Origin of the sequence: Mycobacterium vicinigordonae (assembly GCF_013466425.1) — a bacterium.
Taxonomy (GTDB): Bacteria; Actinomycetota; Actinomycetes; order Mycobacteriales; family Mycobacteriaceae; genus Mycobacterium; species Mycobacterium vicinigordonae.
Map to the genome: position 1 here is coordinate 3,557,195 of NZ_CP059165.1, position 57,438 is coordinate 3,614,632.

48 protein-coding genes and 3 pseudogenes (1 of these 51 running past the window's edge) are annotated in these 57,438 nt (G+C 65.7%); 15 read left to right on the forward strand and 36 right to left on the reverse strand.

Going from position 1 to position 57,438, the window contains the following annotated elements:
- Both H0P51_RS16070 and H0P51_RS16075 read left to right on the forward strand, forming a co-directional pair.
- On the forward strand, window positions 1-307 hold the 3' portion of the coding sequence (locus H0P51_RS16070; protein ID WP_180913798.1) for an NAD(P)-binding protein. 1,094 nt of this gene lie to the left of the window's left edge; 307 of the gene's 1,401 nt are visible here — the last part of the coding sequence; the start codon falls outside the window, past its left edge; it ends in the stop codon at window positions 305-307.
- Window positions 308-326: 19 nt separating this feature from the next.
- Complete coding sequence (locus H0P51_RS16075; protein WP_246398831.1) at window positions 327-1,070, forward strand: acyl-[acyl-carrier-protein] thioesterase; 744 nt, start codon at window positions 327-329, stop codon at window positions 1,068-1,070.
- Window positions 1,071-1,077: 7 nt separating this feature from the next.
- Here the strand turns inward: H0P51_RS16075 and H0P51_RS16080 are convergent, their stop codons facing one another.
- Window positions 1,078-2,052, reverse strand: a complete 975-nt coding sequence (locus H0P51_RS16080; protein WP_180919008.1) for an aldo/keto reductase — start codon at window positions 2,050-2,052, stop codon at window positions 1,078-1,080.
- 46 nt (window positions 2,053-2,098) lie between these two features.
- Between H0P51_RS16080 and H0P51_RS16085 the strand changes: the two genes are divergently transcribed.
- Window positions 2,099-3,406 carry an acyltransferase family protein gene (locus tag H0P51_RS16085; protein ID WP_180913800.1) on the forward strand — a complete coding sequence of 436 codons (1,308 nt, stop codon included), beginning with the start codon at window positions 2,099-2,101 and terminating at the stop codon, window positions 3,404-3,406.
- A 27-nt stretch (window positions 3,407-3,433) separates the two neighbouring features.
- On the opposite strand, the gene H0P51_RS16090 is transcribed toward H0P51_RS16085, so the two are convergent.
- Together H0P51_RS16090 and H0P51_RS16095 are read right to left on the reverse strand one after the other, a co-directional pair.
- Entirely contained in the window at window positions 3,434-4,258 is an 825-nt protein-coding gene (locus H0P51_RS16090; RefSeq protein WP_180913801.1) for an alpha/beta fold hydrolase, read from the reverse strand.
- A 426-nt stretch (window positions 4,259-4,684) separates the two neighbouring features.
- Entirely contained in the window at window positions 4,685-5,341 is a 657-nt protein-coding gene (locus tag H0P51_RS16095) for a TetR/AcrR family transcriptional regulator (RefSeq protein WP_180913802.1), read from the reverse strand.
- Between the two features lie 114 nt (window positions 5,342-5,455).
- Between H0P51_RS16095 and H0P51_RS16100 the strand changes: the two genes are divergently transcribed.
- The 3 genes from H0P51_RS16100 to mhpA are packed head-to-tail and all read left to right on the forward strand — an operon-like array spanning window position 5,456 to window position 9,029.
- Window positions 5,456-6,574, forward strand: a complete 1,119-nt coding sequence (locus H0P51_RS16100; protein ID WP_180913803.1) for a VOC family protein — start codon at window positions 5,456-5,458, stop codon at window positions 6,572-6,574.
- The gene (locus tag H0P51_RS16105; protein WP_246398004.1) at window positions 6,571-7,503 is read left to right on the forward strand and encodes a fumarylacetoacetate hydrolase family protein; all 933 of its coding nucleotides are present in this window, start codon (window positions 6,571-6,573) and stop codon (window positions 7,501-7,503) included. Before H0P51_RS16100 ends, H0P51_RS16105 begins: the two co-directional genes overlap by 4 nt.
- Window positions 7,500-9,029, forward strand: coding sequence for a bifunctional 3-(3-hydroxy-phenyl)propionate/3-hydroxycinnamic acid hydroxylase MhpA (mhpA, locus tag H0P51_RS16110; RefSeq protein ID WP_246398006.1), 1,530 nt, complete (start codon window positions 7,500-7,502; stop codon window positions 9,027-9,029). The genes H0P51_RS16105 and mhpA overlap by 4 nt, the downstream gene beginning before the upstream one ends.
- Here the strand turns inward: mhpA and H0P51_RS29250 are convergent.
- A pseudogene (locus tag H0P51_RS29250) lies at window positions 9,021-9,101 on the reverse strand (hypothetical protein); the annotation flags it as partial. The gene mhpA and the pseudogene H0P51_RS29250 sit on opposite strands and share 9 nt — an antisense overlap.
- A gap of 128 nt (window positions 9,102-9,229) precedes the next feature.
- On the opposite strand from H0P51_RS29250, the gene H0P51_RS16115 reads away from it, so the two are divergent.
- Complete coding sequence (locus tag H0P51_RS16115; protein WP_180913805.1) at window positions 9,230-11,026, forward strand: thiamine pyrophosphate-requiring protein; 1,797 nt, start codon at window positions 9,230-9,232, stop codon at window positions 11,024-11,026.
- Window positions 11,027-11,199: 173 nt separating this feature from the next.
- Window positions 11,200-11,433, forward strand: a complete 234-nt coding sequence (gene mbp1 / locus H0P51_RS16120; RefSeq protein WP_180913806.1) for a microaggregate-binding protein 1 — start codon at window positions 11,200-11,202, stop codon at window positions 11,431-11,433.
- Window positions 11,434-11,505: 72 nt separating this feature from the next.
- Here mbp1 and H0P51_RS16125 read toward each other — a convergent pair whose 3' ends face one another.
- From H0P51_RS16125 to H0P51_RS16145, 5 genes and pseudogenes are all read right to left on the reverse strand, one after another.
- Window positions 11,506-12,189: an HAD family hydrolase gene (locus H0P51_RS16125; protein ID WP_180913807.1), complete on the reverse strand. Its 684-nt coding sequence runs from the start codon at window positions 12,187-12,189 to the stop codon at window positions 11,506-11,508.
- A 5-nt stretch (window positions 12,190-12,194) separates the two neighbouring features.
- Window positions 12,195-12,569 (reverse strand): hypothetical protein, encoded by a 375-nt coding sequence (locus H0P51_RS16130; protein ID WP_246398007.1) that lies wholly within the window; start codon window positions 12,567-12,569, stop codon window positions 12,195-12,197.
- A 9-nt stretch (window positions 12,570-12,578) separates the two neighbouring features.
- Window positions 12,579-13,252 (reverse strand): annotated as a pseudogene (locus tag H0P51_RS16135) (UdgX family uracil-DNA binding protein).
- Window position 13,253: 1 nt separating this feature from the next.
- Window positions 13,254-13,667 carry a ChaB family protein gene (locus tag H0P51_RS16140; RefSeq protein ID WP_180913808.1) on the reverse strand — a complete coding sequence of 138 codons (414 nt, stop codon included), beginning with the start codon at window positions 13,665-13,667 and terminating at the stop codon, window positions 13,254-13,256.
- A gap of 9 nt (window positions 13,668-13,676) precedes the next feature.
- Entirely contained in the window at window positions 13,677-14,318 is a 642-nt protein-coding gene (locus H0P51_RS16145; protein WP_180913809.1) for a flavodoxin family protein, read from the reverse strand.
- A gap of 53 nt (window positions 14,319-14,371) precedes the next feature.
- On the opposite strand from H0P51_RS16145, the gene H0P51_RS16150 reads away from it, so the two are divergent.
- Entirely contained in the window at window positions 14,372-15,832 is a 1,461-nt protein-coding gene (locus tag H0P51_RS16150) for an aminotransferase class I/II-fold pyridoxal phosphate-dependent enzyme (protein ID WP_180913810.1), read from the forward strand.
- A 59-nt stretch (window positions 15,833-15,891) separates the two neighbouring features.
- Here H0P51_RS16150 and H0P51_RS16155 read toward each other — a convergent pair whose 3' ends face one another.
- Window positions 15,892-16,272, reverse strand: coding sequence for a MerR family transcriptional regulator (locus H0P51_RS16155; RefSeq protein ID WP_180913811.1), 381 nt, complete (start codon window positions 16,270-16,272; stop codon window positions 15,892-15,894).
- A gap of 142 nt (window positions 16,273-16,414) precedes the next feature.
- Here H0P51_RS16155 and H0P51_RS16160 point away from each other — a divergent pair, with 142 nt between their 5' ends.
- Window positions 16,415-16,864, forward strand: coding sequence for an Hsp20/alpha crystallin family protein (locus tag H0P51_RS16160; RefSeq protein ID WP_180913812.1), 450 nt, complete (start codon window positions 16,415-16,417; stop codon window positions 16,862-16,864).
- Between the two features lie 102 nt (window positions 16,865-16,966).
- Here the strand turns inward: H0P51_RS16160 and H0P51_RS16165 are convergent, their stop codons facing one another.
- The 13 genes from H0P51_RS16165 to H0P51_RS16225 form a co-directional block, all read right to left on the reverse strand.
- Entirely contained in the window at window positions 16,967-17,155 is a 189-nt protein-coding gene (locus tag H0P51_RS16165) for a hypothetical protein (RefSeq protein ID WP_180913813.1), read from the reverse strand.
- 40 nt (window positions 17,156-17,195) lie between these two features.
- The gene (locus H0P51_RS16170; protein WP_180913814.1) at window positions 17,196-18,089 is read right to left on the reverse strand and encodes a universal stress protein; all 894 of its coding nucleotides are present in this window, start codon (window positions 18,087-18,089) and stop codon (window positions 17,196-17,198) included.
- Window positions 18,090-18,237: 148 nt separating this feature from the next.
- Window positions 18,238-19,113 (reverse strand): universal stress protein, encoded by an 876-nt coding sequence (locus H0P51_RS16175; protein WP_425489059.1) that lies wholly within the window; start codon window positions 19,111-19,113, stop codon window positions 18,238-18,240.
- A 113-nt stretch (window positions 19,114-19,226) separates the two neighbouring features.
- Window positions 19,227-19,499, reverse strand: a complete 273-nt coding sequence (locus H0P51_RS16180) for a hypothetical protein (protein ID WP_180913815.1) — start codon at window positions 19,497-19,499, stop codon at window positions 19,227-19,229.
- Window positions 19,496-20,116 (reverse strand): RNA polymerase sigma factor, encoded by a 621-nt coding sequence (locus tag H0P51_RS16185; protein ID WP_180919010.1) that lies wholly within the window; start codon window positions 20,114-20,116, stop codon window positions 19,496-19,498. Before H0P51_RS16185 ends, H0P51_RS16180 begins: the two co-directional genes overlap by 4 nt.
- 16 nt (window positions 20,117-20,132) lie before the next feature.
- On the reverse strand, window positions 20,133-21,200 hold the full coding sequence (locus H0P51_RS16190; protein ID WP_180913816.1) for an acyl-CoA dehydrogenase family protein: 1,068 nt from the start codon (window positions 21,198-21,200) through the stop codon (window positions 20,133-20,135).
- Window positions 21,201-21,209: 9 nt separating this feature from the next.
- Window positions 21,210-21,734 (reverse strand): OsmC family protein, encoded by a 525-nt coding sequence (locus tag H0P51_RS16195; protein ID WP_180913817.1) that lies wholly within the window; start codon window positions 21,732-21,734, stop codon window positions 21,210-21,212.
- A 107-nt stretch (window positions 21,735-21,841) separates the two neighbouring features.
- Window positions 21,842-22,672, reverse strand: coding sequence for a DUF3097 domain-containing protein (locus H0P51_RS16200; protein ID WP_180919011.1), 831 nt, complete (start codon window positions 22,670-22,672; stop codon window positions 21,842-21,844).
- Between the two features lie 119 nt (window positions 22,673-22,791).
- Window positions 22,792-23,862, reverse strand: coding sequence for an ABC transporter ATP-binding protein (locus H0P51_RS16205; RefSeq protein WP_180913818.1), 1,071 nt, complete (start codon window positions 23,860-23,862; stop codon window positions 22,792-22,794).
- Between the two features lie 4 nt (window positions 23,863-23,866).
- On the reverse strand, window positions 23,867-24,709 hold the full coding sequence (locus H0P51_RS16210; RefSeq protein WP_180913819.1) for a carbohydrate ABC transporter permease: 843 nt from the start codon (window positions 24,707-24,709) through the stop codon (window positions 23,867-23,869).
- The gene (locus tag H0P51_RS16215; protein ID WP_425488864.1) at window positions 24,696-25,655 is read right to left on the reverse strand and encodes a carbohydrate ABC transporter permease; all 960 of its coding nucleotides are present in this window, start codon (window positions 25,653-25,655) and stop codon (window positions 24,696-24,698) included. The genes H0P51_RS16210 and H0P51_RS16215 overlap by 14 nt, the downstream gene beginning before the upstream one ends.
- Window positions 25,652-26,980, reverse strand: coding sequence for an ABC transporter substrate-binding protein (locus tag H0P51_RS16220; RefSeq protein ID WP_180913820.1), 1,329 nt, complete (start codon window positions 26,978-26,980; stop codon window positions 25,652-25,654). The genes H0P51_RS16215 and H0P51_RS16220 overlap by 4 nt, the downstream gene beginning before the upstream one ends.
- Before the next feature lie 97 nt (window positions 26,981-27,077).
- Window positions 27,078-27,950 (reverse strand): sigma-70 family RNA polymerase sigma factor, encoded by an 873-nt coding sequence (locus H0P51_RS16225; protein ID WP_180913821.1) that lies wholly within the window; start codon window positions 27,948-27,950, stop codon window positions 27,078-27,080.
- Between the two features lie 87 nt (window positions 27,951-28,037).
- Here H0P51_RS16225 and H0P51_RS16230 point away from each other — a divergent pair, with 87 nt between their 5' ends.
- Window positions 28,038-28,394, forward strand: a complete 357-nt coding sequence (locus H0P51_RS16230) for a DoxX family protein (RefSeq protein ID WP_180913822.1) — start codon at window positions 28,038-28,040, stop codon at window positions 28,392-28,394.
- Between the two features lies 1 nt (window position 28,395).
- Here H0P51_RS16230 and H0P51_RS16235 read toward each other — a convergent pair whose 3' ends face one another.
- Both H0P51_RS16235 and H0P51_RS16240 read right to left on the reverse strand, forming a co-directional pair.
- Entirely contained in the window at window positions 28,396-29,193 is a 798-nt protein-coding gene (locus H0P51_RS16235) for a nuclear transport factor 2 family protein (protein ID WP_180913823.1), read from the reverse strand.
- Complete coding sequence (locus H0P51_RS16240) at window positions 29,190-29,753, reverse strand: isochorismatase family protein (RefSeq protein WP_180913824.1); 564 nt, start codon at window positions 29,751-29,753, stop codon at window positions 29,190-29,192. The genes H0P51_RS16235 and H0P51_RS16240 overlap by 4 nt, the downstream gene beginning before the upstream one ends.
- Window positions 29,754-29,811: 58 nt before the next feature.
- Here H0P51_RS16240 and H0P51_RS16245 point away from each other — a divergent pair, with 58 nt between their 5' ends.
- Complete coding sequence (locus H0P51_RS16245; protein WP_180913825.1) at window positions 29,812-30,777, forward strand: DoxX family membrane protein; 966 nt, start codon at window positions 29,812-29,814, stop codon at window positions 30,775-30,777.
- Here H0P51_RS16245 and H0P51_RS16250 read toward each other — a convergent pair.
- Genes H0P51_RS16250 through H0P51_RS16260 form a run of 3 tightly spaced genes read right to left on the reverse strand, consistent with a single transcriptional unit; the run spans window position 30,746 to window position 34,755 of the window.
- The gene (locus tag H0P51_RS16250; protein WP_425488866.1) at window positions 30,746-31,252 is read right to left on the reverse strand and encodes a gluconokinase; all 507 of its coding nucleotides are present in this window, start codon (window positions 31,250-31,252) and stop codon (window positions 30,746-30,748) included. The two genes, H0P51_RS16245 and H0P51_RS16250, sit on opposite strands and share 32 nt — an antisense overlap.
- A complete protein-coding gene (locus H0P51_RS16255) occupies window positions 31,228-33,231 on the reverse strand; it encodes a DUF7064 domain-containing protein (RefSeq protein ID WP_180913827.1) in 2,004 nt (667 codons plus the stop codon). The genes H0P51_RS16250 and H0P51_RS16255 overlap by 25 nt, the downstream gene beginning before the upstream one ends.
- An 18-nt stretch (window positions 33,232-33,249) precedes the next feature.
- Window positions 33,250-34,755, reverse strand: a complete 1,506-nt coding sequence (locus tag H0P51_RS16260) for a carboxylesterase/lipase family protein (protein ID WP_180913828.1) — start codon at window positions 34,753-34,755, stop codon at window positions 33,250-33,252.
- A 78-nt stretch (window positions 34,756-34,833) separates the two neighbouring features.
- Between H0P51_RS16260 and H0P51_RS16265 the strand changes: the two genes are divergently transcribed.
- Window positions 34,834-35,487 (forward strand): hypothetical protein, encoded by a 654-nt coding sequence (locus tag H0P51_RS16265; protein WP_180913829.1) that lies wholly within the window; start codon window positions 34,834-34,836, stop codon window positions 35,485-35,487.
- Here H0P51_RS16265 and H0P51_RS16270 read toward each other — a convergent pair.
- Together H0P51_RS16270 and H0P51_RS16275 are read right to left on the reverse strand one after the other, a co-directional pair.
- Entirely contained in the window at window positions 35,474-36,430 is a 957-nt protein-coding gene (locus tag H0P51_RS16270) for an SDR family NAD(P)-dependent oxidoreductase (RefSeq protein ID WP_180919013.1), read from the reverse strand. The genes H0P51_RS16265 and H0P51_RS16270 overlap by 14 nt on opposite strands.
- Window positions 36,424-37,635: a cytochrome P450 gene (locus H0P51_RS16275; RefSeq protein WP_180913830.1), complete on the reverse strand. Its 1,212-nt coding sequence runs from the start codon at window positions 37,633-37,635 to the stop codon at window positions 36,424-36,426. Before H0P51_RS16275 ends, H0P51_RS16270 begins: the two co-directional genes overlap by 7 nt.
- Before the next feature lie 95 nt (window positions 37,636-37,730).
- Between H0P51_RS16275 and H0P51_RS16280 the strand changes: the two genes are divergently transcribed.
- Window positions 37,731-38,360 (forward strand): TetR/AcrR family transcriptional regulator, encoded by a 630-nt coding sequence (locus tag H0P51_RS16280; RefSeq protein WP_180913831.1) that lies wholly within the window; start codon window positions 37,731-37,733, stop codon window positions 38,358-38,360.
- Between the two features lie 10 nt (window positions 38,361-38,370).
- Here H0P51_RS16280 and H0P51_RS16285 read toward each other — a convergent pair whose 3' ends face one another.
- The 5 genes from H0P51_RS16285 to H0P51_RS16305 form a co-directional block, all read right to left on the reverse strand.
- Window positions 38,371-39,969 carry a PE family protein gene (locus tag H0P51_RS16285; protein WP_180913832.1) on the reverse strand — a complete coding sequence of 533 codons (1,599 nt, stop codon included), beginning with the start codon at window positions 39,967-39,969 and terminating at the stop codon, window positions 38,371-38,373.
- A gap of 40 nt (window positions 39,970-40,009) precedes the next feature.
- A complete protein-coding gene (locus H0P51_RS16290; RefSeq protein WP_180913833.1) occupies window positions 40,010-42,568 on the reverse strand; it encodes a PEP-utilizing enzyme in 2,559 nt (852 codons plus the stop codon).
- 10 nt (window positions 42,569-42,578) lie between these two features.
- On the reverse strand, window positions 42,579-55,046 hold the full coding sequence (locus tag H0P51_RS16295; RefSeq protein WP_180913834.1) for a type I polyketide synthase: 12,468 nt from the start codon (window positions 55,044-55,046) through the stop codon (window positions 42,579-42,581).
- 374 nt (window positions 55,047-55,420) lie between these two features.
- Complete coding sequence (locus H0P51_RS29255; protein WP_180913835.1) at window positions 55,421-55,633, reverse strand: DUF2510 domain-containing protein; 213 nt, start codon at window positions 55,631-55,633, stop codon at window positions 55,421-55,423.
- Between the two features lie 56 nt (window positions 55,634-55,689).
- Window positions 55,690-56,040, reverse strand: a complete 351-nt coding sequence (locus H0P51_RS16305; RefSeq protein ID WP_180913836.1) for a hypothetical protein — start codon at window positions 56,038-56,040, stop codon at window positions 55,690-55,692.
- A gap of 184 nt (window positions 56,041-56,224) precedes the next feature.
- On the opposite strand from H0P51_RS16305, the gene rbpA reads away from it, so the two are divergent.
- Window positions 56,225-56,560: an RNA polymerase-binding protein RbpA gene (gene rbpA, locus H0P51_RS16310; RefSeq protein WP_180913837.1), complete on the forward strand. Its 336-nt coding sequence runs from the start codon at window positions 56,225-56,227 to the stop codon at window positions 56,558-56,560.
- Here the strand turns inward: rbpA and H0P51_RS29260 are convergent.
- Window positions 56,517-57,412, reverse strand: a pseudogene (locus tag H0P51_RS29260) (polyprenol monophosphomannose synthase); the annotation flags it as partial. The gene rbpA and the pseudogene H0P51_RS29260 sit on opposite strands and share 44 nt — an antisense overlap.
- Window positions 57,413-57,438 lie beyond the last annotated feature (26 nt).

Below are 57,438 nucleotides of genomic sequence, written 5' to 3' on the forward strand. Positions count from 1 at the left end.
CCTCGAGTGCACTTACGACGACGATACGGCGAAGAACTTGCTGTGCGAACCTATTCCGCACCCCGAGCGGGACGTGGACTGGCTGCGGCTCACCCAGTCGGACCTGCGCAACTTCTCCCGCTGGCTCGACGACCCCGACCTGAGCGACTGGCTGGCCGACGCGCGTCTGAATCTGCTGGCCGAACTGCTGCCTCCGCTGTCGCACAAGCCGCGGGTACGCGAGCGGGTGGTCTCGATGTTCCAGAAGCGTCTGAACCTGGCCAGCGAGCAGCTGGACAAGTTGCGCAGCGAGGCCGACGATGCCTGAGCTGTCCCCGGCCGAGCTGATGACCCCCCTCGTTGCGGCACCCAACCAAGGGTACGTGTACGAAACAGGTTGGCGGCTAGGAACATCCGACATTGACGAGCATCGCAGGCTACGCCTGGACGGGGTAGCCCGCTATATCCAGGAAGTGGGCGCCGAGCACCTCGCGGATTCGCAGTTGGCCGAAGTTCATCCACACTGGATAGTGCTGCGCACGGTTGTCGATGTGCTCGAGCCGATCGAGATCCCCAGTGAAATCACGTTCCGACGTTGGTGCGCCGGCCTTTCCAGCCGTTGGTGCAACATGCGCGTGCAACTGCTGGGTACCCAGGGCGGGCGGATCGAGACCGAGGGCTTCTGGATTTGCATGAATAAAGACACGTTGACGCCGTCGCGGCTCACAGACGACTGTGTGCGGCGCTTCGGCTCGACGACCGACGATCACCGACTCAAGTGGCGGCCGTGGCTCACTGAATCGATCGGTGCCGAAGCGGCGCCGGCCACAATTCCGTTTCCGTTGCGCCGCACCGACATCGACCTATTCGAGCACGTCAACAACACCATCTATTGGCATGGCGTACACGAGATCCTCGGCCAGATACCCGCCCTGGACCAGCGGCCGTACCGCGCGGTGCTCGAATACCGCAGTCCCATCAGGTTCGGTGAGGATTTGAGCCTTCGCTACCAGATCGACGGCGACACTGTGCGGGTGGAATTCACCGTCCGAGAGGAAGTCCGCGCGGCGGCGATGGTTCGCGCGCTTTAATCGGCATCTAGTCGCGATCGATCCACTGCAGTTGCGCCGCGCTGTGATGATCCCCCGCCGGCGCAAGTAGGTTGTCCAGTTGTGCCAACTGTTCTGCTGAGAGTTCCACTTCGTCGGCACCCACGTTTTCTTCAACGCGCGCAGCGTGTTTGGTGCCGGGGATCGGGACGATGTCGCGCCCTTTGGCCAGCAACCAGGCCAGCGCGACCTGAGCGCAGGTGGCGCCGACGTCATCGCTGATGGTGCGTAACTGATCCGCGCTGCGCAGATTGTGCTGAAAATTCTCCTCAGTGAACCGCGGGTTGGTCTTGCGGAAGTCCGTGTCGGGAATCGCTTCGGGGGAACGTATTGCACCGGTGAGAAACCCGCGGCCAACAGGTGAATACGCGACGAACCCGATACCGAGTTCTCGAAGTAGCGGCAGCACCGCGTTTTCGGGGTCGCGGGTCCACAGTGAGTACTCAGATTGCACCGCGGTGATCGGGTGAACTGCATGGGCGCGGCGGATGCTCTGCACCCCCACCTCTGAGAGTCCGATATGCCGAATCTTGCCCGCCACGACCAACTCCGACAACGCGCCGACCGTGTCCTCGATGGGAGTCTCGCGGTCCAACCTGTGCTGGTAGTAAAGGTCGATATGGTCAGTTGTCAGTCGCTGCAACGAGCCGTCCACAGCGAGGCGGATATTGGCGGGACTGCTGTCCAGACCGTTGCGCCCGGTGTGGGAGATCATGCCGAACTTGGTCGCCAGAATCACTTGATCGCGTCGGCCCCGCAGGGCACGGGCGAGCAGTTCCTCGTTGCGGTAAGGGCCGTAAACCTCGGCGGTGTCGATCAATGTGACGCCGAGGTCGATCGCGCGGTGCACGGTGCGGATCGACTCGGCATCGTCGCTGCCGGCCCCCGCATAGGCGACGGACATGCCCATTGCGCCCAGGCCGATCCGGCCAACACTAACCTCACCCAACCGTGCTTTTCGCATAACGACATTGTCCACCAGGCAGCCATCGACGATTAGGCTCGGCACGATGAGCAGCGCAGCACCCGGCCGAACCGTCCGCAATCTGGCGGTCGACTACTACCGGGTATCAGGCGTGGGCCTCATCGTGCTCGGGCACTGGCTGCTGAGCTCCATCACCTACCGTAACGGCCAATTCGGCCGAGAGAACCCGTTGGTGGACCTGCCGTGGACCCAGTGGGCCACCTGGCCCTTCCAGGCTGTGCCGGCGTTCTTTCTGGTGGCCGGTTACGCGGGAGCGGTGTCCTGGCGACGCCAGCAGGAGCGCGGGGGCGAACCGTGGCAGAGCTGGGTCCGGCACCGCATCGCCAGAGTGCTCGGGCCGACGGGAGTGTACGTCGGACTGATTTTCGCTCTGGTATTGACACTCCTCGGCCTGGGCATGCCTGGTTCGGTGTTGCAGTACGCGGGCTGGGCGTTGGCCATGCATCTGTGGTTCCTGGCAGTCTATCTGGTGGTAGTGACGCTGACACCGATTGCGATTGCCGCACATGATCGTTGGGGACTGCGGGTACCGGCGGCGATGGCCGCCGGAGTGGCGGTGGTCGACGCGGTAACCATTGGCGGGCATGTCCCTCGCCTCGGCTGGATCAACTACTTGCTGTGTTGGGGCATGCTCTACCAACTCGGAATCACCTGGCACGCCGGGCGGTTGAACGGCCGCCGACCGCTATTGCTGGCGGCGGGATCGGCGGCGGCCCTGGCGCTGCTGATCTGGCTGGGTCCCTATCCGCCCAGCATGATCGGCGTCCCCGGACAGGTCGTGCAGAACAGCACACCGCCCACGCTGGCTTTAGTGGCGTTTGGGTGCGCCCAAGCAGGCATCGCGGTCGCGCTAGCCCCCCCGATCGATCGAGCGCTGAGCGGACCACGGCTCCGGCGCATCGTGGCGGTGGCCAACAACAACGTGATGGCCCTGTACTTGTGGCATATGGTGCCGGTCATCGTGGTGGCGGTCGTTGCCTATCCGTCGGGGTTGCTACCGCAGCCTGAGCAAGCGACGGCGGCCTGGTGGCTGATGCGGATTGCCTGGGTGTTGATTCTGTGCGCGGCGATGGCGGTGGAGATGGCGATTTTGTTCTGGCTGCGGCGCTTGTTCGCGGCGCCGCTACCGATGATCGATGTTCCGCTGGGCGATCGCTGGACCGCGCCGGTCATGCTGGTCGGCACAGCGCTGGCCGCGTATTCGCTGGCTTTCATCTCCGCCGACGGCTTCGCGCCGTCCGGCGGCTTCCCCTGGTTGACCGCGATCATCTTCACCGTCGGGTTGGTGCTGGTGGCGTCCCGCTCCCGCCGAGCCGACCCGGCGCCCATGTAATCCCTTGACGCACAAACGCGTTTAGATTCAACTTCGCAGAAAATCGAGCACGTCGGCGTTGATCACATCGGCCTGCGTAGTGATCATGCCGTGCGGAAAGTCCTGGTAAGTCTTCAGCACGCCATTGCGCAACAATTGCGCCGACAGCGGCCCGGCGGCCTGATAGGGCACAATCTGGTCGTCCTTACTGTGCATCACCAGCACCGGCACACCGATCTTGGTCAGGTCCTCGGTGAAGTCTGTTTGGGAAAAGGCAACGATGCCCTCGTAATGTGCCTTGGCGCTGCCCATCATTCCCTGGCGCCACCAGTTGGCGATGGCGGCTTCGCAAGATTCGACGCCGGGACGATTGAACCCGTAGAAAGGCCCGGACGGCAGCGCGCGGTAGAACTTGGAGCGGTTGGCGGCCAACTGAGCCTGGAGGTCGTCGAAGACTTCTTTCGGCAGGCCGAGTGGGTTGGCCTCCGTCTTGACCATCAGCGGCGGAACAGCACTAATCAGAACGGCTTTCGCGGCGCGGGACTCGCCGTGCCGAGCCAGATAGTGGGCTACTTCCCCACCGCCGGTGGAATGGCCAATGTGCACGGCGTCGTGCAGATCGAGGTGCTCCACCACGGCGGCGAGGTCGTCGGCGTAATGATCCATGTCGTGTCCGTCGGCCACCTGCGAGGAGCGGCCGTGGCCACGCCGGTCGTGGGCGATCACCCGGTAGCCGTGCCCAAGGAAGTAAAGCATCTGGGTGTCCCAGTCATCCGAGGACAGCGGCCAACCGTGACTGAACACGATGGGCTGGCCGGTACCCCAATCTTTGAAGAAAATCTCGACGCCGTCGCTGGTGGTGATCGTGGGCATGGCCGACCCTTTCGCCCTTTCGCACGCGGAGCTGGTCCCTCGCACTATTCCACGAGCGGTGCCGGGTAGCCAGGACCGAGCTTGCGACCATGATTTGGGTAGGCTAGCCTAACTATATCTGCTTTAGAGAGGCCGACCTCCGTGTCAGTGTTCCCCATCGACCCCCATGCCGACCCCGCCCGGCGCGCGTGGCTGCCGTGCCCAAACTGCAACTGGGGCAACGCATGCACCGAGTGCGACAGTAGCCGCAACTGCGGCTCGCACTGGCAGTACCTGCTGAGCAACCGCGCCACGCGACTCGAGCTGCAATGCCCGGGCTGCGCCACGTTGTGGTCAACGGACACCCGGCATCGGCTTCGCGTGGTCCGCGGCGCTTAGCGGCTCCGGCTGTCGCATCCCTGAGCTGTCGCCGCTCGCCGAGCCGATTCAGTCCGCCGCGAAGTCGGGCAGTGGCCGCTGGCAAACGGCGTGCGCGTCAGGTGCGGTAAGACCAAGCAGCCGCAGCACACTTTCGGTCGCCGCATCGGCAGCCTGGGCCCCGTCGCGATCGGGCTCTTCGCGCAGCAGCGCGCCGAGCCCCAGCAATGCGCCGCCAGCAATGGCCAGTGCAAGCTTAGGGTCGTCCACCCGGAATCGCCCCACCGCCGCGGCAGCCTTAATGTCCCGCAACGCGCGGGGAGCCAGTCCGCGGTCGGACGACAACAGCGTCGTCCCGTTGGCCAACAGAATCTCGCTCTCTTGAGGGCGTTGACGCAGCAGCCGCCCGGTGAGCCGGAAACTGGTCGCGAACGTCTCGGCGGGATCGTCGATAGCGGCGGTCAGGCGGTCCAACAGCGCCCCATGGGCATCGAGCACATCGGCGACCGCAGCCTCGAACAGCTGTTCCTTGCTGTCGAAGTGGTTGTAGAACGACCCCATTCCGACATCGGCCGCCTGGGTGATCTCCAGCACGGGAACGTTCACCCTTCCTTCAGCGATCAGGCGCTGTGCCGCTTTTACCAGCGCCGACCTGGTGCGTTCTTTGCGTCGCTGCAGCCCAGAAGATCCGTCATCTGACGTGGTCACTCCAGCAGTATGCCGCATATTTGAGGAATTCGTCAGAAAGCTTGACTCCGCGGGAGACACTATGTGACGATTTCGTCAGTTATTGATCGAGAGACGGTGGTTGATGTGAGCGGCGCCTGGGCGGATGCCCCTATGAGCACACACAAGGGCATGCACAGCCCGCAGGGCGCGCGGCGCGGCGAGCACCCGGGTCGATCGCGCAATCCGGTGATCAAGGTCGCCGACATCGCGTGGCTGGAGTTCGAGAAGCCGGACTTGACCAGCTGCGAAGCGTTTGCGCGGGCCTTCGGCTTCCAAACCGCACAGCGCAGCCCCGAACGGATCGCCTTGCGCGGCACCAACCTCGGAGCACCCTGCGTCATCGTGCGCCGCGGACAGCAAACGCGGTTTGGCGGCGTGGCATTTCGCGCCTGCGACGAAGTCGACGTGCTGCGACTTGCCGACCACGCCGCCACCAACGTGCGGCCGCTGCCCGAGTCAGTCGGCGGCATCTCGGTCGACTTGACCGACCCCAGCGGAACGCCGGTCCGGGTGGTCGCCGGTGTCCACGAACTACCAGCGTTGTACGAACAGACCGCACATACTTTCAACTTCGGCTCAGACCTCAAGCGCACCAACGCGACTCAACGCCCACCGCGCGTCCCCGCGCGCGTGCAGCGGCTCGGCCACCTGGTGCTGCAGTCCACAAAGTACCTCCAGACCCTCAACTGGTATCTGGACAACCTCGGGATGATCGTCAGCGACTTCCAGTTCTTCCCCGGCCAGCGGGACCGGGGTCCGGCGATGAGTTTCATCCGCTGCGATCGCGGCTCCACACCCGCCGATCACCACACGCTTGCGTTGGCGCTCGGTCCGGCCAACCGCTACGTGCACTCGGCCTACCAGGTCAGCGACCTCGACGCACTGGCGGCAGGTGGCGAATACCTAAGGGAGCACGGCTATTTCCGCTCCTGGGGTATCGGCCGGCACATTCAGGGCAGCCAGATATTCGACTACTGGCGCGATCCTGACGGTCTCCTCATGGAGCACTTCACCGACGGCGACTTGTTCGACAACACCCTCCAGCCTGGCTGGGCCCCGTTTACCGCGTCCGGCCTGGCGCAATGGGGCCCACCGGCCACCAGGGACTTCCTGGGCACCGACCCGAAATCTGCTCGTCACGAATTGTTTTCGATGCTCTCGGCGCTGCGCCAAGACAATGAATTCGACCTCAACCGCCTGTTCGGCCTACTGAAAGTACCCACCTCATGACCCTCTCCATCCTGCATACCGCCTCAGCCTGGTGGGTCGAGACCCCGGCCGGCGCGGCCAAGATCGCCACGTCGGCGTCCACCACCGCCGAGTTGCTGACCGACCGGGCCGCGATCGAGGCCGCCGGCTCCGAGGTTGTCGACGTCGATACCCTTGACCTAATCTCGCCGGTGACCCGGCCGTGCCGAGTAATTGCGCAGATGACCAACTTTGAATCGCATGTCAAAGACGCGGGGATGGACCCCACATCGATCCCCCTGACCTTCTTCCGCAAGGCCTCGGCTTCGATTTGCGGACCGTTCGACGAGATCGTCAAACCCGCACACGTCCAACTTCTGGACTACGAGGTGGAAATCGGACTGGTGATCGGGCGCACGATCCCGGTCGGCACCAATATCTCGGACACGAACCTTGCCGCATACATAGCCGGCCTGGTCGTCACCAATGACGTGTCGGCGCGTGACATTCAATTGCCGCAAACCCAGTTTTACGAAGCCAAGTCGTATCCGACGTTTACGCCGGTCGGCCCGAAACTGGTGCTGCTCGACGCCGATGAGTTGAACAGGTTCGGGGACCTTCGGCTACAACTCAGCGTCAACGGCGTGCAGCGCCAGAATGCGCTCGTCGAAGGAGACATGCTCTATCGGCCGCTGCAGGCACTACAGTCGCTCACCCAGTTCCAGGAACTCGCGCCCGGCGATCTGGTGCTGACCGGCACCCCGGTCGGCACCGCGCTAAGCGCCCCGCCCAAGCCGATCCAGATCATTGGCAACCTGTTACCGCCAGCGGTGAAATGGAAGACCTTCTTCAAGCGTCAGGCCAGAAATCCGAAATATCTTCAGCACGGGGACGTCATCGAGGCCTCGGTGGCCACCGCCGACGGAGCGATCGACCTCGGCTCTCAGCACAACGCGGTGCGATACGCGTGACCGTACCGGTCGTCATCGTGGGTGCCGGACCAACTGGCATCACCGCAGCCACCCTGTTGGCGCAGCTCGGCGTCGAAAGCCTGGTCCTGGAACGCTGGCCCGGCGTCTACCCGCAACCGCGCGCAGTGCACCTGGACGACGAGATCTACCGTATCTTGGCCCGATTGGGCGTCGCCGACGAGTTCGCCGCGATTTCCCGGCCCACACTTGGGCTTCGGCTGCTGAACAAGCGTTTTCGCGTGTTGGCTGAATTCCATCGCGACACCGCCCGCAGCGCTCACGGCTACCCGCAGGCGAACATGTTCGACCAGCCCGAGCTGGAGACCCTACTTCGGGCGAATCTTGCCCGCTACCCGGAAGCTGAGTTGCGAGGTAACGCGGATGTCACCCACATCAGCGAACACAGCGACCGGGTCCAGGTCACCTTCACCGACCGCTCCGACGGGCGAGTTCACCACGTCGACGCCGAGTACGTGCTGGGTTGTGACGGTGCGAACAGTCTGGTGCGGGCCCATATCGATACCACCATGCGGGATCTGCGGTTCCAACAACGCTGGCTGGTGGTTGATGTCGCCACAGATGCCGACCTGAAGCAGTGGGACGGCGTGCACCAACTCTGCGATCCGGCGCGGGCCGGCACCTACATGCGGATCGGAGAGTCCCGCTATCGCTGGGAATTTCGCCTGCTGCCAGGCGAAAAGGCTAAGGACTTCGGCACCTTGGCCGCACTGCATCCGCTCATCGCCGCGTGGACCCGCAGCGTCCCAAACCGGGACTTGGCACTACTGCGGGTCGCCGAGTACACATTCCGCGCCCAGATCGCCGATAAGTGGCGGCGCGGCAATGTCTTTATTCTCGGTGACGCGGCACACCTCACTCCCCCCTTCATCGGCCAAGGCATGGGCGCCGGGTTGCGCGACGCGATGAATTTGAGCTGGAAGATCGCCGGGGTCCACCAGCGGCGACTGTCCGCGGCAGCGCTCGAAAGCTATGAGCAAGAGCGTAAACCACACGCCCGGAAGCTGATCCGGCTGGCACTCGGTGTCGGATATGCGATGACCGGCGGCGGCCGACTCGGCGATGTGGTGCGCCGCGTGGTGCTGCCGAGACTACCGCTCATTCCCGGGCTACGGGAGAAAGTCGTTGACTCCGCCACCCCCGCACTGAATCGCTCTGCGCTCATCCACAAATCGCGTCGACCCGGACAACTCGCCGGAACGCTGTGTCCCAATGCGTTGCTGATCGACGGCAAACGGTTTGATGATCTGGCCGGTCCAGGGTTTGCTTTCATCACCCGAAAGCCGTTGGCCGACAACGAGGCGCGGCTGCTACATCGGCACGACATCAGACATGTACGCGCCAGCGGTCAACTGGCCGAGTGGCTACACCGGGGCCGGGCACAAGCCGCCCTAATTCGGCCCGACCGTACCGTGCTCCGGGCGGGCCGCGATGTTGACGTCGTACGCCGATGCTTCCAGTCGACGTGGCAGGACCGCCAGGACCGGGAAGGTATCGGTAGCCCGTAAGCCTCGCGGATACCCGGCACGCAGGAAAGCCACCATCTTAGAGACGGCTCCGCACATCGTCCGCACTGACATCTTCGGTAACTCCTGTCGCTCAACGCAGTCGGATTCCCGTTATCTGCCTGGTCAAACACCTACGTCTACATCGCCACCGAACGGGTAATCGCGACCGATACACCAAACGCACCACGGAAGGATCTGCGATGGCGACGCAAGAAGTGGGCGACTTTCTGCTCCAGCGACTACGTGACTGGAACGTCGACACGGTCTTCGCCTACCCCGGCGACGGGATCAACGGTCTGCTCGCGGCGTGGGGCCGCGCCGGAAACAGACCTACGTTCATCCAGCCCCGGCACGAGGAAATGGCTGCTTTCGAGGCGGTCGGCTACGCGAAATTCTCGGGTCGGCTTGGAATTTGTGCAGCAACCTCCGGCCCGGGAGCGATCCACCTTCTCAACGGGCTCTACGACGCCAAGCTGGACCGCGTTCCGGTGCTAGCAATACTGGGGCAGACAGATCGCAGCGCGATGGGCGGCGCGTATCAGCAGGAAGTCGACCTATTGAGCCTGTACAAGGATGTCGCCAGCGACTACCTCCAAATGGTCACCGTGCCAGAACAGTTGCCCAACGTAGTGGACCGCGCGATCCGAACCGCGCTGACCCGACGGGCGCCGACCGCCATCGTCATACCCGCCGATGTACAAGAGCTGAAGTACTCGTCGCCGGCGCACGAGTTCAAGATGGTGCCATCCAGTCTCGGGTTCGAGCGGCCCGTGGTCGAGCCGTCTCCCGACGGCTTGCGCCAGGCCGCCGAGGTGCTCAATGCCGGCGAACGGGTCGCCATATTGGTCGGTAGCGGCGCACGCGGTGCTAGAGCGGAGGTTACCGAACTCGCCGACGCGCTGGGAGCCGGGGTTGCCAAAGCGCTACTGGGCAAGGATGTGCTGTCCGATGAATTGCCTTGGGTCACAGGGTCGATTGGATTGCTCGGGACGCGACCCAGCTACGAGATGATGCGTGACTGCGACACCCTACTGACGATTGGGTCCAGCTTCCCCTACTCACAATTCTTGCCGCCCTACGGCAATGCTCGCGGTGTGCAGATCGACATCGATCCCAATCTGATCGGGATGCGTTATCCGAATGAGGTGAATCTGGTGGGCGACGCCGCCACATCCGTGCGCGCGTTATTACCACTGCTGCAACGCAAATCCGACCGGTCATGGCGCGACACGATCGAACGCAATGTGGTGCGGTGGTGGGAAACCATGGCGATGGAGGCCGACGTGTCCGCCGATCCGATCAACCCCATGCGGCTGTTTGCCGAACTTTCGCCGCGGCTACCCGACAACGCTATCGTTACCGCGGACTCGGGCTCGGCGGCCAATTGGTATGCGAGGCAACTGAAATTCCGCGGCAACATTCGCGGGTCGCTGTCGGGCACTCTGGCGACTATGGGGTGCGCGGTCCCGTACGCCATTGGCGCGAAGTTCGCGCAATCCGACCGGCCGATCATCGCCTTCGCCGGTGACGGCGCGATGCAGATGAATGGGTTGGCCGAGCTGATCACGATCGCGCACTACTGGCGGCAGTGGGCCGACCCGCGGCTGGTCGTCGCGGTGCTGCACAACAATGACCTCAACCAGGTGACCTGGGAGATGCGGGCCATGGGTGGAGCACCGAAGTTCCCGCAATCGCAAACACTTCCCGACGTCGACTATGCCGGGTTCGCCGGCACGCTGGGCTTGGGTCACGCCACCCTCACCGACCCCGACCTGATTGCACCGGCCTGGGAACGCGCACTACAAGCTGACCGGCCGACGGTGCTGGACGTGCATTGCGACGCCGACATTCCGCCCGTGCCGCCACACGCAACCTTCGAGCAGATGAAGAATGCCGCCAGCGCCGTCCTTCGAGGCGACGAGGACGCTTTAGGCGTCATACGGGAGGGCGTCAAAATCAAGGCGCAAGAGTTCAGGCCACACCATCGCTCGCGGTGACACAGCCCACAGGTTTGAGTGTCCTGCCCTTCGGAAACCCTGTTGTCGCGGGGGGAAATGGATCAGGCGTGTAGCAGAACGCGCGCGGTCCGGCCCCTGTTGGCTGAGCGCAATCAAGCAAGAGCAGCAGCGTGAAGTCGCCATGTAAGCGAGCAAGCATGCAGGAGGAACCCATGGCCGAGAAGAGCGGCCCCCAGGAAGGCATCGAGGGCGTCGTCGAAGGCGTCAAAGGCAAGGCGAAGGAAGTCATCGGCGCCGTGACCGGCCGTGACGACGTCAAGCGCGAGGGCCAGGCCCAGCAGGACAAGGCCGACGCGCAGCGCGATGCCGCCAAGAAGGAAGCTGAGGCAGAAGCCGCTCGCGGTGGTGCCGAGGCAGCCGAGCAGCGTCAAAAGGCCAATCAGTAATCAGACGCGACAATGGGCCCAATCCCGAAGGATTGGGCCCATTCGCCTGCTGCCGGTTATTTTTTCGCCGCTCTAGACGTGCGATAGACGTGCGATCGGGGTGTCGTCGATGTGCTTGAGCAAGTCGACAGCGTTCTCGAATACTTGCACAGCGCCAGCCTCTTTCAGTTCCCCGCGCGACACACCGCCGCTGAGAACCCCAATGCACGCGACATCTGCGCGCACACATGCTTCGGCATCCCAAATTGCGTCGCCGACGAAGACCGCCCGTTCGGCAGTCACACCGGCCCGCGCTAGGGCGACCTGAATGATGTCTGGCTGCGGCTTGGCGGTATCGACGTCGGCCGATGACGTGACTGCGGCCACCAGGCGGTCGCGATCGAGAACCTTGCGCAGCAACGCCAATTCGTCTTCCGGTGCTGAGGTCGCCAGAACCACGCCCAAGCCCATCTCGGCCACCCGCTGTAGCAATTGGCGTGCACCCGGCAACGGCTCCAACAACTCCGCGACCTCATGATAGTGCTGGGAATGCAGATCTTTGAGGCGCTTCTGCGTTTGCTCTGGCGCATTGTCAGACAATGTCTTGACGAGCGTGGAACCGTCCATCCCGATACTACGGTGGATTCGCCATGCCTCGACTCCGATCCCGACTTCGGCGAAGGCACGCTGCCATGCATCGATGTGCAGATAGTTGGAGTCGACCAGCGTGCCGTCGATGTCGAACAAGACTGCGGACCGAAAGTTCTTGCTGGACAAGGTGGTCAGAACACAATCGCGATCGCCGCAAAGTCGATGAGCAGCAAAGCCAAACCCGCTAGCGGGACCACGAAGCCACGACGTCGGAAGGCGGTGAAAAACGAGGCAATTATCGTGATACCCGCCACCACCGGCGCACCGTAGAGCAGCACGCCATATAACAGCCCGCCAGGGCCGGTGTTTGGGCATTGGGCGGCGCTACAGGCGGCCATACTCATTGCCGCCCCGACGGCGAAAATCATGATGAGCGCCGCCGCAGGAATGGTCAGCAATGCCAGCACCCAATTGACCACACCGCGTCGAACTCGCCCACGCTCGTCTGACGGCTGGGTCGCGCTTTCGCTGACTATCTCCGTCGATTGGTCGTTGCCCAGACTCATTCGGTTCGGCTACCCATGATGTGCGCCCTGAAACATCCGGCGGCTCTCGGCCGACGCTCGCCGCAGGTCATCGACGAAGGACTGATAATTCGCTTGCCGGCGCTCACTTCGGTCGCGCAGGAGAGCTGACGGATGTACGGTCGCCATCACCACCGGGTCAGGCTGAAGTTGCAGTCCGAGCGTAGCGGGCGCCTGCAATACTTCACCGCGATGAGCAGTAACCCGAAAAGTGCTGCCCAGCAGGGACTGTGCCGCGGCGGCTCCCAGGCACAGCACGACATGTGGTCGCACCGCCTCGATTTCAGCGATCAACCATGGCCGACAGGCGACCACTTCAGTGCGGCCCGGCCTTTGGTGGATTCGTCGCTTGCCGACGCGCTTGAATTTGAAGTGCTTGACCGCATTGGTCTGGTAGGTCAGCGAGGTCTCGACGTCGGCGTCGGCTAGTGCGCGCTGAAGCAGCCGTCCAGCCGGACCGACGAAAGGCTGTCCCTCCTCATCTCCCGATCTCCGGGCTGCTCGCCCACCAACAGCAGCGGGACGCCGATCTTCCCGCGTCCGAAGACCGTTTGACTGGCCTCCTGGTGAAGTGCGCAACCACGGCAACGGCTCGCCGCCCTTCGCAACGATGTTAGATCGCGACGCGGCGGCAGGTAGCGCTCCGCGCCCCGGGCGTCTTTGATCTCATCGTTTTTGGGCACGCCGATTTTGCTTCTTGATGGCTTCGACGAGTTCGGCTTTGGTCATGGTAGACCGACCGCGGACGTCGAGGCGGCGGGCCACATCTTGCAAGTGCTTCTTGCTGGCGTTGGCGTCGACGCCCTCGGCCGACGGAACGGGATTGTTCAGCCCGCCACGTTCGGCACGCTTGTCTGACGGGCCTTTCTCGTCTTTGGCTTCCCAATGGTCGCCGACCTTTTCGTAGCTGTGCTTGACAGCGGCGAAGGCGACGCGGTGTGCGCGCTCCTCGCTGCCGTACTGCTCGGCGGCGGCGTCGTGAGCCTTGGCGAAGGTGCGTTGCGCCTTTGCGCTGGAACGCTTCAGCGTGCCCGGCAGTTCATCTTTCTTCGCGGCACCGCTCTTGGTTGTCTTCGGCATGTGGCCACCTCAGCTTTGCGAATCATCGGAATACGGTGGGTATTTCCGCTCTTTCAGCGTTCGTGCAAGGTGGGCGGCGTTGCGCGCCGCGGCGGCGGTCGCCGACGCTACCGGTGCGGGCACCTCGTCGAGGTCGTTGTAGTCAGTGCTCTCCATCGCCGCGCCGTTCCAGTAGGTACAGCCCTGCGCGGGAATGCTGAATCCGATGTCGTTGAGGGCCTGGAACACGTCGGCGACCACTTTGTGTGCCCCGTCCTCATTGCCGACCACACTCACGATCGCGACCTTGCCGACCATCGCCGGTGTGCCCTGGTCATCTGTGTTGGACAGTTCGGCGTCGAGGCGCTCCAGCACCCGTTGGGTCACGCTGGCCGGATGGCCGAGCCAGACCGGGGTGCTGAGCAACACAATGTCTGCCTCCAGTAACTTTTCGCGGATCTCCGGCCACTCGTCGCCGGGACCCATGTCGGCCTCCACACCCGGCAGAATGTTGTAGTCGACGCAGCGCAGCAATTCCGACTGCGCGCCGGCGCTGCCGAGGTCGGCTACGACGTGCTCGGCGATCAACGCGCTACTGGAGGGAGCAGGGCTGGGTTTGAGGCTGCACACCAATCCGACGGCGTGCAGCGAAACCCGCGACTGGTCGACCATAGCTCGGCAAATACCCGGCATATCGTGCGGTAAACGCGGGTAGTCGAGTGCCCATGGACCAGTCGCAAGCGCCATTGCTGGATGCTCTGCTCGATTACCACGAAAGCGACCGCTACGGTTTCAGCCCGCCCGGTCACCGCCAGGGTGCAGGAGCTGACGCCCGCGTGCTGGCGGTTTTGGGCAGAGAACCATTCCGCGACGACATCTTGGCCACGGGGGGCCTCGACGACCGGCTGTCGCGAGGGAAGTATCTCGCGCGGGCAGAGGAATTGATGGCCGACGCGGTCGGCGCCGATGCCGCATTCTTCTCTACCTGCGGCAGCTCGCTGTCGGTGAAAGCGGCGATGCTGGCCGTGGCTGGGGGTTCAGACGGCGGCTTGCTCGTGGCTCGCGATAGCCACAAATCGATCGTGGCGGGGTTGATCTTCTCCGGCGTCGAACCACGATGGATCACGCCCCGATGGGACAGTGAGCGGCACTTCTCTCATCCACCTTCACCAGAGCAGGTGAGACAAGCCTGGGAGCAGTACCCGGACGCCGCCGGAGCGCTGATAGTCAGTCCCAGTCCGTACGGCACCTGCGCAGACATCGCGGGGATCGCCGAGGCCTGCCATCAACGAAACAAGCCGTTGATCGTCGACGAGGCCTGGGGCGCGCATCTGCCATTTCATGAGGACCTGCCGACCTGGGCGATGGATGCGGGAGCGGATATCTGCGTGGTCAGCGTGCACAAGATGGGTGCGGGTTTTGAGCAGGGATCGGTTTTCCATCTGCAAGGCGACTTAGTGGATCCCGACCGGCTGTCGTCCTGCGCGGACCTGCTGATGACGACCAGTCCGAACGTGATGGTGTATGCGGCACTTGATGGTTGGCGACGGCAGATGGTCGAGCGAGGCCGCGAGCTGCTCGCCACAGAACTGGCCTTGGTCAGCGAGTTGCGCGCCCGGCTCGCCGAGATACCGGACGTGGTCGTCCTGCACGACGAGCTGCTTGGCGAAGAAGCATCTCGTGACCTCGACATCACCCAGGTGTTGATGGACATCTCCGCAACGGGAACCACCGGATACCAAGCGTCGGACTGGCTGCGGGAAAACTGCCGAATAGACCTGGGGCTCAGCGACCATCGCCGCATTTTGGCCACCATGTCATTCGCCGATGACAAGCAGACCGCCGACCGACTCGTGACCGCGATGACCCAGTGGCGTGCGGCGGCCAGCGACTTTGAGCGGCCACCGGCGATCCAGCTGCCGTCGCCCACCGAGCTGCAACTTCAGACCGTGCAGCTACCCCGGGATGCCTTCTTTGGCCCCACCGAGATGGTTCCGGCCGAGAAGGCCGCCGGCCGGGTCGCCGCTGAGCAAATCACCCCGTACCCGCCCGGCATTCCTGCCGTCGTCCCCGGCGAGCTCCTCAACGAGGCAATCATTGATTATCTGCGCTCCGGGGTGTCAGCAGGTATGACCCTTCCCGATCCTGCCGACCCGGCCGTCCACCGCTTCCGGGTAGTGGCTTGAATCGAAACACATTGGAGTGCGGATTATTTCGCCATAGGCGAGTGCCGGGCACACCGCTCTCAGGTGTCGTCGGGGTCCGTTGACTGCGTTGCAGCACGTCGCCCGTTCTTGGCGGCAACGCGTAACGAGCGGTTAGCCGATCGTAAATCGGTGTTGGCGGCCGACAGTTCGGCGTTGTCATCCTCCAAGCTCAGGATGCGCGCGATTCCAGCCAGATTGACCCCGGCGTCGATCAGTGCGCTGATGCGCTGCAGGCGCGCCAGGTCGGCTGCGCTGTAGCGGCGCGTCCCGCCGTCACTGCGTGCGGGGGTCAGCAATCCGTGGCGCTCATATAGGCGCAGCGACTGCACCGCGACGCCCGATAGTTCTGCCGCAACGGATATCCCGTACACGCCATGGTCTGGTGCCGGGGCTCCGCTGTCGTCAGAACGTTCGGCCATCTAGTACCCCCTTGGCTGCTCTTACACAAAACCTATTTACCACACTTGCCTTCACCTATCGAGAGTGCTATATAAAATCTATGCTGTGAGCAACAGATAAATGCCACAACTGGATTGCAGATTGGAGTAAGAGGAGACTGCCATGCTGATGCGCACCGACCCGTTCCGCGAACTGGACCGCTTCGCCCAGCAGGCCCTGGGGACAGCGGCCCGACCAGCAGTGATGCCAATGGACGCATGGCGTGAAGGCGAAGAATTCGTGGTCGAGTTCGACCTTCCCGGAATCGACGCCGACTCGCTGGACATCGACATCGAACGCAACGTCGTTACCGTGCGCGCCGAACGTCGAGGCGTCGACCCCAACCGTGAAATGCTCGCCTCCGAGCGCCCCCGCGGGGTATTCAGCCGCCAGCTCGTCCTCGGCGAAAACCTCGACACCGAAAAGATCGAAGCCAGCTACGACGAAGGCGTGCTGCGCCTACGCATCCCAGTGGCTGAGAAGGCCAAGCCGCGCAAGATTGCCGTAGGCCGCAGCAACGGTCATCACGCCGTCGACGAGAAGGAGGTGAAGCGCCAAGTCATAGACGCTTGATCAACCGAGGGGTATGGGCGACGGCCGCGGCGGTAACCATTCCCGCGACCGTCGCCCATACCGAGAGCGGCCCAGCATGACCTCGTTAGGGCGAGGCTGACCTCACTCCGAAGCTCCCTCGGTGTCGTCAAAGAACGACCACTCGCCATCGTGGTTTACTTCCAGCCGCCATCCCAGCTCGGAATTGTCCGCAACTGAGTCGACGAACCAGGCATGGGCGTCGTCGGCGCTTTCAATGTCTTTGGTCGCGACGACTTCGCCGTGTGGATCGATAACTCTGAATTCAGCCATGCGACAGTGATTTCCCACTCGATCGCATCTCAACCCGAGATCATCCCCGCGCGACGATCACCGGCATCCGCGCCGAGTGCACTACAGCATTGCTCACCGAACCCAACACGGCGCCGGCCAACGCGCCCCGCCCGTGGCTACCCACAACTACCAGTTGAGCTGACTCCGACCGCGCGATGAGCTGACGCGCCGGACGGTCGCACACAACTACGCGACATACGGTTACGTCCGGGTAGCGCTCCTGCCAGCCGGCGAGCCGTTCGGCGAGGCTGATCTCGGCCTCGGCCTTGACCTTCGACCAGTCCAAGCCGGGCAACTCGACCACCTCGCGGTCACTCCACGCGTGCAATGCGATCAACTCGACGCCGCGGCGCGACGCCTGGTCGAAGGCGATCGCGGTAGCGGCCTCCGACGCGGGTGATCCGTCGATACCGACCAACACCGGGGCGCCCTGTGGATTTGGCATCAAGGGGTCTTCGTCGTGGATGACGGCGACCGGGCAGTGCGCGTGACGCACCACGCTGGAGCTCACCGAGCCGAGCAGCAGCCGAGCCACCGCACCCCGGCCCGACGAACCTACCACCAAAATCTCGGCATTCTTTGATATTTCGAGCATGGTGGACACCGGGGGCGCGAACACCAACTCGCTCTTGATGGTGAGCTCGCCGTCCGGGACAGCCTCCTTGGCGACCTGGACGGCCTCGTCGAGGATCTTGCGTCCGCCGTCTTCCTGCCATGCCGCCCAGGTGTCCGGATAGGGCATCGGCGGCCACGTGGCCACATCAGTATTGACGACGTGGACCACTGTCAGACCGATGTTTCGCAGCACCGCGTCCCGGGCGGCCCAGACTATGGCGGCTTTGGCCGCGGGAGAGCCGTCCGCAGCCACAACGACGCCGTACTTTTTGTCGACTCCGGTTGCCGCTGAGGTCATTTCGTCGTCCCTTCGGTTACGTGAGAGTGGTCGGCATCGCGACGTCCAGACATTCCTTGGCGATCAAGTCATAGTGTCACGATATTCAGCGCTGGTCAGCACCGCGCCGGTCGAAAGGCCACTGATGGTGAGGACCAAAGACCCGAACCTACGAGCCCGCCACGATCACCGGGATCTGTGCCGAATGAACCACCGCAGAGCTGACCGAACCCAGCAGCAAGCCGGGGAATCCGCCCCGGCCGCGACTGCCCACCACGACAAGCTGTGCCCGCTCGGCCGCTTCCAGTAGCCACTTCGCCGGGGTGTCGCAGACCAGCGATCGCTGCACTTGGACGTCCGGGTATTGCTCCTGCAAACCTGCCAGGCGCTCAGCCAGCACTTCTTGCCCCTCGTTCTCCCGGTCGTGCCAGTCCATGCCCAACGCCGGAAATACTCCGACGTCACTCCAAGCGTGCAGAGCGACCAGCCCGACGCCTCTGCGCGAAGCCTCCTCGAACGCCAAAGCCGTCGCGGCCTCCGATGCCGGTGACCCGTCGATACCTACCAGCACGGGCGCGTCGGCATCGGGAACGACCGCGCCCTCACCTCCCCGAATCACCGCGACCGGGCAGTGCGCATGCTGAATCAACGCAGAGCTGACCGATCCCAGCAACATGCGGCCCAGCGCACCCATCCCCTGACTGCCGACCACCACCATGTCGGCCTGTTTGGAAGCCTCGATCAGAGCAGGAACGGCATTGGCATACGGCATCTCGACGTGAACCTCAGCCGGTGCGGCACCGCTCTCGGACACCGTGTGGCGGGCGTGCGCGACGACGTGGTCGGCGTTGTCCTTCTGCCACTCCGGCATTTCCGGGTAGAGCTGACCCACCGGCCAGCCCACGACGACCGGGGCGACCGCGTGCATCAAAGTCAGGCGTCCGTGCCGCATTGCGGCCTCGCGGGCCCCCCAGACCACGGCCGCGTCGGATTCCGCCGAACCGTCGATCGCCACCAGGATCCCGTGTCTCACCACGAGACTGATACTACGAGACACCCGGTGCGATCGGGCAGGGCCTTTTGGCCTCAATTACCCTACTGCAGCCATTTCCCTTGTAACACAATTGTTTTCGACCCAGCAAAACATTCGCAGCCGCATCATCCGTCCGCCTTGCCGTCCCGCATGGTGTTGATCGTGTCGAGCACGCCCGAGATGTGTGCGTCGCTGAGTTTCTGCCCGTCGAAGACGTGGTTGAGCAGGACCTTGAGGTCGAGCATCTGCTGCAGATAGACCAGGCACGGCGGGCATTCCTCTAGATGCCTGGCCACGATCGCGCCCCAGTGCTGCGGATCGGAATCCACGAGGTCGTCCACGAGCCGGACGAACTCCACGCAGTCGATCGCCGGGACGGTGTTGTCGTACACGGTCATGGTTGGTACCGCTTTTCCAATTCGTTGCGGAGGTTGCCTCGGGCGCGATACAACAGGGCGCGCTGCGCCTCGGCGGACAATTCCAGGACCTCGGCCGCCTCCTCAGACGACGTGCCGACAAGGTCGCGCAGGATGATCAGCTGCCGTTGTCGCACCGGCAGCGTGTTCAGGGCGGCCCGCACGTATCCGACCAGTTCGCGTTGGACGGTCTGATCCTCGGGTAGAAATCGCCGCGATGGCGGCACACTCCAGTGGCCGGCGTCAGGATGCCCGGCGGGGTGCATCCGGTGCGAAAGTGGATCAGATTCCTCGGCGTCCAGGACCTCGTGCTCGCGAATCCGGGCTTCGCGGCGACGGTGCCGCGAGGCGGTGTGCTTGACGATGCCGAACAGCCAGGTCGCCACGGACGAACGTCCCTCGAAGTTCGCCGAGGACTTCAGCACCTGCACCCACGCTTCCTGCACGGCTTCCTCCGCCACCGCAGGTGAACTCACCATCGTGCACGCGAAATTCACCATCGGTCGGTGGTAGTCGCGCACCAAGACGGCCAACGGAACCCCACCGACAAGGCGATCGAGATCCAGCCGCCCGGACGGAGTCGCCGCGGGAGTCACGATCAACCTGCACGGCCGCTCAGGGACACCCACTCAGTTCCCAGCGCAGTTGGGCTTCGGATGGCGACTGGACGGGGATGAACGCGGCCTCGCGGTAACGACGGCTGGCGGGGGTCTTGCTGGCATACCCCTTGCCGCCCGCCGTCCGAATCTCCAGATCCGCACTAGCACTTGCAATCTTGGCTGCAGCGAGGCGCAACGCGAGCAGTTCCTTCTTGCTCGGCGCCCGCGGTCCGCCGACAGCACCGGCGAACTCGGCCAGTGTCGACTCCGCCGAGGCTAGTTTTTCGGCAACCAAGTCGACCTCGTCGGCGAAGATTTCGTTCACTCCGGACAGGCTCAGCTTGGCTTGGGCCACAGTCGTTTTGGCAAGCCCCAGGCACATCGCCGATTGCAGTACCAGGAAGGTGGGCCGCACCGCGCCCAGGAACCCAGCAAAGTCGTGCGTCAGCACCTGCTGTTCGGGGACGTACGCATCGGTCAGGTTCAGGTACGACGACGCCGTGCTGTCCATGGCCAGCAGCTTGAAATGCTCCCCTACCGCCACCCCGGGCGTGCTCAACGGCAGCGCAACAATCAACTTTTCGCCGCGGTCGGTGCGCACCGCGGTAACCAGCAGGGAGTCGTCGTACAAGTTGGATGCCCACCGGATAGGACCACTGACCCGGTAACCGCCCGGCGCCTGGTCCGCGGTGAGCTCCAGCCTGCCGCAGCCGGCCAACTCCTTGAACGCCGCTGCCATACCGGTGACACCCAGCGACTCGCCGGCCAACAACGGACTCACCGCGGTGGCACTGAATGGTGTTGCCGCCGTATGTAAATACTCCACTGTCATCCGGTTGGCCCAGACCGAGAAACCGGTGCTCATACATTCGGCCGAGAGCTGCCGGATCACCTCGGCCATCTGGGGCAGCCTGCCCTCGGCGTTGCCGGGCGCCCCCAGACCCAGCAGGCCGGCGCCGCCCAGTCGCGCGAAACTGCGCCGAGTGGTGTGCTCGCCCCGGTCCAACGACCCGGCGTGCGCGCGAATGTCGGCCAGAATCCCTGGCTCGACCAGTTCGGCGGCGACATCGACAGTAGTGGTCACCTTGCCTGCCTAGCCGATGGAAAGTGCTGAGTCGACAGTTACGGGCCGCCTGAATGTATTGACCACTGGCGACCAAGCGATGGCATTGTCGTGGATCTCTTGCAAGATCGCGTCGTCAGCGTCTCCGGACAGCCGCACGGTGCAGCGGACCGCGGTGAAACCGAGCACCTTGCCGTCGGGGGTGTCTCCGACGCCCCAAACCGCGGAGATGTCGATGTCACCCTCCATCTCGACCTCAATCTTGGTCAGCGTTACGCCACGGTGCGTCGCGTTGGCCAATAGACCGACCGAGATGCATGAGCCGAGAGCCGCCAGGCATGCCTCCGACGGGTTCGGGGCCGAGTCGTCTCCGAGCAGCGCGGGCGGCTCGCCGACCAGCATCGGCGCCAGATTGCGCACGTAGGTCATATTGCGGAAGCCGGACTCACACACCGTCCTGGCTTTGAGGGTCTTTTTGCCCGTGTTCGGGTCGGCCTTGGCGTTACACGACAGGCGGTCGAGACCCTCGGCATCGATGACAAGCGCGTTGGTCATAGTCTTCCTCCGACTTCTCCGGGCGAATCGTTCACCGAGTTAGTGCCGTAGGCAGCCGGAAATGTGACGGTGATCTGGGCCACACGAAGCGTGGCGACGCCGCCCGGCTATGGGGCGGTCACGAAGTCGATGAGCTCTTCGACTCGGCCGATCAACGCGGGCTCGAGATCGTTCCAGTCGCGGACCCTGGATCGGATGCGCTGCCAGGCGCGGGCGATGTCGGCCTGGGTGGCGTGCGGCCAGCCGAGCGCCTGGCAGACACCGTGTTTCCATTCGATGTGTCGCGGCACCGTCGGCCACGCCTTAAGGCCAAGCCGATCGGGCTTGACGGCCTGCCAGATATCGACGTATGGGTGGCCAACCACCAGCGTGTGAGCGCCGCCGGGTCCTGATCGGACCGCATCAGCGATGCGAGACTCCTTCGACCCCGACACCAGGTGGTCGACAAGGACTCCGAGCCGGCATCCCGGACCGGGCCGGAACTGCTCGACGATGCCGGCCAGGTCGTCGACGCCGCCCAGGTATTCGACCACTACTCCCTCGATCTTGAGGTCCTCGCCCCAGACCTGGGCGACGAGTTCGGCGTCGTGTCGGCCTTCCACGTAGATCCGGCTGGCGCGGGCTACGCGCGCGCGTTGCCCGGACACCGCCACCGACCCGGACGCGGTGCGTGCGGGCGAGGCGGGCGCCGCGCGGCGCGGTGCGGTCAGGATCACCGGTTGGCCCTCCAACAGGAATCCGGGCCCCAATGGGAAGTTGCGGGTCCTGCCGCGGCGGTCTTCGAGGTCGACGCACCCGTGTTCGACGCGGACGACGGCGCCGACGTAGCCAGTTTGCGCGTCCTCAATGACCATGCCGATTTCGACGGGGTGCTCGACCGAGCGGGGTTTGCGTCGTCCCGCGCCGGCCAGCACGTCGGTTCCATAGCGATCCATCACCGGGCCATCGTTCTTGCCGAGCGTGATTTTCACGACGGGACACGCCGTGCGGGCGACGTGTGATTCACCGTCGCCTACGAAGCCCGGATCGGCGCGGTAGGTCGGGTCGACGCGGGTGGTCAACGCATGCGGAGACCGTCGGCGCCGAAGAAGTGCAGACGCCCGGGTTGCGCGTGCAGACGCACCCGGCTGCCCTTGCCGGGCGGGTCGTGGCCGTCGGCGCGCGCAATTATCGGTTTGCCGATCACCTTGTCCGAACCGGTGATTCGTCCGTAGAGGTACGCGTCGGCACCCAGTTCCTCCACCACGTCGACCTCCATCTCGACGCCGACGCTGCCCAGCTCGAAGTGTTCCGGACGAATGCCGACGACGACCTGCGACGCACAGTCGGTCACCTCGCGCGGCAGCGGAATCGCCCAGCCTCCCAGGGACACGACGGAATCGACGATGGGTAGCGTGAACAGGTTCATCGCCGGCGAACCGATGAAGCCGGCGACGAACACATTGCCAGGGTTGCGGTACAGCTCCCGCGGCGACGCACACTGCTGCAGCACTCCGTCGCACAGCACGGCCACCCGGTCCCCCATCGTCATCGCCTCGACTTGATCGTGGGTGACGTACACCGTGGTCGTACCGAGTTGGCGCTGCAGCGCGGCGATCTGGTTGCGGGTCTGCACCCGCAGCTTGGCATCCAGGTTGGACAGCGGCTCGTCCATCAAGAAGACCTGCGGGCGGCGCACGATCGCGCGGCCCATCGCCACCCGCTGCCGCTGCCCGCCGGAGAGGTCTTTGGGCTTGCGATCCAGATAACCTTCGAGGTCGAGCATTTTCGCTGCAGCCAATACCCGCTCCCGGATCTCGGGCTTCGCGATATTGGCCACCTTCAATGCGAAGCCCATGTTCTGCGCCACCGTCATGTGCGGGTACAGCGCGTAGTTCTGAAACACCATGGCGACGTCGCGGTGTTTTGGGTCGACGTTGGTGACGTCGCGCTCACCAATCCTGATGCTGCCGGAGTCCAGGGCTTCCAACCCGGCGACCATGCGCAGCGACGTCGTCTTGCCACACCCGGACGGCCCCACCAGGACGACGAATTCGCCATCGCCCACATCGAGATCCAGCCGATCCAATGCCGGTCGGTCCGCGCCCGGGTAGCAGCTTGTCGCCTGCTCAAAAGTCACCGAAGCCATCGCCCTATCCGCCCAGGCCGGTCATCGCGATACCACGCACAAATGAGCGTTGAGCGAACGCATAGACGACCAACAGGGGCAGCAGAATAAGCATCGAGGTCGCCATCAGCACAGGCCAGCGTGCAACGTACTCGCCTCGCAACCGAACCAGGCCAAGGGTCAGCGTCGCCAGGCTATTGCGCTGAATCATCAATAGCGGCCAGAGAAAATCGTTCCACACACTGACCCAGGTGAGCACCGCCAGCACCATTACGGCGGGCCGAGCATGCGGAAGCAGGATGCGCCAATATATCTGCCACGGTGAGCAACCGTCGAGAATCGCTGCCTCCTCCAGATCGCTGGGCAGTGTGCGGAAGAACTGCCGCATCAAAAAAGTGCCGAACGCGCTGCCGAACAGTCCCGGCACGATCATCGCCCACGGTGTGTCGACCCAGCCTACAGCCCGCATCAGGATGAACTGCGGGATCACCGTCACCGTCAGCGGCACCATCAGCGTGCCGAGATAAAGTACGAACAAGGCGTCGCGGCCTCGAAAATTTAGTCGCGCAAAGGCATATCCGGCCAGCGAGCAGAAAAATACCTGCCCGGCGGTGACACAGCCCGCGTACAGGACGGTGTTGAAAAACATCCGCCAGAACGGCATGAGCCCGAACACCTCGGTGTAGTTGGACCAATTCGGGCTGGAAGGAACCAGTTTCGGTTCGCTGATCTCCGCATCATTCTTCAACGATCCCGACAGCGCCCACAGGATCGGCGATAGCGCACACCAGGCGATGAAGAGCAGCGCCGCATACAGGACGGCGGCACGAATGCCGTTGCGCAGCAAGGGCCGTTCAACCCAAACCACGAGTAGCCTCCCAGGTGTGTCGACGGGAGATCCGCAGCTGCACCACTGTCAACACCAGCAGGATGGCGAAGACCACCCACGCCAGTGCGGAGGCGTAACCGAACTCCAGGAACGAGAATGCGTGCTGGAAGAGCATGATGCCGAGTACATAGGTCCCGGCCTCGGGGCCACCGTTGGGCCCATTGAGCACGTAGACGAGGTCGAAAGACTGGAACGCGTGGATGACCGAGATGACCACGACGAACGACATCGCGCCGCGGATCAGCGGCACCGTGATGGACACGAACTGCCGAACCTCGCCCGCACCATCGATTTTCGCGGCCTCATAGATCGTCTCCGGAATGCCCTGCATCGCCGCGAGCAGGATCACAGTGGCGAATGGGACGGCGCGCCACACGCTGACCAGACACAGGGAGACCATCGCCCAGTGGGGTTCGACCAGCCACGGTATCGGGCTGATGCCAATCCAGCCGAGCATGATGTTTAGCAAGCCGTTGTCGGTGTTGAAGACGAACTGCCACACCACCGCCATCACCACCGAGGAGATGGCCAGCGGCAGGAAGACGACGGTCCGAAAGAAGCCGATGCCCTTGATCTTCCGATTCAGGAGACCGGCGACCACAAGGCTGATCACCACGGTGGGCGCCACGGTGCCCATGGTGTAGATGACAGTGTTGCGCATGGCGATCACGAACAACGGATCGGAGGTGAACAGGTTACGGAAGTTAGCTAGTCCGACGAATTTGGCCGGAGTGAACATGTCCCACCGCTGCACGCTCATGTACAGCGAGAAGCCGAGGGGGAACAGCATGAACACGATTACCGCGGCCAGATTCGGTGCGACGAAGAGCCTACCGGCCCACGCCCGTCGGCGCGACACAGTCGGCTTGGCCGGAGTCGGCTTCGCCGGACCCGCGGAGTCGCGCGGCGAGTGGATGGCGGTCATGGGTTGCGCAGCACCTCGTCGACGGCGCGGGACAGGCCAGTCAGGGAACTCGCCGGCCGCGAACCCCGCAACACGGGTCCCAAGTTGCGGTCCATCAGCGCCACGATCTTCTCCCAGGCCGGCGTGATCGGCAGGCCCGCCGAAACGGACGGCCCGTCGGTGAGGACGGCAAGGTTACCGATGCGGCGGTGTGCGTCGGCAAATCCGCCGGAGTGGATCGCCGAATTCAGCACCGGAACGAACAACCCGGATTCGGCGATCAGCGCCTGCCCAGCCGGGCCGGATGCGAACTTGACGAATTCCCAAGCCTGTTCCCGGCGTTGGCTCGTCGCCGCGATGGCGAGGCCGGTGACGCCGATATTCGAGTGGGCGTCGCCCACAAGTGGTCCCACCGGTAGCGGCGCCACGTCGAAGTCCAGGCCGGGGGCCCGGTCGAAGGTTGGGTAACGCCAATGTCCGGCAAGGGCCATTGCCGCCCGGCCCGCAGAGAACAGGTCGGCGTTCGACATCGACTGCTGGTCGGAGGCGCTTGGCGAGACCCGGTGTTTGTTGATCAGGTCGGCGTAGAACTGGACGGCGTCGACGAAGGTATCGTCGTCGAAGTTCAGGTGGGTCGGATCCTTCAGCGGCTGTGACCACGGCACACCGTTGTTCATCGCGAACAGACCGGCGGCATAGAACGACACCCACGCGTTGACGAACCCCCACTGGGTCACCCGCCCGGTGGAATCCCGCCGGGTCAGTGCCTGCGCCGCGTCCAAGAATTCGTTGAACCCCCACGTCTGGTGCCAGGTGCGCGGCGGTGGACTGACGCCGGCGGCGGCGAACATCTCCTTGTTGTAGTACAGGAAATTGCCCGACCACTGCTCCGGAAAAGCGTATTGACCGCCATTTGGACCGGCAGGGTAGCTGAACGTGTCGTACAACGAGTCGAGGCTGTCCGACTTCAGCTGCGCGGCGAAAGCCGGGTCGCGGCGCAGCAAGGTGTTGAGGTCCAGCAGGACGCCGCGGTCGGCCAGTTCGGCGTAGCTCAGCTCCCAGGTCATCAACACGTCGGGGCATCTGCCGCCGGCGCAGAATGTCGACAACTGTTGCATCACGCCGGGTCCCGACAACAGTGCCCGCACCTTGATGTCGGGGTGCCGGCGCTGAAATTCGTTGACAACCCGCATTCGGGGACGAATTTCGTCGGGGTTGGCAGCGAAGAAGAAGGTCAGCGCGTCGTCGTCGGAAGCACATCCTGCGGTCCATGGCGCCAGTGCGGTCACCGCGACCGCGCCGGCTGCCTTCATCAGGCCGCGTCGTCCGAACGGCTCGCCGAACATGTTGCTCCCGGTCCCGGCCCGCCGGCCCACTTGATCGGCGGGTTGTGATGTCCTTCATAGCGGATCCGGCTGTGGTATCGCTGCGATACCAGCGCACTCATTGCGGCAACATAAGCGAGGCCCGGCGGAGGCGCTCACCGTCAGCGGTGATGTCGATGGCCTCGATGCGATCGTCGGCGTCAAACCGTAACTGCAACAACGCTTCCAGGCGATTAGCGGGAGCGATCACGATACCCGGGACACCGTCGACGAGCACCACCACGCCGGCCCGGGCCCGGTGCGCGAACCGGCGAGTCTCGGTCGCGACCGCCTTGGCACCCCGTATTTCGAGCGCAACGCCGGCGGGGACCAGGGCAGGATCGACGGTGCGCACCACATCGGGGGCCAGCAGGTTCAGCAACGTCTGGATGTCACCCCCGCGGGACGCCGCCAAGAAAGCTTCCACCAACCGGGTGTGGGCTGACGAGCGCGGACTCCGCGTGGCCGGAGCCGGGTGCAGCTGCACCCTGGCCCGACTGGCGAGTTTCTTTGCCGCCGAAGCAGACCTGCCCAGCGCTTCGCCAATCGCCTCAAACGGGACACCGAACACGTCGTGCAGGACGAAGGCAACGCGCTGGGCCGGCGACAGGCGGTCGAGGACCACCAGCAGCGCACGGCTGACCGAGTCCGCCAGCACGACTTCGTCGTCAGCCGCGGCGACAAGCCGATCCAGCTCGCCGGATCCGTCCAACGGGCGCTCGGCACGGCGACGACGCGCGCGCAACTGGTCGACGGCCTCGCGGGCGGTGATTGTGGTGAACCACCCGGTGAGGTTGTCGACCGAACGATAGTCCGCGCTGCTGGCCTTCAACCACGCAGACTGCACCACATCCTCGGCCTCAGCCAGCGAACCGAGCAGGTTGAACGCCACCGACTTCAGGTGCCGTCGATCGGCTTCGAATCGTGTCGCGAGTTCCTCAAGGGAGTCCATGGGTCACCTTTTTCCAGCGGGCTTCGTCAGAGAGACGACACGTCCATCGGCAGTCCACCAGAGACCACCTCGAAGGAGACCGGCACCATGACCATATACACCACCTACCGAATCGTCATCCTCGCCACCGCGGTCATCACCGCTGCGATTGCGGTGGCCGACCTGATCCCGGCGCAGTTCGTGCTTGCCAATTCAGCACGGGTGAATGTGTCCAGGTCATTGCTGCCAACCTTGGCTGCCCTAAAACTCGCTGGAGCCGCCGGCTTGGTGATAGGACTGCTCTGGCTGCGGCCAATCGGCATCGCGGCCGCAGCCGGGTTGGTGTTGTTCTTCGTCGGCGCGGTCGTCACGCATATCCGGGCGGGTGTGTTGTCCAACATCGCATTTCCCGGCGCCTACTTATTGCTGTCGGCCGTGTCGCTGGCGCTACTGATCTTGTACTGAATCAGGCTGGAAAATAACGAATTGCGTTGATCTGATGCCCGCGGCGGGGCACATCGGCGAACAGGATTCCGCGGCCATGATCGGAGGAGACCGACGCCACGACCGTGGATCCCGCTCCAATCAGCTTGGTCCAACGCGTTCCCCGGATCTGCTCGATCAGCTCGCCCGCATCGAGCGGGTCATCGTCACCGAGAGTGACTGGGGCGCCAGGCGACAACGCCCGTAGGACGGCGGCGGTGTCGCCAGCGCGGACCGCACGCAGGAAGCCTTCCGCCAGCTTCTTGTGCCGGGTGCCGGCGCGTCGGAATCCGGTCATGAAACCGACCGTGCCGCGGGGGCCCTGATTGCCCAACAGCCCCTTGGCAAGTGCTAAACCCGGTGTCAGCGCCCGCGTTCCGGTCTTGAGGAACTGCAGCATCATTGCCGGTAACTCCCAATAGGCCCGCAGCCGCTCGACCTGCCAATCGCCGTTTGACCCCCGCAGGTCGTAGCGCAAGAACGCCGGAATGTACATCGTCACCGGAGTTCCCATCGCCACCTCGAGTTCGAGATCACGCAGGACGGACTGGCCCCTGACGATATCGAGGTCGCGGTGAAATCTGATGCCGCGCGGACCGATGAAGGTGTCGTAGAAGCGGTATATCTGGTCGTGCCCGATGTGGGGGCTCGACCCCACCGGGTCCTCGACCCGTCCGTCGGCGGTGAAAACTTTGACCCAGGCGTCGCGATCGTGCAGGGCGACCGCTTGCGGCGAGCGTTCCACCACGGCAAGCAGCTCGTCCCGGTTTGTTGTGGTCATAGCTGGTTTCCGATCAATTCGACACGGGCGGTGCGCATCTCGGATAGCGCGCGCTCGGTCGACGCTACCGTCACACCGGCTGTCAGATCCAGCAGCACCCGGGTGCCGAGGCCCGCCCGGGCTGCGTCTATTGCGGTGTGCCGGACGCAGTGCTCGATCGCGACGCCAACCACGTCGACCGCGTCGATGTCGCGCTGACGCAGCCACTGCAGCAGCGGGTTCCCCTGGTCGTCTACACCCTCGAAACCGCTGTAACCCGCGGAGTAGGCACCTTTTCGGAAGACGGCCTCAATGGCGGCGGTGTCGAGGCCGGGTTCGAAGCCGGCTCCCAGGGTGCCGGCACGACAGTGCGGTGGCCAGGACGTGGCGAAGTCGGGGTGGTCGGAAAAGTGTTCGCCCGGGTCGATGTGGAAGTCTTTGGTGGCGACAATATGGGCGTAACCCGTTTGACTGGCTAGATAATCGTTGATCGTCCGCGCCAACATGTGCGCGCCCGTGACCGGCACCGGACCGCCCTCGCAGAAGTCGTTCTGCATGTCGACGATGATCAACGCCCGCACGCTTTATACCCTATCGCCGACGGGTTTGTGGGCGGTCCGGCCGGGGAACACAGCGCGCATGTTGATCCGCAGAATCGCTCGACCCATGTTGTCAGCTGTCTTCATCGGCCAGGGAGTGGAGGCGCTGCTCAACCCCAAACCCGCAGCTCAAGCCGCACAACCGACCGTCGACGGGCTGCAGGCGCTGCCCGATTCGGTGAGCGGCAACATCCCCGCCGACGCCGAGAGGTTCGCCCAGATCAACGCGGCCGTTCAGATCGGCGGCGGGGTGCTGCTGGCCGCTGGCCGCCTGCCCCGGCTGGCCTCGGCGGCCCTGGCTCTGACCGTGATCCCGGGCAACCTTGGCTCACATATGTTTTGGGCCGAACCGGACCCGGAGCGCAAGGCCGAAAAGCGGCGGGCGTTCTTGGGTGACGTAAGTCTGCTCGGCGGCCTGATCATTGCTTCGGCCGATACCGCGGGCAAACCGTCGCTGGGTTGGCGAGGCCGACGGGCCGCTGAGCGGCTCTCCGAGCGAGTGTCGGGTTCGGATTCGGAGTTCGGCGAGAAGATCGTGCACGGTTTGCAGGTCGGTGCCGAGCGCAGCCGCGAGCTGGCCAGCACCGCCGCCGAACGCAGCGCCCCCTATGCCGAAGCAGCACTCGAGCGGGGCCGTGAATTGGCCAGCACCGCCGCCGAGAAAACCGCGCCGTACGCGAAGAAGGCGCGCAAGCGTAGCGAAGAACTAGCCAGCACGGCCGTCGAGAAGAGCGCACCGTATGCCAAGAAGGCCCGCAAACGTGGCGAGAAGCTGGCCGACACTGCGCTCGAGCGGGGTGCGGAACTCGCCGAGACCGCGCGGCACCGCGGCGAGAAGCTGGCCGACACCGCACTCGAGCGGGGCGCAGAACTCGCCGAGACCGCGCGGCACCGCGGCGCCCGCCTGGCGGATACGGCGGTGGCCAGGGGAAACGAATTCGCCGAGACGGCCCGGGACCGTCTCGATGACGAGCTCAGCAGCCGCCGCAAGCGGTGGAAGCGCTAGCCAGGTAGTTGTCGACTATCGCGTGCACGTCGAGTCCGTCGACGTTGACGCGAATTCCGGGCTCGTCGGTGCCCAACGGCTGCAGCGCGTCGAACTGTGACTGCATCAGGGTCTTCGGCATGAAGTGATGCCGCCTGACAGCCAATCGCGCTGCGATCACGCCAGGTGAGGCGCTCAGGTGCAGGAATCGCACGGACGGGTTGTGGTCGCGAAGTTGATCCCGGTATCGGCGCTGGAGCGCCGAGCAGCTCACGACGCCCCGATGCGTGGCCAGCCACTGACCGACCCGCTGCAGCCAGGGGAAACGGTCGTCGTCGCCCAGTGGTTCACCCGCGGACATCTTCGTGACATTCTCCGGTGAGTGCAGGGTATCGGCGTCCAGGAACGGGAGCCCCAACCGCCGGGCGAGCGCGATGCCGACGGTCGACTTGCCGGATCCGGAGACACCCATCACAACGACTGGCTGCGATTCCATTCCATCCATCCCACTCCAGTGCGGCCGTCGGTAGTGGCGACGTCGACCCAGGCACGCGGAAACTGACTAGCCCGACCGTCGACCGCAACCAACCGGACCGGGGCGTGCGCTCGCACGGTGACCTCAGCAGTCATCCCGCCGGGCGCCAGCTCCAGCGTGGTGTCCTCAGGTAATCCATTGCCGTTGAACACTTTACGGATATTCACCCTGGTCAGTTCGGTGATGTCTCCCGCAGCGTCCTGGGTGTATCCGATACTGATCGGCGGGGTGTTGGGGATCTGCAGGCTCAGACCGTGCAGGTGGGTCCCGTCGTCGAGATGCAATGCGCACCACATCCAGTCCATACTCCACCAGTCGCGCACCCCCCACGAGTGGTCGCGCTGGCCGGGCACCGAATCGAGGTGGTAGCTGGACTGCTCGACGGTGACGGTGCCCGAGACCGTGCACGGGATTTCGTACCGGGTGGTCAGCCGGTACTTGTAGGGGGTTCCGTCACTGGACCAGACGAGATTCATCGCGACCGCGACTGGCTCCCCCGGCTCACCGCGCAGCAATGCCGACGGGTCCGAGAACGCCTGACCTTGCCCGCGCAGGTCCAAGCGGTAAGTCTGCAGCGGCTCGCCAGCGTGATGGGCGAGTTGGATGCCATCGGCGTCCACCGTCCAGGGATCATGTGGCAGCGGCACTTTGCAGTCGAGGGCAACAGTCGCCAGACTGGGCCCACACACCACTGCATGGATCAACGCCGTCTGCTCGTTGGAGATCCGACCCAGGCGGAACCAGCCGCTCACTCCCGCCGCGGCATCGACGAAATCGGCATACCAGCTCTCGCTCCACAGCGCTTCGTCGGTGGCGGTGTGCGCGGACTCGTCGTCGGCGGCAGGCCGCAGCGGCTCGGGTACTGCCGCGGCCGGCAGCGTCGCCAGCGCGTCGGTGTCCAGCACATGGGCACAATGCCGCTGCAGCATCGTCATGAACAGCTGGTCGCCACGTTGGGTGCGCTCCACCAACATTGAGGAGACGATCGCCATCATCACGCCGAAGAAGCTCTGCCGGCGTACGCCCTCCCGAACCTCGTCGAGGGTGACCGGAGTCGCCGGTCCGAGCGCCTCGTGGTACGCCCGAAGCAACGCGTCGTAAGTAGCGCGACGCTGCTCACTTGGCACCGCACAACCCAGGAAGTAGGCCAGGTCGGCGAACGCCGGACCCCAGGACACGGTCTGCCAATCGACCACGGTGAGTTTCCGGTCCGCACCCGGATCGCCGAAAAGCAGGTTGTCCAAGCGAAAGTCGCCGTGCATCAGGCCGTGGGGCCCGCCGCGGGCGGCTTCCTGGGCCTGATAGCCGTCGAACGCGTCCACCAGCCGCTCGCACACATCCCGGTGTTCGGGCGCGATCTGGTCGCCGTAGCGGTTGACGAAATCGGCGTACAGCGCCGAGATCATGGCCTGGTTGACCGGGGTGTCCCGGTTGAGCCAGGGCAAGTTCGCCAGTGCGCCCTCGCCCAGCAGCGGACCATGCAGGTGGCCCAGTTCGCTGACCGCCAGTGTGGCCTGTTCGGTTGTCGCGCCGGTGATTTCGTCGCCAACGGTGGCCGGCCAGGCGTCGGCCAGCAGCAGGTCGAACACACCGCTGGAGGTGTCGATGGCGGCGTGGTAGCAGGGTGCGACCGCACCGCCGAGCCGGGGCGCGATGTCCTGGTAGAACCGGACCTCACGCTCGTAGAGGCCCAGCGTCAGCCCGGTCTGGCGACTTACCGGGTCGCTGGCGGCGACCTTGAGCACCACAGACGCGGGACCGGATCCAGCCGAGTACGTAAGCCCGATCCGGTAGCACTCGCTCATTTGGCCGGTGCCGATGCGCTCCGTGGTGAGTTCGGCGACGGCGCCGGCACCCAGCGTCGCGGTGAGCCATTCGGCGGTCAAGTCGGCGGGCCGCTCGATGGCGCGGTCGGTGCCTTCGCCGGTTTCAGATGCCATGACCGACAGCGTGCCAGCTCACTGCGCCAGGCAGAAGCCGTCCCAGGCCAGCCTGCGGTGTTGGTGCGGGTCGAACTCGACGCGGGTCTTCCGATCGAACACCAGCACGGCGCGTTCGGGGTGCGAATGCATGGGCCAGTCGTCGCCGGGCACTCCGGTGCGGCTGAACAACCGCCACCGGCGTTGTATCTCGTTGCTGACCCGCAGTGCGGGGCGGCGATCGGCCGCCGCGGTGAGCAGCGCTCCGAGCCGGGTGCGGTAGACGTCGAAAACCGCTAACAGCTCCATCGCGTGGGTCGCTCCGAAACCGGACCACTGCAGGGTGCGCGGAGCGTAGTCGTAGCGGTACAGGTAGGTGGGGGCATGCTGACCGTGCGCTTCGGCGATCTGCCAGGCGGCCGTGCAGAACGCGAAGTCCCCGCCCAGCTGGATGCACGCCGACCGTTTGGGGTAGTCCGGGTATGCAGCCGTAATACGTTCGCGGGCCGTCGGTTCCACATTGGCGAGCAACTCTTCGACCATTTTCTCGTTGGTAGGGAGCATGCCGAGGAAGCGGGTGAACAGCCGCCCCTCCTCGGCATTGGTGCCGACGATCAAGGGCACTCGGTGCGACTGACCGCACCGCATTGCCTCCACCGGGTCGATGGGCACCATGTCGTCGCCGAATACCGGCCCAATCGGAAAAGCGCCCAGCCGTTGCTGCATGCCCTGCTCGAGGAGCCGGTGTTGAGTGTCGACGAGTTGGTCCGCCGAAGCCCGCATCAACACGGCGGCCGCGTCTTGGCGCCGGGCTCCGAGCAGGTGAGCGAAGCGGGTGGCGAACTCGGTGGCGACCTCTTGGGAACGCGTCATGCCGGCCGCCGGACTCTCGGCGATGGCCTGGTGGAACAGCCCGCCTGCGGCCGGCACGGCCAGCAATGTGGCCGTTATGTGTGCGCCGGCGCTCTCCCCGAAGATTGTCACGTTGTCCGGGTCGCCGCCGAAGCTGGCAATGTTGGCCTTGACCCAGCGCAACGCCAGCACCAGGTCACGCAGGTAGAGGTTGCTGTCGATGGTGATGTCCGGAGTGGACAGCGAAGACAGGTCCAGGCAACCCAACGCGCCCAGCCGATAGTTCACCGACACATAAACACAACCGCGGCGGGCCAGGGCGGCGCCGTCGTAAAGCGGGGTGGCCGAACTGCCCAGGATGTAGCCGCCGCCATGGATGAACACCATGACCGGTAGCGGTTCGTCGCCTCCTTTTTCGGGAGCGACGACGTTGAGGGTCAGGCAATCCTCGCTCATGGGCTGGTACCTGCCGACACCGAGCATGGTGTAGCGGCGCTGCTGCGGCGCGCAGTTGGTGAATCCGTGGCAGTGCCGCACCCCGGACCAGGGCTGCGCCGGCTGCGGGGCGCGGTAACGCAACGGGCCGACTGGCGGCCTGGCATACGGGATGGATCGCCAGCGGTGCACGCCGTCTCGGGTGAAGCCTTCGACGGTGCCGGTGGTTGTACGGGCGCGGACAGTGCGCTCATGCATGAGTCGAAGGTAGCGGACCGGTCGCACACACCGCGCGCGCAGCGCCCGAATCGGCTGCGTGGCGGTTAGCCTGACTGGATGCGGATCGCCGCGCTGGTCGCCATCCCGATGCTGGTCGTCGCCTGCTCACACACCGTCGGGGGCGCCGGGCAGCCGCAGACCAGCTCCGGTCGGGCGCCTTCCACGTCCGCGGCCGGCCCGTCGAGCAGCAAACCTTTGACTCCATCGGGCGTGCCGGCCGCCGGAGCGCCGATCGGTACTGTCATCGCCTGGATCGAAGCTGCTCATCCGGTTGACACCGGCCGCTACAAGCTCGGCGCCGACATCGCGTTCAATGCAGCCGCCAGCAAAACGAGATGCACGACTGATACCACGCACACCGCCGGTCTGCTGTCCTGCCTGGTCGAACTGGCCAGTCCCCCGCCGCGACCGGACACCGCCTACGGCGAGTGGAAGGGCGGCTGGGTCGACTTCGACGGCAGCAATCTGCAGGTTGGGTCGGTCCGCGCCGACCCGGGCCCGTTCCTGGCCGGCACCGGCGCAGAATTGGCTAATGGGGACTCCTTGGTGTTTGGCGACTTCCGCTGTCGCGCAGACCAAGCCGGCCTGTTCTGCGTGAACTACGCACACCAGTCCGCGGCCCGGTTCAGCGCCGCGGGGGTCGAGCCGTTCGGGTGCCTGCGGTCGGTGCCGCCTCCCGACGGTGTGGGCTTGGCCTTCAATTGTCCGTGATCGCGGCGAAAAGCTCGGCCATCTCGTCTGCGGGTCCGCTCGGCACCGTGTAGGCGGTTTGGTCGCGGATCTCGGTGAGATGATCTCGCACCTGCTCGAGCGACAACGTGGGGCTGCGAAAGCCCCTTGTCCTGCCGACGAAGAACCGGGACACGTGGCCAGCGCCGGCGGTGTAGATCTCACCCGTAACCGGACAGTCCGGGTGGGCCAGGAAGGCCACCACCGGCGCCACCAACGCCGGGTCGAGCTTGCGGAGGTACTGCGCCGCAAGGTCTTCCAAAATGGCTTGGGCAGTCGGGTCGTCCTGTTGGCCGGCGTCGTCGATGGAATGGATCAGCATCCTGGTGGCTGCGACGGGGGCGATGGCGTTGACCTTGATGTTGTGCGCGGCCCCTTCGGCGGCCAGCACCCGGGTCAGGCCGATCAAGCCGGTCTTGGCGGCGCCGTAGTTGCTCATGTTCTCCGCGCCCAGGATTCCGGCAGCCGAGCAGGTGTTGACCACGCGGCCGTATTGCCGCTCGCACATGGCTTTCCACGCCGGACGGGTCACGTGGAAGGCACCCCGCAGATGCACGTCGAGCAGCGGTTCGAAGCGGTCGGCGGTCATGTCCGCGAAGGGTGCGTCGCCGACGATTCCGGCATTGTTGACCACGATGTCGATCCGGCCCCATGTGCGGCGCGCCGTGTCGATGATCGCCTGCCCGCCCTCGGGACTCGTGACGCTGTGGGTGTCGGCGACAGCCTGGCCGCCGTGTCGGCGGATCTTGTCGACGACGGACGCGGCGGCCTCGGCGTCGGAGCCGGCGCCGGTCACCGATCCGCCAATGTCGTTGACCACGACCCGCGCGCCGCGAGATGCCAGCAGCAGGGCGTACTGTTCGCCCAAGCCGCCGCCTGCGCCGGTGATCACGGCGACCTGGTCGTCGAAGCGCAGGGTCACCAGCTGACCGGCAGTTCTTTCATGCCGTAGATGTCAGACTGCTTGAACAGCAGCCCATCCGGCGGCACAGCCAATCTAAGTCCGGGCAACCGCCGCGCCAGAGTGGCGAAGGCGACCTGCATCTCCACTCGGGCCAGGTTCTGGCCGATGCATTGGTGTACACCGTAGCCGAAAGCCAAGTGGCCGCGGGTGTTTCGCGTGACATCAAAAACCTCAGGACGTTCGACGAACTCGGTGTCCCAGTTGCCGGCGGGCAGGTTCATCACCACCGCGTCCCCGGCGCGGATCTGCTGACCGCCGAGGGTGAAGTCTTCGGTGGCCACCCGGTCGACCTGGCTGTGCACGATGCTCAGGTAGCGCATCAGCTCCTCGACCACGTTGGCGATAACCGCGCTGTCGTCGGTCCGACCGAGTAGCTGGAATACGTCGGGATGGTCCAGCAGCGCAACGGTTCCGAGCGAGATCATGTTTGCGGTGGTCTCGTGCCCAGCCTGCATCATGATCACGCTGGTCATGGCTACGGTCTCGCGGTTGAGTTGACCCGTCGCCACATAGTCGGTCACCTGCCTACTGATCAGATCGTCGCCCGGATCGCTTTCCTTGCGGCGCACCAATTCCTGAATATAGGCATACATCACCCCGAATGCCTGCGCACGTTCCTCGTCGGTCGACTTGTTGTCCAACCCCACCGAAGTGTGATGCTGAAAGAGCCCAAGATCTTCCGGGGGTACGCCGAGCAGCAACGCGATCACCATCGAGGGCACGGGCAATGCGAAGTCGCGGACCAGGTCGGCCCCAGGACCGTCGCCAATCATCTCGTCGAGGTAGTGATCGACCATGTCCTGGATCTGTGGCCGCATCGCCTCGCACCGTCGGAAGGTGAAGTTGCCGGTTAGCATGCGCCGCAACCGATGGTGCTCGGGATCGTCGACGCGGGCGAACATCACCGGCGTGTTCTCGGCACTGTCCGGTTTGAAGACATCGGGAATGGTGTCGGCGGACAGCCGCGGATCAACCAGGGCTGCCCGGATGTCGTCGTAGCGACTCACCGCCCAGGCCGGCTGACCGTGATACGTAACTTTTCGCAGTCCCGGCTGTCGTCGCCAGTCGGCGAATTCCGCCGGTGGCGCCAGCGGGCAATGGGCGGCGCGCGGGGCGGGGATGATCGGAAGGTCCGCGTCGGGGCGAACATCGGAAATTGTTGACATGAAAGGTCTTTCCAACTAAGTGTCAGCCTGGCTGCCAGTTGTATGAGCCTAGGACCGGACCTTATTGACAGTCAACTGTCAGTTAGGCTGTTTCCATGACGGCAGTGGCAGACCGACCGTTGCGGGCCGACGCGGCCCGCAATGTGGAACGGATTCTGCGTGCCGCCCGCGCTGTGTATCACGAGATCGGGCCAGACGCCCCGATCGAGGCGATAGCCCAACGCGCGGGAGTTGGCGAGCGAACCCTGTACCGCAGGTTTCCCGCCAAAGGCGAATTGGTCCGCGCCGCGCTGGACCAAAGCATCGCCGAGGATCTCACCCCCGTCATGGAGGAGGCGCGCACCAGCGCCGACCCCCTACATGGGCTGACCCAGCTGATCGACGCGGCGATCGGGCTCGGCGCGCGGGAACGCAATCTGCTGGCTGCCGCGCACCGGGCCGGCTCGTTGACCCCCGATGTGTCCGACGCGCTGGACGAGGCGCTGCGCGACCTCGTGCACCGTGGCCAGCGCGCCGGCCGGGTCCGGGCCGATCTCGTTGCCGACGATCTGCCCCGGCTGATCGCGATGCTGTACTCGGTGCTGTCCACCATGGAACCCGCCAGCGACGGCTGGCGGCGCTACGTGGCACTCATCCTGGATGCGATATCGAACGACGAGCGGCGGCCGCTCCCGCCGGCACCAGCCTTCTGGTACGCGTCGGAGCCCAACAGCTGGCCGCTGTGAAGACTTCGGCTCAGCCCGCCGCGCCGGTTGTGCCGTCGCTGCCGAACAGCAGGCCCCCGGCACCCCCATCGCCGCCCGCACCACCGGCGCCGGCCAACGTGCCCGTCCCACCGGCCGCCCCGGCTCCGCCGTCGCCACCATCACCAACCAGGGTGGTCGACCCACCGGCACCACCTGCCCCGCCCGCTCCCCCGGCACCCGAGGCCGCCGACCCACCCGCACCACCGCGACCACCGCCGCCGCCATTGCCGAACAGGTAGCCGCCCGACCCGCCGCGGCCGCCCGGCGCCCCGGCTCCACCCGCGTCACCGGCGCCGGTGGCCGCCGCCCCGGCGCCCCCGGCTCCGCCAACGCCACCATCGCCGAACAGCCAGGCGGCACCTGCGGCACCCCCGGCACCGCCATTGCCGCCGGAACCGGTTGCCTGGGTCAGCGCGTCGCCGCCCACCCCGCCAGCGCCGCCGTTGCCCAACAAGAAGCCCCCAGCCCCGCCGTTGCCACCGACTCCGCCGTCCTCGCTGAAGTGGCCCGCGCCGAGTCCGCCACTACCTCCGGTTCCTCCGACGCCGATGAACCTGGCGCTACCGCCCATCCCCCCGGCCCCGCCGACACCGCCGGCGCCGCTGGCTCCGCCACCGCCGCCCATGCCACCGTTGCCGAACAGCAGCCCGCCATCGCCGCCGCTTCCACCGAAACCACCGAGACCGCCTGTGGCTGAGGTAGCCGAGGCCACGCCACCGTGTCCGCCGGAACCGCCGTCGCCGATCAACCAGGCGTTTCCGCCGGCTCCGCCGACACCACCCCCGGTGAGAGGTGAACCGGCCGCGGTCGCCTGCCCGCCAGCGCCCCCGGCACCGCCGTTTCCGGCCAGCAGTCCACCCCAACCGCCGGCTCCGCCATTGCCACCGGCCCCGGCGCCCAGGCCGCCCGCGCCGCCGGAACCGCCGGCCCCAATCAGGATTGCTTGGCCACCGGCGCCGCCGAGGCCGCCGATGCCGGCGGGGGCATCGCCTCCGACACCGCCGATTCCGCCGTTGCCGAACAGCCAGCCGCCGTTACCGCCGGAGCCACCCACCGCACCGGCGGACCCTGCGCCACCAGCGCCACCGTTGCCGAATAACCCTGCGGCTCCGCCGCGACCGCCGGCCGGGTGGGCGCCACCGCCGGAACCGCCCGCACCGCCGTTGCCGAATAGCAGGCCCCCGGCGCCGCCGTCAGCTCCGGTTCCCGCCGCGCCATCGGCGCCGTTGCCGATCAACGGTCGGCCCAGGATGAGCTGGAAGGGTGCGTTAACGAGGTTGAGCAGTTGGTTCAACGGCGCCGGCAGCGCAGCAGCGCTCGCGGCCTCGGTGAGGTTGTAGGTATTGGCGGCCGCGGCCAGCGCCCGCGTGAATTCGGCGTGGAACGCCTCTGCCTGCGCGCTCAGCAATTGATACTCCAGTGCATGCCGGCCGAACACCGCGGCAATCGCCACCGACACTTCGTCAGCCGCGGCGGTCATGATCTGCGTGGTCGGAACGGCCGCAAATATGTTGGCGGCGTTGACCGCTGAGCCGATGCTGCCGAATTGCTCTGCAGCGGCGGCGATTGCCTCGGGCATCACGAGCATGGGGCACCTCCGGGTGAACGTGCAGCACAGAGTAGCCCGGTCAGGGTGCCAGCACCCGTATTTCGCCCGTCGCACCGTCGACTTCGACCAGTGCACCCTGCCGTAACGCGCGGGTAGCGTCCTGCACGTCGACGACACAGGGGAAGCCGAACTCGCGGGCAACCAGCGCCGCGTGCGACATCGGGCCGCCGAGTTCGGTGACCACCGCGGCGGCATAGCAGAATGCGGCGGTGTAGCCGACATCGGTGACCTCGGCGACCAGGACCTCACCCGGTTGCAGGTCATCGATGGTTTCCGGACGCACGATCCGCACCCGGCCGCGAACCCGTCCGCCGCACACTCCGACACCGCGCAGCATGTCCCCGCCGCCCAACGCCTGCGTCGAGGTCCTCGTCGGCTGCCAGGTCCCGTTGAATACCGTGGGTGGAACGATGCGCACCAAACGACGCTGCTCGGCGCGGCGTCTGGTTACCAGCTCAGAGACGTTGGGCGGCAAGGCGTCGAGTTCGTCGACCAACAGATAGAAGACGTCGTCGACGGATTGGAACACACCCGCTTCGGTCTGTCGGCGCCCGTACTCGCGCAACAGGGCCCGCAGCACCCAAATCGCACGCACCATCCGGTCGCGCCGCACTTCCCGATCGCGCAACTGCCGCACCGCGAGCAGCGCAACAGGCTTGGCCCACAACGGAATCGGCGCAAAAGTCGGCTCGGTTTGGGGCGGCGCATCCAGGGCTTTGGTGACCATTCGCACCAGCAGCTCGGGGTCGTCGGAGTAGCTCGTCGAAAGCATCTCGACCTCGGCCGGTCCGCGGTGTCCCATCAAAGCGAGTTCGGCCAGCACCGCAGAATGGAACACCGGAGCCTCGACAGCCAGCTTGTCCAGGCGTTCACCGGGTTCGGCGAGCACCCGCAACACCGTCGGGTCCTGTCGCGCAGCGGCCACCAACCGCTGGACCGCCTCGACCGAGCGCGCACTGACCAGGTCCGGTCCGGCCCGCGTCGAAATGTCCCGCCCGCCCAGGCCCCGCAGCAAGACGTTGAATGCGGCACACAGCATGAACGACCCCGCGCCAGCCAGCACCCAGCCGTGTACCACGTGGTCGCGGGCCAGCAGGATCAGACTGAGCAATCGGTGGTCGTCCAACTCTCTGAAATCTTCACCGGCCAGACGTTCCAACCGGTCGACGTCGGACAGGAAGTCGCGGGTGTCCAGCGACGAGGCCGCGCTGAGCCCCACCAGGTTGACACCGAAGACACCAATGTTTCGGATCGTGCGCAATTGCCTTCGGAACCGGCCGGATTCCGCCAGCGGGCGCTGCGCGCCGAAGACTGGAAGCGAAGCCATACTCGGGCCGAAATATCCGCTGTTGCGCACAATCGCCGACGGCTTGGCGAACGGCACGGTTTCGGCCATGAAGTGCGCTGAGGTGATCGCGCCGTAGAGCCGATGGGCGAAAACCGCGACGGTACGCAAGGCGATTTCCCGCTGTACCACACCGCCGGGCCGCAGCCGCTCCGCGATGGCGACGCCGGCGGCCCGCAGGCCGCGCACCGTCACCGATGCCGACGACGGGGTGAACGGTCCCGGTAGCGCCTCGGACAGGTTGGTGGCCAGGAAAGTCGGAAACCGAGGGTCGACCGGGGTGTCGAATTCTCCGTTGACGCCCGGTGGGCCGGCCAACGCGGGCACCACACCATCCTCGGCTGGGCTGTCGACGGCCGGCAGGTCCTGGATCGGCGCCAGCCGCCACGGCACGGACCACACACGCCTACCCACCGTGACGCGGCCGCGTACCGCGAGCGTGAAGTCTTCGAGGCATTCAGGTGCGGTCCATGCGGGGGCGAACCCCCACTCATCACGCAGCCGCGCGGTGTCAATCAGGGTGGCGCCACGCAGTGCCGATCGGCGCATCAGCGCAACGGATTTCGGCCGGGCCGGCAGGATACGCCTGCCCAACGCCGCGGCCAGCTGTCGGTATGTCACCGTGCCTGATGCCGCTACATTCGTTGCACCACTTGGCGATTCGCTGTCGACGATGGCGCGGGTCAGGACCCGTAGCACATCGTCGGTGTGGACGACCTGGATGTAGCGATCAACGGACTCAACCGGAAGAATCGGCAGTGCCAGCTGCGCGCGCAACCGGTTGTCGACCCCGCGCCCAAGCACCAGCGGCAGCCGGATCGCGAGCCACTGCGCACTGGATTCGGCAAGTATCGTCTCGACGTCAGCGGATAATCGACCCTCATGGGTCGTCGGATGTAGCGGGACGTTCTCGGCCACCAGCCCGTCCGCGGCTCCGTACACCTGCGCCGACGACGTGAAGACGATGCGTGAGCATCGGGTCTCCGTCATTGCCCGAAGGACGTTCGCGGTACCCGCCGGTTCCGGCACGAGATGCGCGACGGCGTCAGCGCCGGAGAGGGCTCGGCCGACCGCTGCCACGTCCCGAATGTCGCCGCTGATGAAATCCGCGGTATTGGGCCAGCTTTCGGGCCGGTGACGGGAAATTCCGGTGACTTCGTGGCCCTGGCCGATCAGCCTGGCTACTAGACCGCGGCCAAGCACGCCGCCAGCCCCGGTGACGGTGATCCTCACTGGCCGAACACTATTCGTCGTCGTCCATAGATAGCGCGTTGACCAGGTCGTCGAGGTCCATGTCAGCGACATCTTTCACAGACTCGGCCGGCGTCTCCTGGGCGCCGTCTCGCTCACCACTTTCGTTAGCCAAGGCCAGCAACAGATCCAGCACACCGGCTTGACGCAGCCGCTTCACCGGAATGGACGCCACAACGCGCCGCAGCTCCTCTTCGCCAGGCACGACCGGTTGCCTCACTTGCTGTTCGGCGCCCATCAACTCTTGGTGGAAGTAGCCGGCCAGCGCCGCAGAGTTCGGATAGTCGAAGATGAGCGTCGGCGACAGCGGCAGTCCGGTAGCGGCTTTGAGCCGGTTACGCATCTCGACCGCGGTCAACGAGTCGAAGCCCAGCTCCTGGAAGGCCCGGTCCGGCGGAATGGACTCGGGTGTCCCGCTGCCAAGCACCGTCGCGATGTGAGAGCGCACCAGGTCCAGCAGGATGGCGTGCTGCTCGTCTTCGGGCAGGCCGTCCAGGCGTTGCAGCAGAGCGGATTTCGACTTCGCGGCGGCCAGCGATTCATCCACCTGACGTCGGGCCGGCGCATTGATCAGATCGACGAACATCGGCGGTAACGTGCCCGCGTCGAACTTGGCACGTAGCGCAACCAGGTCGATATGGGCGGGCAGCAGGAACGGTTCGTCGACAAGCAGTGCTGTGTCGAGCAATTCAAGCGCCTCGTCCGAGGACATGGCCACGATGCCGTCGCGGGCAAACCGAGCCAGATCGGCTTTGCCCAGGCCGCCGGTCATGCTGCTGGTTTGGTCCCAGAGCCCCCAGCCCAGTGAGACAGCCGGCAATCCGAGTGAGTGCCGGTGGGCCGCCAGCGCGTCCAGGAACGAGTTGCCCGCAGCATAGTTCGCCTGCCCGGAGGCGCCCGCCAGACCCGCGATCGACGAAAACAGCACGAACGCGGACAGTTTCATCTCGCGGGTCAACTCGTGCAGGTTCCAGGCCGCATCGACCTTGGCCCGTAGCGCCGCGTCAACTCGCTCCGGGGTCAGCGAAGTCACCACCGCGTCGTCGAGTGTTCCCGCCGCGTGGATTACGGCCGACAACGGATGTGCCACCGGAATATCGGCTATCACCTTGGCCAGAGCGTGCCGGTCGGCCGCGTCGCAGGCGACCACGCGCACATCGGCGCCGGCCTCGGTCAACTCCGCGGCCAATTCAGCGGCGCCTGGGGCCTCGGGTCCGCGGCGACTCAGCAGCAGCAGATGCCGTGCCCGGTGTCGGGTCACCAGATGCCGGGCCAGTGCCGAACCCGCCATCCCGGTGCCTCCGGTGATGAGGATCGTGCCACTGTCCAGGTGCGTGTCCATGGTCATGACGACCTTGCCGACGTGACGGGCCTGGCTGAGGTAGCGCAGCGCCGCCGGCGCCCGCCGCACATCGAAGGTAGTGACCGGCAACGGTTGCAGCACACCGGCGTCGAACATTTCAGCCAGTTCGCTAAGCATGCCCTGGATGTGGTCGGGACCGGCCTCGAAAAGGTCGAAGGCACGGTAGCGCAGACCCGGGTGGCGCCGGGCCAGCGTCTCGGGGTCCCGGATATCGGTCTTGCCCATCTCCAGGAAGATCCCACCCGGTGCGACCAGTCGCAGTGAGGCGTCGACAAATTCGCCGGACAGCGAGTCCAGCACGACATCCATCCCGGACACGCCCTCCCCGTCCGTGGCGATCCGGAACTTGCCCTCGAACTCAACGCTGCGCGAGTCGGCGATGTGGTCGTCGTCGAAGCCCATCGCGCGCAAGGTGTCCCACTTACCCCTGCTCGCGGTGGCGAAGACTTCCGCCCCCCAGTGCCGGGCCAGTTGCACCGCGGCCATGCCCACACCGCCGGCAGCCGCGTGCACCAGCAGACGCTGCCCCGGCTGGATGTCGGCCAGGACCTTCAGCGCGTAGTATGCGGTCGCGAAAACAACCGGAGCGGTTGCGGCGTCGACGTCCGACCAACCCGCCGGGATCTTGATCAGCAGCCGCTCGTCGGTGACGGCGACGGTTCCGGTGCCTTCCGGGAACAGGCCGGCGACACGGTCTCCGATCATGAAACGAGTTGCATCGGTGGATGTTTCGATAACCTTCCCGGACGCCTCGACGCCCATCGCCGCGTTCTCGTCGGGATAGAGTCCCAGCGCGATCATCACGTCGCGGAAGTTTGCGGCCATCGCCCTGGTGGCGATGCGCACTTGTCGCGACCCCAACGGGTCCTGCAGGCCGGGAATCGGTTCAGCACGCAGGTTTTCGAATGTGCCCGCGGCGCTCATATCCAGTCGCCAGGCGCCGTCGGCAGCCGGTGACAACAGGCCACGGACCGCGCGGCTGGCGTGCACCCGCGCGATGTGGGTAGTGCCGTTGCGCAACACGACTTGCGGTTCGCCGACCGCCAGCACCGCAGCTGCCTCTTCTTCGGCAATCGGAACATCGGTGTCCACCAGCACGATCCGGCCGGGGTGCTCGGTCTGCGCCGACCGCACCAAACCCCACACCGCGGCACCGGCCAGATCGGTGACGTCCTCCCCGGACAACGCGATGGCACCGCGCGTGACAACCAGCAGCACACCCGAGTCGTGCGCGGTCAACCAGGACTGCACGGCCGACAATGCCCGGTGCGTCGCGGTGTGCACACCGGCGAGGGTGTCGCCGGGGACCTGCTCGGACTCAAAGACCTGATACGGCGGGGTCGTGGCGGCCTCACCTGTCATAGGCGCCGGCGCCCAGTTCACCTCGAAGAGCCGGTCGCCACCGGAACCTGTTATCGCCGCTTTGAGCTGCTTCTCGGTGACCGGCCGAGCCATCATCGAGGCCACCGACAACACCGGCAGACCCAGCGCGTCGGTCAATTCCACCGACACCGACGACGGACCGGTCGGTGTGATGCGGGCTCGCACTGCAGAAGCGCCCGCGGCGTGCAGGGACACACCTTGCCAGGCGAACGGGACGAGCACGCCATCGCCGCTGTCAAGCACACCCTCCGCTCCGCCGCCGACGATAAGGGCATGCAACGCCGCGTCCAACACCACCGGGTGCACGCCGAATCCGCTCGGCGACAACCCGGGCGTCGGCGGCAACGTCACCTCGGCAAACAGTTCATCGCCACGGCGCCACATGGCGGTCAGGCCCTGGAACGCCGGGCCGTAGCCGTAGCCGCGCTCGGCTAGCCGATCGTAGGTTCCTGCTACCTCCACCGGTTGGGCACCCACAGGCGGCCACGCCGACAGGTCGGCACCGGGCTGGGTGGCAGCGGAACTCACCGCGCCCTCGGCGTGCAGCAGCCAGCCCGAACCCGCGTCCGCACGGGAGAACACCGAGACGGGACGAACACCGGACTCGTCGGCGGCGTCGACGACGACTTGCACTGCCACCGAACCCGTTTCAGGCACGACAAGCGGCGCCGCCAGGGTGAGTTCATCGACCACCGAGCAGCCCACCTCGTCGCCGGCACGGATCGCCAACTCGACGAATCCGGCACCCGGGAAGATCACGACGCCGCCTACCGCATGGTCGCGCAACCAGCTCTGCGCCACCGCCGAGAGCCGGCCCGTGAGCACCACCCCGCCCGAGGACGGCAGCTCGACCACAGCACCCAGCAGCGCGTGCTCACCGGCCGTCAAACCCAGGCCGGCGGCATCGACGGTGCGGGCGCCGTTGGCGAGCCAGAACCTGCGTCGCTGGAAGGCATAGGTCGGCAGGTCGACGATGTTGCCCTGTCCCAGCATCGCCCGCCAGTCCAGTTGCGCACCGGCGGCGAACGCCTGGGCCACCGCTTCGGTCAGAGTGGCGGGTTCGGGCCGGTCTTTGCGCAGCGCGCAGGTCGCCGAAAGCACCGGAACATCGGGCAGCGATTCCTCGATCACGGCGGTCAGACCGCCGCTGGGGCCCAGCTCGACGAATCTCACTGCCCCGGCCGAGTGGGCGAATCGGATACTGTCGGCGAAGCGCACCGCTTCCCGCACGTGTTCCTTCCAGTACGCCGCCGACCCAAAATCGTCTCCGGCGAGTTGGCCGGTCAGATTCGAAATGATGGGGATGGTGGGGTGCCCGACGGGCAATGCCGCGGCAACCGCACCGAACTCGTCCACCATCGGATCCATCAGTGAGGAATGGAAGGCGTGCGACACGGGGAGCCGGTGCACACGTCGACCCTCGGCACGCAACTGATCAGCCACCGCGAGTACGCAACTGTCGACACCTGAAATCACCACCGAGGCAGGCCCATTGACGGCGGCGATGCTGACCTCATCGGTCAGCAGCGGCCGGACCTCTGCCTCGGCAGCCTGCACGGCGACCATTGCGCCGCCGGAATCGAGGCGCTGCATGAAGCGGCCCCGCGCGGCCACCAAGACCGCCGCGTTCTCCAACGACAGCACACCTGCGACATGCGCCGCGGACAATTCGCCGACGGAATGACCCATCACGAAATCAGGCTGCAGACCCCAGGATTCCAGCAACCGGAACAGCGCGACTTCTACGGCGAACAACGCCGGCTGCGCGAATTCGGTGGTGTCCAAGAGGTTTTGCTCGGGACCCCACATCACCTCGCGGAGCGGGCGCAGCAGATGGCGGTCCAACTCGGCTACCGCGCTGTTGAACGCCTCGGCGAACACCGGATAGGCGGCATGCAATCCCATTCCCATGCCGAGCAATTGGGCACCTTGGCCGGGGAAGACGAAAACGGTCTTGGCGCCAGGCTGGACGGTACCGCGGATCACAGTGCTAGCCGGGTCCTCACCAGCCAGCCTCTCGAGCCCGGCCAGCAGCGTGTCCCGGTCGGCGCCGAGCACAACCGCCCGATGCTCGAATGCCGACCGGCACGCCAACGACCAGGCGACGTCTGCGGGATCCAAATCCTCACGCGTGCGGACATATTCGGCCAAACGTCTCGCCTGCGAACCCAACGCAGACGCCGACTTGGCCGAGATCACCCAAGGCAACTGCGCGGGCTTGGTCGCGGTGGGCTCGGTCTGCGGGATCGCAGGCGCCGATTCGATGATCACATGGGCGTTGGTCCCGCTGATCCCGAACGACGACACCCCGGCGCGGCGGGGCTGTCCCTGCGCCGGCCAGGACTGCGGGTCAGTCAGCAGCGCCACCGACCCGCCCGACCAGTCCACGTGCGGGCTGGGCGCGTCCACATGCAGTGTGCGCGGAAGCATTTCGTGGCGCATTGCCTCCACGATCTTGATCACCCCGGCGACACCTGCCGCGGCCTGGGTGTGACCCATGTTCGACTTGATCGACCCCAGCCATAGCGGTTGGGTGCGACCCTGACCGTAGGTGGCCAGCAACGCCTGGGCCTCGATCGGGTCGCCGAGCGTGGTGCCGGTGCCATGACCCTCGACCGCGTCCACCTCGGCTGCCGATAATCCGGCGTTGGCCAGCGCCGCTCGCACCACCCGCTGCTGGGACGGTCCATTGGGCGCGGTCAGACCGTTGGACGCACCGTCCTGGTTGATGGCCGACCCCCGCACCACAGCCAATACTGGGTGACCCAGCCGCTGCGCGTCGGAAAGTCGCTCCACCACCAGCATTCCGCCGCCCTCGGAGAACCCGGTGCCGTCGGCCGCGCCGGCGAAAGCCTTGCACCGCCCGTCGGCCGACAAGCCGCGCATGCGGCTGAACTCGACGAAGATGTCCGGTGTGGCGTTGACGGTGACACCGCCAGCCAGCGCCAGGTCGCACTCCCCCGACCGCAGTGACTGCACCGCCATATGCAACGCCACCAACGACGACGAACACGCCGTGTCGACCGACACCGCAGGACCTTCCAAGCCCAGCACGTAAGCCACCCGACCCGACGTCACACTGCACGACTGCCCCGTCAGCCGGAACCCTTCCACCGCATCCCCTGCGGAGAATCCGTACCCCTGCGTCATCACCCCGGCGAAAACTCCGGTCGCGCTGCCACGCAGCGCTGCGGGCGCAATCCCCGCGCGTTCGAGGGCTTCCCAGGACAACTCCAGGAACATGCGCTGCTGGGGGTCCATCGCCAGCGCCTCGCTAGGGGTGATCCCGAAGAATGCGGGATCGAAGTCTGCCACGCCGTCCACGAAACCACCGGTGCGGGTATAGCAGGTGCCGACGACGTCGGGGTCTTCGTTGTACAGCCCAGCCAGGTCCCAGCCGCGGTCGGCAGGAAACTCCGAGAGCACATCGCGGCCCTGGAGCAGCATGTCCCACAGACCTTCTGGAGAATCAACACCGCCCGGATAGCGGCATGCCATGCCTACGATCGCGATCTGGTCGTCGCCGGTGACGCGCACCGAGGGTACGGACTCTATCTCCTGCGGCACACCGGCGAGTTCGGTCCGCATATAAGCGGCCAGGCCGTTGGGCGTGGGGTAGTCGAAGATCAACGTCGGTGAAAGCGACAGACCGGTAGCAGTTTTGAGCCGGTTTCGCATCTCGACGGCGGTCAGAGAGTCGAAGCCCAACTCTTGGAATGCTTTATCGGGGTCGATGGCCTCCGGCGCGACGTTGCCCAACACGGTAGCGATGTGCGATCGCAACAGGTCAAGCAGTATCGCGTGCTGCTCGGGTTCGGGCAGGCCGTGCAGTCGGTGCGCGAGAGCCGATTTCGATTTGGCGGCGGCAAGCGTGTCGTCTACCTGCCGCCGCATCGGGGCGTTCACCAATTCGCGGAACATCGGCGGTACCGATCCCGCGTGGGCACGTAACGCGGACAGGTCGATACGCGCGGGCGCCAGGAACGGCTCGTTAACGATCAGCGCCGTGTCGAAGAGTTCGAGCGCCTCTTGTGAAGACAGGGCCAGCACGCCTTCGCGTCCCAGTCGCGCCCGGTCCGCGTCGTCGAGTCCACCGGTCATGGCGCTGGCTTGATCCCATAAACCCCAGCCCAGCGACATCGCCGGCAATCCACGCGCCCGCCGATGTGCGGCTAGCGCATCGAGGAAGCAGTTGGCTGCCGAGTAATTCGCCTGTCCAGACGAGCCGACTAACCCGGCCATCGACGAAAACATCAGGAATGCAGACACATCCAGGTCGCGGGTCAGCTCGTGCAGGTTCCAGGCCGCGTCGACCTTGGCGCGCAGCACCGGATCCACCCGATCCGGGGTCAACGAGGTCACCACCGCGTCGTCGAGGACACCGGCCGCGTGGACGACCGCTGACAGCGGCCACTGCAGCGGAATATCGGCGATCACCTTCGCCAGCGCGGGACGGTCCGACGCATCGCAAGCCACCAGCTGCACCTGGGCGCCCGCGGCCTCCAGTTCGGCTCGCAGTTCAGCCGCTCCGGGCGCATCCGGACCCCGCCGGCTGAGCAGCAGCAGATGCCGCGCGCCGTGTTCGGCCACCACGTGTCGGGCCAGCGCCGAACCTGCCATCCCAGTCCCGCCAGAGATCAGCACGGTGCCCTGCGCCCAGGCGTCCGGCAGCATCAGAACGACCTTGCCGATGTGGCGTGCCTGACTGAGGTAACGCAGCGCCGCCGGTGCCCGGCGCACGTCGAACGTCGTCACCGGCAGCGGCCGCAGCACGCCGGCGTCGAAAAGTTCGGCCAGGCCGAGCATGTACTGGTGCATGCGCGGGCGGCCGGGCTCGAATAGGTCGAAGGCGCGGTAGCGCACACCCGGGTATTTTTGGGCGATGGCGCCGGGGTCGCGGATATCGGTCTTGCCCATCTCCAGGAATATCCCGCCGGGTTTGACCAATCGCAGTGAAGCGTCTACGAATTCGCCGGCCAGCGAGTCCAGCACGATGTCCATCCCGGCCGTGCCGGTGCGGCTGGTGACGTCGTGGAACTTGTCCTCGAACTCCAGGCTGCGCGAGTCCGAGATGTGGTCTTCGTCAAACCCCATGGCACGCAGGGTGTTCCACTTGCCCTTGCTGGCCGTCGCGAACACCTCCAGGCCAAGGTGCCGGGCGAGCTGGGTGGCGGCCATGCCGACGCCACCCGCGGCGGCGTGGATAAGGACCCGCTGGCCGGGCTTGGCGTCGGCCAACTGCACGAATGCAAACCACGCGGTGGTGAAGACCGCCGATATGGCGGCGGCTTCCGCGTAGGTCCAGTCCGACGGCATCGGCTGCAGCAGCCGGACATCGCCGGGGACCAGGGTGCCACTGCCGTCAGGGAAGAAGCCGTACACCGAGTCACCGACCGCGAATTCGGTTACGCCGGGGCCGACTTCGACGACAACTCCGGCGCCCTCGCCGCCGATCAATGCTTCGTGGGTGAACATGCCCAGCGAGATCATGACGTCGCGGAAGTTGGCCGCGATGGCGCGCAGCGCGACCCGCACATAGCCGGGCTGTAAGGGCGCTTCGGCATTGGGCACCGGCTCGAGCCGCAGATTCTCGAAAGTGCCCGCGCTGCTGAGGCCCAGCCGCCACGGACCCCCGGCCGGTGGCTCCAGGATGCCGTCTACGCCGCGGTTGCCGCGCACTCGGGGAATGTAGGCCTGCCCGCCACGCAGCACTACCTGCGATTCACCGGTCGCCAACGCCGCCGTCACGGCTGTATCGTCAAGCGGGGCATCGGAATCGACTAGCACTAGTCGCCCGGGGTTCTCGGTCTGCGCCGAGCGAACCAGGCCCCACACGGCAGCGCCGGCGAGATCGGTGACATCTTCTTGCGGCAGGGCCACCGCACCCCGGGTGGCCACCACCAGTAGGCCGGTGTCGTGCTCGGTCAGCCAGGATTGGACAGCGGCTAGCGCGCGATGGGTGCGCTCATACGCCGCCGTGACCGGGTCTTCTTCGGTGGCAACAGATTCGACGATCTGATAGACAGGCCCGGCGGCGCCGATGGTGGATGTGGCCGGAACCCAGGCGAGCTCGAACAGCCGGTCCGGGCCGGCGCCGGAGATCGCCGCCCGCAGTCGCTGCTCAGTGACCGGGCGAGCCGCCATAGCGGCGACCGAGAGCACCGGCAGCCCTAATCCGTCGGCCAATTCGACTGAGAACGAGGACGGCCCGACCGGCGCGATCCGCGCCCGAACCGCTGATGCGCCCGCAGCGTGCAACGACACACCCTGCCAGGAGAACGGCAGCACCACCTCGGCGCCCGGCCCGGCCGGCGGCTTGGCCAGCACCGCGGCGTGCAGTGCGGCATCCAGCAAGGCCGGGTGCACCCCGAATCCCGCCGCACCACCGGCCGACTCGGGCAACCGCACTTCGGCGAACAGTTCCGTACCCCGCGCCCAGAGCGCGGTCAGTCCACGGAAGGCCGGGCCATAGCCGTAGCCGCTGGCCGCCAGTCGCTCGTAGCCGTCGGCCAGGTTGATCGCGACGGCACCGGCCGGCGGCCACTCGGCCAAGTCCGCACGGGGCTCGACGGAGCCTGCGCTCAACGTCCCTTCGGCGTGACAAACCCAGGTGCCGTCTACATCGCCGTGTGAGTAGATCGAGACGCTGCGTTGCTCGCTCTCCTCGGCCCTCGCACCGACAACCACCTGCACCGCAACGGAATTGCCGGCGGGAAGCACCAGCGGCGAGCGCAGCGTCAGTTCCTCGACCACCGAACAACCGACCTCGTCGCCAGCCCGGATCGCCAACTCGACAAATCCGGTGCCTGGAAACACCGTTAATCCGGATACCGCGTGATCGACCAGCCAGCCCTGCGCGGTGGGCGACAGCCTGCCGGTCAAGACGACGCCGCCGGATGCGGGCAGTTCCACCACCGCCCGCAGCAGCGGATGCTCGCTGCTGGCCAGTCCCAGACCGGAGACGTCGGCACCCATGCCCTCACCAGACAGCCAGAACCGCCGCTTGTCGAAGGCATAGGTCGGCAACTCGACGAAACCCGCTCCGCTCAGCATGCCGCGCCAATCCACTGCGACGCCGGCGACGAAGGCGGCTGCGGCCGACGACAGGAACCGGTCCAGTCCCCCGTCGTCGCGGCCCAGGGTGGGTACCACGATCGGTTCGGCGTCACCTTCGAGCGCGTCGGTGACGGTGCCTTCGACGGCGGCGATAAGCGCCGGGTGCGGACTGGATTCGATGAAGACCCGGTATCCGGCCGCGCAGGCGCTGCGTACCGCCTGGTCTAGTAGCACCGTCTGACGGATGTTGCGGTACCAGTAGGCGGCATCCAGTTTCGCGGTGTCCATCCGGTTTCCGGTCACCGTCGAGAAGAACGCGGTACGCGAGGACGCAGGCTCGATACCGGTCAAGCACGCGGTGAGCTCCTCGCGGATCGCCTCGACCTCCGCCGAGTGCGAGGCGTAGTCGACGTCGATGCGGCGCACCCGAAGCTCACGTTCGGTGCACAGCGCGATCAGCTGCTCCAATGCGGTGACCTCACCGGACACCACCACTGCCGACGGGCCGTTCACCGCTGCGACGTCGATGCGATCAGCGAAGGGCGCCAACAATTCTCGTGCCTTCTCAACCCCACAGCCGATGGACACCATGCCGCCCGGACCGGCGAGTCCGGTCAACAGCTTGCTGCGCAGCGTGACCACCCTGGCAGCGTCGCGCAGCGACAATGCGCCGGCGACGTACGCGGCGGCGATCTCGCCCTGTGAATGGCCGATGACCGCATCCGGTCGCACACCGACCGAATTCCACAGCTCGGCCAGCGACACCATCACCGCGAACAGCACCGGCTGCACAACATCGACCCGATCCAGTCCGGGCGTGCCGGGTGCACCCCGCAGCACGTCGGTCAGCGACCAGTCGACAAATTCACTGAAAGCCTCGGCGCAAGCCTGGATCTGTTGGGCGAAAACTGGCGCGGTGTCCAGTAATTCGACGCCCATGTCTACCCATTGGGACCCCTGGCCAGGGAAGATGAAGACGTTCTTGCCCGCGGGCTGGGCGACACCGCTGATGACGGCGGCGCCCGGATCGTCGGCCGCCAGCTCCTGCAGGCCGGCCAGCAAGGCGTCCCGGTCACCGCCCACCACAACGGCACGGTGGTCGAAGACCGACCGTCCGGCCAGCGACCAGCCGACGTCGGCGACATCCAGATCATCACGGGCGCCGATGTACTCGGCCAGCCGTGCCGCCTGAGCCCGCAGCGCTGTCGCCGACTTCGCCGAGAGCGCCCAGGGCACCACCGGCGCGGTGGCGCGGACTTCCCGTGGCGCCGGCACCGGCGCCGATTCGACAATGACGTGCGCGTTGGTGCCGCTGATTCCGAACGACGACACCGCTGCTCGGCGCGGCACGGTTGGCTCGGTATGCCACGGCCGGGATTCGGTGAGCAACGAGACCGCACCCGCCGACCAGTCCACGTGGGGGCTGGGCTGATCCACGTGCAGGGTGGGTGGCAGCACCTCGTGGCGCAACGCCTGCACCATCTTGATCACTCCGGCGACACCTGCGGCGGCCTGCGTGTGGCCCATGTTCGACTTGATCGACCCCAGCCACAGCGGCTGCTTGCCCGCCTCGGACCTGCCCTGCCCGTAGGTGGCCAGCAGTGCCTGCGCTTCGATGGGGTCACCCAGCGTGGTGCCGGTGCCGTGCCCCTCGACGACGTCCACGTCGGTGGTCGATAACCCCGCGTTGGCCAGTGCCGCGTGCACTACCCGCTGCTGCGAGGGACCGTTCGGCGCGGTTAGCCCGTTGGAGGCGCCGTCCTGATTGACCGCCGTACCGCGGACCACGGCCAGCACCGGGTGGCCCAGGCGCTGCGCATCCGACAACCGCTCCACTACCAGCACAGCGCCGCCTTCGGACCACCCGACGCCGTCTGCGGCTCCGGCATACGCCTTGCAGCGGCCGTCCGGAGCCAGACCCCGGTGCCGGCTGAACTCGACGAAGACCGTCGGTGTGGCGTTGACCGTCGCACCTCCGGCCAGGGCCAGGTCGCATTCCCCCGATCGCAGCGACTGCACCGCCATGTGCAACGCAACGAGCGACGACGAGCATGCCGTGTCCACCGACACCGCGGGTCCTTCCAGACCCAGCACGTAAGCCACCCGGCCCGAGGCGACACTGGAGGTCATACCGGTTAATCGGTAGCCCTCGATCTCCTCGGCAAACATTCCGTAGCCCTGAGCGATGATGCCGGCATACACTCCGGTGGCGCTGCCACGCAACTCGCCCGGGTCGATTCCGGCGCGCTCCAGGGCCTCCCAGGACAATTCCAGCAGCATCCGGTGCTGGGGGTCCATCGCGAGGGCTTCGCTGGGTGCGATGCCGAAGAACGCGGCGTCGAAATCGGCGACGCCGTCCACGAAGCCACCGGTATTGGCGTAGGTCTTGCGCGACGCGTCAGGGTCGGGGTCGAAGAGGGCTCCGAGCTCCCAGCCGCGGTCGGTGGGGAACTCGGAGATGACGTCGCGGCCGTCGGCGACCATCTGCCACAGCGCGTCCGGGGAGTCGACACCGCCGGGGAATCGGCAGGACATTCCGACGATCGCGATCGGCTCGCTTGACCGCTCAAGCAACGCGCGGTTGGTGCGCTTCAGGCGCTCGACCTGCACCACCGCTTTGCGCAACGCTTCGGTTGCGTGCTGGAGTTGATCAACCATTACCTGACCCCCGCCTAATTTGATATTTGGTCGTCTCCGACCCGCCGGCTGCGGCTCTCGTCGAGACATCACGATTGCTCGGAGCGGCGGCTTCGGGCTGCAGTTCCCCGACCGCGACGACCAAGAATGTCGCTGGTGAGTATCGCCAACTCTGGCGAGATTTCAAAAACGTCAGTTGCTCCCGGCTACCGGAGGAACGGCTGGACAACCGTTGCAATCCAGTCGACGAACGGTCCTACACTCCCTTGTACACCGGCCGCTCATCCATGGCGCGAACTGTACCGCTCACGGCCTCCGGAATCTGAGGGTCAACCGCGGAGATCGGCGCTCGGTGCGGCGATTCATGTCCAGGACATGGCGCGACGGGTAGCCGATCATTCCGGAGGGCGAACTGGTTGGCTCCACACCCGCCCATCGAAGTAGCGCATTGAACCTGGGTTGTTCGGGTCCGGGTACCACCCCGCCGCCGGATGTATCGGTGGCTTCGGCTTGGTTAAGCGCACAACAAGCACGACAACCCCGCCGATGACAGCGGCGGCCGCGATAAGCAGGACTAGCACGACCAGAACGAGACCAATGCTGGTCATCTCAACCTCCGAAGTTCACGCGATTTCTTCGTATCAACCCCGCCGCCGCTGGCAGTTCAGACGCCGACGCGCCGCCACCCGTCTGCGGCCCTGGCCGCGCGCAGCAGTTCGTCGCACAATTCCCGCAACTCGGCGGCCGCCGCGCCCTCCTCAAGTGCCGTAGCCACGTCTTCGGCGGCGCACCGCACCTGATAGACCCGGTCGGACAAGTCTGCGGCCTCATCAGATGAGAGCACCACCGCGTCGACGGGCACCGCGCCGGAATCACCCCGGGCGATCATGGCCCGCTGCTCGTAGGCACGCTGGCGGCACGATTGGCGGCAGTACTGCCGTCGGCGTCCCATTCCAACGTCAGCCACATCACGACCACACCAGCGGCAGGGCTGGGGCCGAACGCGACGACTCACGCCTGCCGACTTTAGTCCGATCGTCGCCGCGATCCCGGTATCATCGAATGTCGCGTCGCGCTACGTACCGCGACCGAATGCCAGGAACCACCAGGGAACCATGCAAGCGGTCTTAACGTTTGCTTAGAGAGAATTACCGCACGGGAGCGCTGAAAGCTCACCGGACCCAAAGGAGCAGCACCCAATGGCTGATCGTGTCCTGCGAGGCAGTCGCCTCGGAGCCGTGAGCTATGAGACCGACCGCAATCACGACCTCGCACCGCGCCAAATCGCGCGATACCGCACCGAGAACGGCGAAGAGTTCGAAGTTCCGTTCGCCGACGACGCCGAAATCCCCGGCAGCTGGCTGTGCCGCAACGGCATGGAAGGCACTCTGATCGAGGGTGACCTACCGGAACCGAAGAAGGTCAAGCCGCCGCGCACCCACTGGGACATGCTGCTGGAGCGCCGCTCCGTTGAAGAACTCGAAGAGCTGCTCAAGGAGCGCCTCGAGCTGATCCGGTCGCGTCGCCGCGGCTAGCGGCCGGCCCTGAGGCGCCCTTGGTCAGGTGCGAGCGCGGGTGCCGCTCTTGCGGTCCTCGCGACGGCCCTGCCAGCCCCAGCGGGTCACCTTGAACAGCGCCTCGCGGATGTTGGATCCACTCATTTTCGAGACGCCGATCTCGCGCTCGGTGAAGGTGATGGGAACCTCGACCACGTCGAAACCGGCGTTGACGCTGCGCCAAGTCATCTCGATCTGGAAGCAGTAGCCCTTGGAGTCGACCGTGTCCAGGTCGATCGTTTCGAGCACTTCCCGGCGGTACGCGCGGTAGCCGGCCGTGATGTCGTTCACACCGACGCCCAACGCCAGCCTCGAATAGGTGTTGGCCGTCTTGGACAGCGCCAGACGCCGCCAGGGCCAGTTCCGCACGGCACCGCCGTGGACGTAGCGCGAGCCGATCGCGAGGTCAGCTCCCGCGTCCACAGCCTCCAACAGGCGGTACAGCTGCTCGGGAGCATGACTGCCGTCAGCGTCCATTTCGACTAGCACTGAGAAGCCCCGGCTCAGACCCCAGCCGAAACCTTCCAGATAAGCCGCACCCAGCCCGTTCTTGGCGGTCCGGTGCAGCACATGGGTGCGACCGGAATCCGCGGTGGCCAACTCGTCGGCAAGTTTGCCGGTCCCGTCGGGGCTGTTGTCGTCGACGATGAGGACGTCGACGTCCGGGCAGGCAGCCTTGACCCGGCCGTGAATCAACGGCAGATTCTCCCGCTCGTTGTAGGTGGGGATGATCACCAGAACGCGCTGGCTGGGACTTTGCCCAGGACCGTCGCCCGAAGCCTGGGGCGCAGGTTGGCCGGTGGTGGTCATGTAGCTCCTTCATCTCGCCCGATAGAGTGCCCCGATTGGGGTCAGCC

What these genes read in the sequence shown, in the direction of transcription:
- H0P51_RS16145 (WP_180913809.1), bottom strand. Translation starts at nt 14,318, where the DNA reads ATGGTCGACCAGTCGCGGGTTTCGCTGCACGCCGTCGGATTGGTGTGC.
- H0P51_RS16255 (WP_180913827.1), bottom strand. Translation starts at nt 33,231, where the DNA reads ATGGCATCTGAAACCGGCGAAGGCACCGACCGCGCCATCGAGCGGCCC.
- H0P51_RS16155 (WP_180913811.1), bottom strand. Translation starts at nt 16,272, where the DNA reads ATGGCCGAACGTTCTGACGACAGCGGAGCCCCGGCACCAGACCATGGC.
- H0P51_RS16230 (WP_180913822.1), top strand. Translation starts at nt 28,038, where the DNA reads ATGACCATATACACCACCTACCGAATCGTCATCCTCGCCACCGCGGTC.
- H0P51_RS16085 (WP_180913800.1), top strand. Translation starts at nt 2,099, where the DNA reads ATGAGCAGCGCAGCACCCGGCCGAACCGTCCGCAATCTGGCGGTCGAC.
- H0P51_RS16225 (WP_180913821.1), bottom strand. Translation starts at nt 27,950, where the DNA reads ATGGACTCCCTTGAGGAACTCGCGACACGATTCGAAGCCGATCGACGG.
- H0P51_RS16105 (WP_246398004.1), top strand. Translation starts at nt 6,571, where the DNA reads ATGACCCTCTCCATCCTGCATACCGCCTCAGCCTGGTGGGTCGAGACC.
- H0P51_RS16130 (WP_246398007.1), bottom strand. Translation starts at nt 12,569, where the DNA reads ATGAGTCTGGGCAACGACCAATCGACGGAGATAGTCAGCGAAAGCGCG.
- H0P51_RS16180 (WP_180913815.1), bottom strand. Translation starts at nt 19,499, where the DNA reads ATGACCGTGTACGACAACACCGTCCCGGCGATCGACTGCGTGGAGTTC.
- H0P51_RS16140 (WP_180913808.1), bottom strand. Translation starts at nt 13,667, where the DNA reads ATGCCGAAGACAACCAAGAGCGGTGCCGCGAAGAAAGATGAACTGCCG.
- H0P51_RS16170 (WP_180913814.1), bottom strand. Translation starts at nt 18,089, where the DNA reads ATGACCTCAGCGGCAACCGGAGTCGACAAAAAGTACGGCGTCGTTGTG.
- H0P51_RS16100 (WP_180913803.1), top strand. Translation starts at nt 5,456, where the DNA reads ATGAGCACACACAAGGGCATGCACAGCCCGCAGGGCGCGCGGCGCGGC.
- H0P51_RS16150 (WP_180913810.1), top strand. Translation starts at nt 14,372, where the DNA reads ATGGACCAGTCGCAAGCGCCATTGCTGGATGCTCTGCTCGATTACCAC.
- H0P51_RS16075 (WP_246398831.1), top strand. Translation starts at nt 327, where the DNA reads ATGACCCCCCTCGTTGCGGCACCCAACCAAGGGTACGTGTACGAAACA.
- H0P51_RS16165 (WP_180913813.1), bottom strand. Translation starts at nt 17,155, where the DNA reads ATGGCTGAATTCAGAGTTATCGATCCACACGGCGAAGTCGTCGCGACC.
- H0P51_RS16115 (WP_180913805.1), top strand. Translation starts at nt 9,230, where the DNA reads ATGGCGACGCAAGAAGTGGGCGACTTTCTGCTCCAGCGACTACGTGAC.
- H0P51_RS16235 (WP_180913823.1), bottom strand. Translation starts at nt 29,193, where the DNA reads ATGACCACAACAAACCGGGACGAGCTGCTTGCCGTGGTGGAACGCTCG.
- H0P51_RS16215 (WP_425488864.1), bottom strand. Translation starts at nt 25,655, where the DNA reads ATGACCGCCATCCACTCGCCGCGCGACTCCGCGGGTCCGGCGAAGCCG.
- H0P51_RS16205 (WP_180913818.1), bottom strand. Translation starts at nt 23,862, where the DNA reads ATGGCTTCGGTGACTTTTGAGCAGGCGACAAGCTGCTACCCGGGCGCG.
- H0P51_RS16295 (WP_180913834.1), bottom strand. Translation starts at nt 55,046, where the DNA reads ATGGTTGATCAACTCCAGCACGCAACCGAAGCGTTGCGCAAAGCGGTG.
- H0P51_RS16285 (WP_180913832.1), bottom strand. Translation starts at nt 39,969, where the DNA reads ATGCTCGTGATGCCCGAGGCAATCGCCGCCGCTGCAGAGCAATTCGGC.
- H0P51_RS16095 (WP_180913802.1), bottom strand. Translation starts at nt 5,341, where the DNA reads ATGCGGCATACTGCTGGAGTGACCACGTCAGATGACGGATCTTCTGGG.
- H0P51_RS16195 (WP_180913817.1), bottom strand. Translation starts at nt 21,734, where the DNA reads ATGACCAACGCGCTTGTCATCGATGCCGAGGGTCTCGACCGCCTGTCG.
- H0P51_RS16080 (WP_180919008.1), bottom strand. Translation starts at nt 2,052, where the DNA reads ATGCGAAAAGCACGGTTGGGTGAGGTTAGTGTTGGCCGGATCGGCCTG.
- H0P51_RS16160 (WP_180913812.1), top strand. Translation starts at nt 16,415, where the DNA reads ATGCTGATGCGCACCGACCCGTTCCGCGAACTGGACCGCTTCGCCCAG.
- H0P51_RS16090 (WP_180913801.1), bottom strand. Translation starts at nt 4,258, where the DNA reads ATGCCCACGATCACCACCAGCGACGGCGTCGAGATTTTCTTCAAAGAT.
- H0P51_RS16250 (WP_425488866.1), bottom strand. Translation starts at nt 31,252, where the DNA reads ATGGAATCGCAGCCAGTCGTTGTGATGGGTGTCTCCGGATCCGGCAAG.
- H0P51_RS16220 (WP_180913820.1), bottom strand. Translation starts at nt 26,980, where the DNA reads ATGTTCGGCGAGCCGTTCGGACGACGCGGCCTGATGAAGGCAGCCGGC.
- H0P51_RS16275 (WP_180913830.1), bottom strand. Translation starts at nt 37,635, where the DNA reads ATGTCAACAATTTCCGATGTTCGCCCCGACGCGGACCTTCCGATCATC.
- mbp1 (WP_180913806.1), top strand. Translation starts at nt 11,200, where the DNA reads ATGGCCGAGAAGAGCGGCCCCCAGGAAGGCATCGAGGGCGTCGTCGAA.
- H0P51_RS16265 (WP_180913829.1), top strand. Translation starts at nt 34,834, where the DNA reads ATGCGGATCGCCGCGCTGGTCGCCATCCCGATGCTGGTCGTCGCCTGC.
- H0P51_RS16260 (WP_180913828.1), bottom strand. Translation starts at nt 34,755, where the DNA reads ATGCATGAGCGCACTGTCCGCGCCCGTACAACCACCGGCACCGTCGAA.
- H0P51_RS29255 (WP_180913835.1), bottom strand. Translation starts at nt 55,633, where the DNA reads ATGACCAGCATTGGTCTCGTTCTGGTCGTGCTAGTCCTGCTTATCGCG.
- H0P51_RS16280 (WP_180913831.1), top strand. Translation starts at nt 37,731, where the DNA reads ATGACGGCAGTGGCAGACCGACCGTTGCGGGCCGACGCGGCCCGCAAT.
- H0P51_RS16245 (WP_180913825.1), top strand. Translation starts at nt 29,812, where the DNA reads ATGTTGATCCGCAGAATCGCTCGACCCATGTTGTCAGCTGTCTTCATC.
- rbpA (WP_180913837.1), top strand. Translation starts at nt 56,225, where the DNA reads ATGGCTGATCGTGTCCTGCGAGGCAGTCGCCTCGGAGCCGTGAGCTAT.